Annotated in this window: 53 protein-coding genes (2 of these 53 only partly in view); 18 read left to right on the top strand and 35 right to left on the bottom strand. The window is 58.6% G+C overall.

Annotation, left to right across the window (positions count from 1 at the left end):
- From E4O97_RS18360 to mtnA, 17 genes are all read right to left on the bottom strand, one after another.
- Nucleotides 1-899: the 5' portion of a polysaccharide biosynthesis protein gene (locus E4O97_RS18360; RefSeq protein WP_122733244.1), read on the bottom strand. 112 nt of this gene lie to the left of the window's left edge; only the first 899 of its 1,011 coding nucleotides appear in the window; it begins with the start codon at nt 897-899; the stop codon falls past the left edge of the window.
- Nucleotides 900-910: 11 nt separating this feature from the next.
- Complete coding sequence (locus E4O97_RS18355; protein ID WP_248130092.1) at nt 911-2,260, bottom strand: oligosaccharide flippase family protein; 1,350 nt, start codon at nt 2,258-2,260, stop codon at nt 911-913.
- Between the two features lie 5 nt (nt 2,261-2,265).
- Nucleotides 2,266-3,414: a DegT/DnrJ/EryC1/StrS family aminotransferase gene (locus tag E4O97_RS18350; RefSeq protein WP_248161897.1), complete on the bottom strand. Its 1,149-nt coding sequence runs from the start codon at nt 3,412-3,414 to the stop codon at nt 2,266-2,268.
- Nucleotides 3,415-3,428: 14 nt separating this feature from the next.
- Complete coding sequence (locus tag E4O97_RS18345) at nt 3,429-4,469, bottom strand: DegT/DnrJ/EryC1/StrS family aminotransferase (RefSeq protein WP_206362127.1); 1,041 nt, start codon at nt 4,467-4,469, stop codon at nt 3,429-3,431.
- A gap of 67 nt (nt 4,470-4,536) precedes the next feature.
- Nucleotides 4,537-5,343 carry a GNAT family N-acetyltransferase gene (locus E4O97_RS18340; RefSeq protein ID WP_187432753.1) on the bottom strand — a complete coding sequence of 269 codons (807 nt, stop codon included), beginning with the start codon at nt 5,341-5,343 and terminating at the stop codon, nt 4,537-4,539.
- A 474-nt stretch (nt 5,344-5,817) separates the two neighbouring features.
- Nucleotides 5,818-7,161: a Wzz/FepE/Etk N-terminal domain-containing protein gene (locus E4O97_RS18335; RefSeq protein WP_148852327.1), complete on the bottom strand. Its 1,344-nt coding sequence runs from the start codon at nt 7,159-7,161 to the stop codon at nt 5,818-5,820.
- 336 nt (nt 7,162-7,497) lie between these two features.
- The gene (locus E4O97_RS18330) at nt 7,498-7,728 is read right to left on the bottom strand and encodes a LapA family protein (protein WP_078820664.1); all 231 of its coding nucleotides are present in this window, start codon (nt 7,726-7,728) and stop codon (nt 7,498-7,500) included.
- Between the two features lie 24 nt (nt 7,729-7,752).
- The gene (gene ihfB / locus E4O97_RS18325) at nt 7,753-8,049 is read right to left on the bottom strand and encodes an integration host factor subunit beta (protein ID WP_003189779.1); all 297 of its coding nucleotides are present in this window, start codon (nt 8,047-8,049) and stop codon (nt 7,753-7,755) included.
- A gap of 131 nt (nt 8,050-8,180) precedes the next feature.
- Nucleotides 8,181-8,465 carry a lipoprotein gene (locus E4O97_RS18320; RefSeq protein ID WP_032877175.1) on the bottom strand — a complete coding sequence of 95 codons (285 nt, stop codon included), beginning with the start codon at nt 8,463-8,465 and terminating at the stop codon, nt 8,181-8,183.
- 160 nt (nt 8,466-8,625) lie between these two features.
- Nucleotides 8,626-10,311, bottom strand: a complete 1,686-nt coding sequence (rpsA, locus tag E4O97_RS18315) for a 30S ribosomal protein S1 (protein ID WP_005786304.1) — start codon at nt 10,309-10,311, stop codon at nt 8,626-8,628.
- A 120-nt stretch (nt 10,312-10,431) separates the two neighbouring features.
- The gene (gene cmk, locus E4O97_RS18310; protein ID WP_005786302.1) at nt 10,432-11,121 is read right to left on the bottom strand and encodes a (d)CMP kinase; all 690 of its coding nucleotides are present in this window, start codon (nt 11,119-11,121) and stop codon (nt 10,432-10,434) included.
- Complete coding sequence (locus E4O97_RS18305; RefSeq protein ID WP_248130593.1) at nt 11,118-13,328, bottom strand: bifunctional prephenate dehydrogenase/3-phosphoshikimate 1-carboxyvinyltransferase; 2,211 nt, start codon at nt 13,326-13,328, stop codon at nt 11,118-11,120. Before E4O97_RS18305 ends, cmk begins: the two co-directional genes overlap by 4 nt.
- A gap of 28 nt (nt 13,329-13,356) precedes the next feature.
- Nucleotides 13,357-14,469 carry a histidinol-phosphate transaminase gene (hisC, locus tag E4O97_RS18300; RefSeq protein WP_032877176.1) on the bottom strand — a complete coding sequence of 371 codons (1,113 nt, stop codon included), beginning with the start codon at nt 14,467-14,469 and terminating at the stop codon, nt 13,357-13,359.
- A gap of 9 nt (nt 14,470-14,478) precedes the next feature.
- Nucleotides 14,479-15,573 (bottom strand): prephenate dehydratase, encoded by a 1,095-nt coding sequence (pheA, locus tag E4O97_RS18295; protein ID WP_003172650.1) that lies wholly within the window; start codon nt 15,571-15,573, stop codon nt 14,479-14,481.
- Complete coding sequence (serC, locus tag E4O97_RS18290; protein ID WP_032877177.1) at nt 15,573-16,658, bottom strand: 3-phosphoserine/phosphohydroxythreonine transaminase; 1,086 nt, start codon at nt 16,656-16,658, stop codon at nt 15,573-15,575. The genes pheA and serC overlap by 1 nt, the downstream gene beginning before the upstream one ends.
- A 245-nt stretch (nt 16,659-16,903) precedes the next feature.
- The gene (gene gyrA, locus E4O97_RS18285; protein ID WP_005786294.1) at nt 16,904-19,558 is read right to left on the bottom strand and encodes a DNA gyrase subunit A; all 2,655 of its coding nucleotides are present in this window, start codon (nt 19,556-19,558) and stop codon (nt 16,904-16,906) included.
- Between the two features lie 425 nt (nt 19,559-19,983).
- On the bottom strand, nt 19,984-21,054 hold the full coding sequence (mtnA, locus tag E4O97_RS18280; protein WP_248161895.1) for an S-methyl-5-thioribose-1-phosphate isomerase: 1,071 nt from the start codon (nt 21,052-21,054) through the stop codon (nt 19,984-19,986).
- A gap of 109 nt (nt 21,055-21,163) precedes the next feature.
- On the opposite strand from mtnA, the gene E4O97_RS18275 reads away from it, so the two are divergent.
- The 4 genes from E4O97_RS18275 to E4O97_RS18260 all read left to right on the top strand — a co-directional run bounded on the left by E4O97_RS18275 (nt 21,164) and on the right by E4O97_RS18260 (nt 24,858).
- Nucleotides 21,164-22,495 (top strand): TRZ/ATZ family hydrolase, encoded by a 1,332-nt coding sequence (locus E4O97_RS18275; RefSeq protein ID WP_248161893.1) that lies wholly within the window; start codon nt 21,164-21,166, stop codon nt 22,493-22,495.
- 61 nt (nt 22,496-22,556) lie between these two features.
- The gene (ubiG, locus tag E4O97_RS18270) at nt 22,557-23,255 is read left to right on the top strand and encodes a bifunctional 2-polyprenyl-6-hydroxyphenol methylase/3-demethylubiquinol 3-O-methyltransferase UbiG (protein ID WP_003172645.1); all 699 of its coding nucleotides are present in this window, start codon (nt 22,557-22,559) and stop codon (nt 23,253-23,255) included.
- Between the two features lie 4 nt (nt 23,256-23,259).
- Nucleotides 23,260-23,931, top strand: coding sequence for an N-acetylmuramic acid 6-phosphate phosphatase MupP (mupP, locus tag E4O97_RS18265; RefSeq protein ID WP_032877180.1), 672 nt, complete (start codon nt 23,260-23,262; stop codon nt 23,929-23,931).
- Nucleotides 23,932-24,117: 186 nt separating this feature from the next.
- Nucleotides 24,118-24,858, top strand: coding sequence for a YciK family oxidoreductase (locus tag E4O97_RS18260; RefSeq protein ID WP_032877181.1), 741 nt, complete (start codon nt 24,118-24,120; stop codon nt 24,856-24,858).
- 69 nt (nt 24,859-24,927) lie between these two features.
- Here the strand turns inward: E4O97_RS18260 and E4O97_RS18255 are convergent, their stop codons facing one another.
- The 6 genes from E4O97_RS18255 to E4O97_RS18230 are packed head-to-tail and all read right to left on the bottom strand — an operon-like array spanning nt 24,928 to nt 31,087.
- Nucleotides 24,928-26,442 (bottom strand): ABC transporter substrate-binding protein, encoded by a 1,515-nt coding sequence (locus E4O97_RS18255; RefSeq protein ID WP_248161891.1) that lies wholly within the window; start codon nt 26,440-26,442, stop codon nt 24,928-24,930.
- Between the two features lie 31 nt (nt 26,443-26,473).
- Nucleotides 26,474-27,445, bottom strand: coding sequence for an ABC transporter ATP-binding protein (locus E4O97_RS18250; protein ID WP_248161889.1), 972 nt, complete (start codon nt 27,443-27,445; stop codon nt 26,474-26,476).
- A complete protein-coding gene (locus E4O97_RS18245; RefSeq protein ID WP_032877184.1) occupies nt 27,442-28,398 on the bottom strand; it encodes an ABC transporter ATP-binding protein in 957 nt (318 codons plus the stop codon). Before E4O97_RS18245 ends, E4O97_RS18250 begins: the two co-directional genes overlap by 4 nt.
- Nucleotides 28,395-29,252, bottom strand: a complete 858-nt coding sequence (locus E4O97_RS18240; protein ID WP_078820656.1) for an ABC transporter permease — start codon at nt 29,250-29,252, stop codon at nt 28,395-28,397. The genes E4O97_RS18245 and E4O97_RS18240 overlap by 4 nt, the downstream gene beginning before the upstream one ends.
- Entirely contained in the window at nt 29,249-30,196 is a 948-nt protein-coding gene (locus E4O97_RS18235; protein WP_032877185.1) for an ABC transporter permease, read from the bottom strand. The genes E4O97_RS18240 and E4O97_RS18235 overlap by 4 nt, the downstream gene beginning before the upstream one ends.
- Before the next feature lie 3 nt (nt 30,197-30,199).
- Nucleotides 30,200-31,087: a proline iminopeptidase-family hydrolase gene (locus E4O97_RS18230; protein WP_032877186.1), complete on the bottom strand. Its 888-nt coding sequence runs from the start codon at nt 31,085-31,087 to the stop codon at nt 30,200-30,202.
- Nucleotides 31,088-31,270: 183 nt separating this feature from the next.
- On the opposite strand from E4O97_RS18230, the gene E4O97_RS18225 reads away from it, so the two are divergent.
- Nucleotides 31,271-32,035 (top strand): LuxR family transcriptional regulator, encoded by a 765-nt coding sequence (locus E4O97_RS18225; protein ID WP_005786276.1) that lies wholly within the window; start codon nt 31,271-31,273, stop codon nt 32,033-32,035.
- 90 nt (nt 32,036-32,125) lie between these two features.
- Entirely contained in the window at nt 32,126-33,058 is a 933-nt protein-coding gene (locus E4O97_RS18220; protein ID WP_103733561.1) for a proline iminopeptidase-family hydrolase, read from the top strand.
- Between the two features lie 100 nt (nt 33,059-33,158).
- Here the strand turns inward: E4O97_RS18220 and E4O97_RS18215 are convergent, their stop codons facing one another.
- Complete coding sequence (locus E4O97_RS18215; RefSeq protein ID WP_032877188.1) at nt 33,159-34,661, bottom strand: nucleobase:cation symporter-2 family protein; 1,503 nt, start codon at nt 34,659-34,661, stop codon at nt 33,159-33,161.
- A gap of 157 nt (nt 34,662-34,818) precedes the next feature.
- Here E4O97_RS18215 and E4O97_RS18210 point away from each other — a divergent pair, with 157 nt between their 5' ends.
- Nucleotides 34,819-35,652 carry a nucleoside-binding protein gene (locus E4O97_RS18210; protein ID WP_078820654.1) on the top strand — a complete coding sequence of 278 codons (834 nt, stop codon included), beginning with the start codon at nt 34,819-34,821 and terminating at the stop codon, nt 35,650-35,652.
- Between the two features lie 127 nt (nt 35,653-35,779).
- Here the strand turns inward: E4O97_RS18210 and punC are convergent, their stop codons facing one another.
- Nucleotides 35,780-36,964, bottom strand: a complete 1,185-nt coding sequence (punC, locus tag E4O97_RS18205; RefSeq protein ID WP_005786270.1) for a purine nucleoside transporter PunC — start codon at nt 36,962-36,964, stop codon at nt 35,780-35,782.
- Nucleotides 36,965-37,086: 122 nt separating this feature from the next.
- On the opposite strand from punC, the gene punR reads away from it, so the two are divergent.
- Nucleotides 37,087-38,001, top strand: coding sequence for a DNA-binding transcriptional activator PunR (gene punR / locus E4O97_RS18200; protein WP_032877190.1), 915 nt, complete (start codon nt 37,087-37,089; stop codon nt 37,999-38,001).
- Nucleotides 38,002-38,123: 122 nt separating this feature from the next.
- Here the strand turns inward: punR and E4O97_RS18195 are convergent, their stop codons facing one another.
- The gene (locus E4O97_RS18195; protein WP_248161887.1) at nt 38,124-39,293 is read right to left on the bottom strand and encodes an aspartate aminotransferase family protein; all 1,170 of its coding nucleotides are present in this window, start codon (nt 39,291-39,293) and stop codon (nt 38,124-38,126) included.
- A gap of 102 nt (nt 39,294-39,395) precedes the next feature.
- Between E4O97_RS18195 and E4O97_RS18190 the strand changes: the two genes are divergently transcribed.
- Nucleotides 39,396-40,301, top strand: a complete 906-nt coding sequence (locus E4O97_RS18190) for a LysR family transcriptional regulator (RefSeq protein ID WP_248161885.1) — start codon at nt 39,396-39,398, stop codon at nt 40,299-40,301.
- Here the strand turns inward: E4O97_RS18190 and E4O97_RS18185 are convergent.
- Both E4O97_RS18185 and fabV read right to left on the bottom strand, forming a co-directional pair.
- On the bottom strand, nt 40,279-40,920 hold the full coding sequence (locus tag E4O97_RS18185) for an HAD family phosphatase (RefSeq protein WP_248161883.1): 642 nt from the start codon (nt 40,918-40,920) through the stop codon (nt 40,279-40,281). The two genes, E4O97_RS18190 and E4O97_RS18185, sit on opposite strands and share 23 nt — an antisense overlap.
- Before the next feature lie 214 nt (nt 40,921-41,134).
- A complete protein-coding gene (gene fabV, locus E4O97_RS18180) occupies nt 41,135-42,328 on the bottom strand; it encodes an enoyl-ACP reductase FabV (protein WP_216090921.1) in 1,194 nt (397 codons plus the stop codon).
- Nucleotides 42,329-42,604: 276 nt separating this feature from the next.
- On the opposite strand from fabV, the gene E4O97_RS18175 reads away from it, so the two are divergent.
- The 4 genes from E4O97_RS18175 to E4O97_RS18160 all read left to right on the top strand — a co-directional run bounded on the left by E4O97_RS18175 (nt 42,605) and on the right by E4O97_RS18160 (nt 45,771).
- Nucleotides 42,605-43,429 (top strand): aspartyl/asparaginyl beta-hydroxylase domain-containing protein, encoded by an 825-nt coding sequence (locus E4O97_RS18175; RefSeq protein WP_078820650.1) that lies wholly within the window; start codon nt 42,605-42,607, stop codon nt 43,427-43,429.
- Between the two features lie 148 nt (nt 43,430-43,577).
- Nucleotides 43,578-44,951, top strand: coding sequence for a nucleotide 5'-monophosphate nucleosidase PpnN (ppnN, locus tag E4O97_RS18170; protein ID WP_248161881.1), 1,374 nt, complete (start codon nt 43,578-43,580; stop codon nt 44,949-44,951).
- A 170-nt stretch (nt 44,952-45,121) separates the two neighbouring features.
- Nucleotides 45,122-45,379 carry an AbrB/MazE/SpoVT family DNA-binding domain-containing protein gene (locus E4O97_RS18165; RefSeq protein ID WP_005786256.1) on the top strand — a complete coding sequence of 86 codons (258 nt, stop codon included), beginning with the start codon at nt 45,122-45,124 and terminating at the stop codon, nt 45,377-45,379.
- The gene (locus E4O97_RS18160) at nt 45,376-45,771 is read left to right on the top strand and encodes a type II toxin-antitoxin system VapC family toxin (protein ID WP_228309541.1); all 396 of its coding nucleotides are present in this window, start codon (nt 45,376-45,378) and stop codon (nt 45,769-45,771) included. The genes E4O97_RS18165 and E4O97_RS18160 overlap by 4 nt, the downstream gene beginning before the upstream one ends.
- Before the next feature lie 54 nt (nt 45,772-45,825).
- Here the strand turns inward: E4O97_RS18160 and E4O97_RS18155 are convergent, their stop codons facing one another.
- Nucleotides 45,826-46,155 (bottom strand): YXWGXW repeat-containing protein, encoded by a 330-nt coding sequence (locus E4O97_RS18155; RefSeq protein WP_005786252.1) that lies wholly within the window; start codon nt 46,153-46,155, stop codon nt 45,826-45,828.
- Between the two features lie 170 nt (nt 46,156-46,325).
- Nucleotides 46,326-47,222 (bottom strand): LysR family transcriptional regulator, encoded by an 897-nt coding sequence (locus tag E4O97_RS18150; RefSeq protein ID WP_248161879.1) that lies wholly within the window; start codon nt 47,220-47,222, stop codon nt 46,326-46,328.
- 99 nt (nt 47,223-47,321) lie between these two features.
- Here E4O97_RS18150 and E4O97_RS18145 point away from each other — a divergent pair, with 99 nt between their 5' ends.
- The gene (locus E4O97_RS18145) at nt 47,322-47,993 is read left to right on the top strand and encodes an NAD(P)-binding domain-containing protein (protein ID WP_248161877.1); all 672 of its coding nucleotides are present in this window, start codon (nt 47,322-47,324) and stop codon (nt 47,991-47,993) included.
- A 64-nt stretch (nt 47,994-48,057) separates the two neighbouring features.
- Here the strand turns inward: E4O97_RS18145 and mqo are convergent, their stop codons facing one another.
- Nucleotides 48,058-49,704 carry a malate dehydrogenase (quinone) gene (mqo, locus tag E4O97_RS18140; protein WP_248161875.1) on the bottom strand — a complete coding sequence of 549 codons (1,647 nt, stop codon included), beginning with the start codon at nt 49,702-49,704 and terminating at the stop codon, nt 48,058-48,060.
- A gap of 482 nt (nt 49,705-50,186) precedes the next feature.
- Here mqo and E4O97_RS18135 point away from each other — a divergent pair, with 482 nt between their 5' ends.
- The gene (locus E4O97_RS18135) at nt 50,187-51,374 is read left to right on the top strand and encodes an MFS transporter (RefSeq protein ID WP_248161874.1); all 1,188 of its coding nucleotides are present in this window, start codon (nt 50,187-50,189) and stop codon (nt 51,372-51,374) included.
- Between the two features lie 97 nt (nt 51,375-51,471).
- Here E4O97_RS18135 and E4O97_RS18130 read toward each other — a convergent pair whose 3' ends face one another.
- Together E4O97_RS18130 and E4O97_RS18125 are read right to left on the bottom strand one after the other, a co-directional pair.
- The gene (locus tag E4O97_RS18130) at nt 51,472-51,690 is read right to left on the bottom strand and encodes a hypothetical protein (protein ID WP_081214412.1); all 219 of its coding nucleotides are present in this window, start codon (nt 51,688-51,690) and stop codon (nt 51,472-51,474) included.
- Between the two features lie 148 nt (nt 51,691-51,838).
- Nucleotides 51,839-52,129 carry a DUF6124 family protein gene (locus E4O97_RS18125; protein ID WP_248161873.1) on the bottom strand — a complete coding sequence of 97 codons (291 nt, stop codon included), beginning with the start codon at nt 52,127-52,129 and terminating at the stop codon, nt 51,839-51,841.
- A 440-nt stretch (nt 52,130-52,569) separates the two neighbouring features.
- Between E4O97_RS18125 and E4O97_RS18120 the strand changes: the two genes are divergently transcribed.
- The 3 genes from E4O97_RS18120 to tal all read left to right on the top strand — a co-directional run bounded on the left by E4O97_RS18120 (nt 52,570) and on the right by tal (nt 55,557).
- Nucleotides 52,570-53,007, top strand: a complete 438-nt coding sequence (locus E4O97_RS18120) for an acetyltransferase (RefSeq protein ID WP_216090916.1) — start codon at nt 52,570-52,572, stop codon at nt 53,005-53,007.
- 224 nt (nt 53,008-53,231) lie between these two features.
- Nucleotides 53,232-54,227 carry a tRNA dihydrouridine(20/20a) synthase DusA gene (dusA, locus tag E4O97_RS18115; protein ID WP_248130556.1) on the top strand — a complete coding sequence of 332 codons (996 nt, stop codon included), beginning with the start codon at nt 53,232-53,234 and terminating at the stop codon, nt 54,225-54,227.
- Between the two features lie 403 nt (nt 54,228-54,630).
- Nucleotides 54,631-55,557: a transaldolase gene (gene tal / locus E4O97_RS18110; RefSeq protein ID WP_003189693.1), complete on the top strand. Its 927-nt coding sequence runs from the start codon at nt 54,631-54,633 to the stop codon at nt 55,555-55,557.
- Between the two features lie 201 nt (nt 55,558-55,758).
- Here tal and rssC read toward each other — a convergent pair whose 3' ends face one another.
- Entirely contained in the window at nt 55,759-56,241 is a 483-nt protein-coding gene (rssC, locus tag E4O97_RS18105; RefSeq protein ID WP_010212025.1) for an anti-sigma factor antagonist RssC, read from the bottom strand.
- Nucleotides 56,241-57,036: the 3' portion of a two-component system response regulator RssB gene (gene rssB / locus E4O97_RS18100; protein WP_005786210.1), read on the bottom strand. It continues 386 nt past the right edge of the window; 796 of the gene's 1,182 nt are visible here — the last part of the coding sequence; the start codon falls outside the window, past its right edge — the gene reads right to left on this strand; its stop codon occupies nt 56,241-56,243. Before rssB ends, rssC begins: the two co-directional genes overlap by 1 nt.

Here is a 57,036-nt window from a genome sequence, read left to right as displayed (position 1 = left end):
TCGGGCTGACCTTCGATAATAAATTTATCATAGTTCAGGTCGCGATTGTCCGCTGGAATTCGATAGTAACGCCCCATGTCTTTGGCTTTGGCCATCTCTTCTCGAGACACCAGAGACTCATAGAGTTTTTCGCCGTGTCGAGTACCGATAATATTAACCGGCACCTGGCTATTAAAAAGCTCCTTCAACGCGTTCGTCAGATCACCGATGGTGCTGGCCGGCGCCTTCTGCACGAAGATATCACCCTGCTCGCCATGTTCGAACGCATGCAATACCAAGTCCACGGAGTCTTCAAGACTCATGAGGAAGCGGGTCATGTTCGGGTCAGTTACCGTCAGAGGGACACCCGCTTTGATTTTATCCACGAACAACGGAATAACCGAGCCACGGGATGCCATTACGTTACCGTAACGGGTCGCACACAACACAGGGCCGCCGTCGCGGACTGTTCGAGACTTTGCGATCAGGACCTTCTCGCCCATCGCCTTGGAAATACCCATAGCGTTAATCGGGTAGACTGCTTTATCTGTACTCAGCAAAACAACGCGCTGTACTTTGTTATCGATCGCCGCATTGAGCACGTTCTCTGTACCGATGATATTGGTCAATACAGCTTCCATCGGGTAAAACTCACAGGACGGCACTTGCTTCAGCGCGGCTGCGTGAAATACGTAATCGACCCCGGCCATTGCCCGACTGATGCTTTCGTAATTTCTTACATCGCCAATGTGAAATTTCACCTTGGGATTGTTCAGCGCAATCCGCATGTCTTCCTGCTTCTTCTCATCGCGACTGAACACGATGATCTCTTTAACCGCGGTGTCGAGAAAACGCTTCAGGACAGTATTGCCAAATGAGCCTGTACCACCGGTGATCATCAAAACCTTATTGTCAAACATACCTTCACCAATCAAACCAAGAAGAAAAACAGCAGCGCTACCACCGCTACAAACAACAGCACTGCTGAAGAAACCAATAGCGCCGAAACTCTCGCGTACCCTTTTACCTCAGGCAGGGTCATCGCCCTGACCCACGAAACCATAGTCGATGACGCATGGTAGGCCGAGTACACATAACAGATCGCTTTTACGTCGCCTGCGGAGGCAGCCAATATCGTCATGACCAGCGTGGCGATCGTCAAAAAGCCCGACATGGTCGCCTGAAACCTGAAGTCTTTGGCATAGATTAACAGGCTATAAGGGATAAATCCGAAAGCCCCGATTGCAACACCGGGTAAAAGTATCGCGAGATAGGCTGAAATCAGCTCGTTATTGGCTCCTGGCCCCACCCACAGCGTGATGAGGGGATCACGGAACCACCAGAGCACAAAGGTCGGTAGCGCGGTCACTACGAAGACCGAGATGCCGAACCTGATAATTATCTTACGCGCGTCACTGCTCACTCCGCTAGCTGCTGTGCGCAGCATGATCGGTTGAAAATACTGGCTGACCGGCCCTGCGAGAATCGAAATCGGGGCCATGCAAAGCAAGCTCGCGAGGTAATAGGGCGCGACACTGGCAGCTGAAGTAAAAAATGAAATGATTGGTTTGTCGAGCTGCGTCACCGCGGCACCCGCCGCGGAGAAGATAACCAGCGCGCCACCGGCCTTCGTGAGATTGAATGCTTCGGAAAAGGATGGCCAATCAGTCTTTTGGACCCCGAGTGCTGTGCCCGACAGATCTTTTATCAAGAACACTCGAGACACCCACCAATGAATAATCGTAGTTACCAGTTGGGTGTATATGAACACATCCAGGGTCGCTGAAAACACGTACATTGCGATGACAGTCAAGGCCGCTCTCAGCGACACGCCTATCACCTGCAAAGCGCTACCCGATATATATTGCCTGTTGGCGATCAGCATCGAATAGTAAAGATTTTGCAGCACCAGGAACCAAAACAGCAGGACTACCGCAAGGATCGCCCCCCAGCTGATGCCCAGCTCCGCAATAAACAGCTTGACGCCTACCGCGACAAAAAACAAAAACCCATAAAATCCAGCGAGACTAAGCTCCGCACTTCTAAGCAACTTGATTAAGGGGGATTTATCTTGGCCGGATACAGAAACCTCCCTCCCCAGCAGCGTTGACATGCCCAAGTCCATCATCACCAAAAGTGCTTGAAAGGACAAAATCACCGCAATGCTGCCAAATTGGCTCGCACCGAGCATGCGGCTATAAATAGGTAAAAAAACAAAAGCTACCAATAGGCTGGATGATCGCCCAGCGTACAGCATCAGCATCCTGCTAATAACGGACATATTCATCATTTTGTACAATCGGTCATAGTATCCACAGCGCCGCTCAGTGCCCCCTTCAAAGACGCTGTGATCGTCAGTAGGTCATCCTCGTCGAGCCACCAACCACACGGCACACCTATTATATGCTGCTGAAGAAAATCGGTATTCGGCAGATATTGCGGCGCCGCGTCAAACCCGCTGTAGGTGTCGTTTCTTTGATGAATACTTGAAACCATGACTCCGGACTGCTTGAGCCGGCGAATCACTTCATCTCTTTTTTCAACAAAAAACAGCAATACCCAATAGGCGGATTGGTCACCCTCTAACACAGGCACAGGTGTCAAACCGTCAATATCTCTGGTTAACCCCAGCAACGCTTGGGCATTAGCCTGTGTGGCGGCCTGCCGAGACTGCAAGGATGCCATCTGAGCATATCCCAAAGCCGCGCACATATTATTCAGCGTCATGCTCCAGCCAATTTCCGGCACATCCGAGCTGCTATTTATCTCACCAATAGCTGATCGGAAAGTGCTGAAGTCGATACCAAAGCGCCGTAACTTGCGCGCTCTATTCGCCATATCAATACTTCGGCATGCTAGCGCGCCACCTTCAGTGGTATTGATCTGTCGGTTTGGATAAAACGAATAAATGGCAAAGTCACCGTAAGCGCCAACCGGTAACGAAGCGTGCGTCGCTGACACAGCGTTATCACAATCTTCTATCAAGACAATATTATGTTTCTTGCATATTTCTGCTATTTTACGGGCTGGCCCAGGATAGCCAGCAACATGATACAAAATAACCGCTCTAGTCTTAGCCGTGATCTTCGACTCGAGGTCTGCAACGTCCATGGTAACCGAGCGCGGACTGACATCCACCCAGACAGGAACCGCTCTGCTCTGTGCAATCGCCGAGTTGGTGGAGAGACACGCAAACGCCGTGGTGAGTACCTCGTCTCCATCTTTTACACCAGCCAAATGCAGGGCGAGGTATAAAGCCGTCGTCATATCAATGGTGGAAACTACGTGGGGTAAGCCGGTAATTTTTTCCATCTCGGACTCAAACTTTGCCACCCACTCTCCGCCCGCGATTCTTCCGGAGCGTAAAACTTCCACAGCAGCTTGCTCCATTTCAGGGAGCACGACTGAGTTATACAGAGGAACGTTGTTAGGCATAGTCAAATCTCTAATCAGCCGCGTTTCAAGGCCGTAACAATTTTCTCACGATCCTCATCCGAGACCCACCAACCGCAGGGCACATGAATCAATTTTTTATAAAAAGCATCCAATTGTGGCATCGGCCTCACGAACTCTTTGAATACCGAATGAAAGTGATTGGGACGGTGCAGCTTCGACGCCATTACGCGCTCTTCAGCCAAGATACGCTCAACATCATCCGAGTCATCCGCTAGCAGCGTGTAAAGCCAGTAGGCAGACTGTGCGTTGGCTTCATACTTAGCTGGCTGGAGTCCAGGGATACCCTGTAATGCCTGATCCAGGTATTGGCCGTTAGCTTGATGCCGCTTCAATAGCGGCGTTATATATTCAAGTTGCTTGAGCCCGATAACGGCCGCCACGTTATGCATGTTGTATTTGTAACCCACGCGCGTGATATCGACTTCGGTGCGAGGCACGCCCTTGGCCAATCCAAACCAACGCAAGCGACGTGCCTCTTGAATTTTTGCAGCATCCTTCACCACCAAGGCACCGCCGTCCACGGTGGTCATGTGCTTGATCGCTTGAAAGGAGAAGATCGAATAATCACCAATTGTCCCAATGGACTGATTTCCATAAGACGCTCCCAGTGCATGGGCGCAATCTTCGATCAGAGACAGTCCGTGACGATCGGCTATGGATCGCAGCTCATTCAACCGCGCAGGATATCCGGCGTAATGGACAACACAAATAGCTTTTGTACTCTCTGTAATCAGGGCTTCCACTGCCGAGGGATCAAGGTTACCTGTCAGGCTGTCAACGTCTGCAAAAATTGGCTTGGCACCCATTTGCAGAATTGTCGTATTCGTCGGCTCAGCTGTCATAGAGGTGGTGATGACCTCATCTCCAGGCTCGATGCCGCTAAGCAGCATAGCCAAGTGCAAGGCTGCAGTACCGCTGCTCGTAGCCACTACATTCTGGAGACCAAACAATTGCGCAAATGCCGCTTCGAATTGATAAACAAACTCGCCCTCGCCAATCATTCCGCTATAGAGCACCGCTTCCAAGGCGGGCATCAGTACCTCTTTAGGAGGCATCGCGACCTTAACGATAGGTAACATTGGAAGACTACTAGACATTAATTTAGATCCGATCAATAAGTTTAATAGGGTGCACTGTCGAGGGACGGTTTGTTAACCACTTGATCATTCGAACCGCTCCAGGCACAAGATCAACTTTGAAGCCTCTTTTAGTCAATTCCGCCATTAACGTACTTTGTGCGCAGACATTGATGATCCAAGGCTCTGCCATAACAACCTGGATCAAACTCGCCACCTGCGAGTCCTCCCCTTGCCACTCAGCCAAGGTTACGCGATCTGCCCCGCCTAAAAGAATCAACTCAGCGCCTTCACTTTTAATCCGTTGCCCATATAAAGCAAACGGCGGAAGACCACGTTCTCGATCATGTGTATCCGAGCCAGGCCAGTCGCTCGTTACGTACTCAATGTCGACAGCACACTTGTTAGTGAGATAGATCGACCCTGTTGATTCTTGCTCGTCAAAACGGAAGCCATGCCGCTCGTAGATGCCTGGCTTCTGAGTCCAGAGCACCAACGCGGATAGGCCATTATGCATAGCATGGTCCATAGCAGCGGACATCAGTTCAACACTCAAGCCTGCTCCCCTCCACTCTTCATGTACGCAGACTAACCCGATCAACCCTACCGGCTCGCCATTGGGTAGCTCAATTGCCCTGATAATCAGAGCGGCTATGGCAGACTCAAGATTGGAGGGATCTCTGATTTCAAGGCAAGTCACTTCCTGATCATTTTCTAACCAGGGAAAATGAACCTGCAAGCTCACCCCGCGGCCACGAGAAAAAAAGAAAACCTCCCAGAATAGCGCTCGGGCAGCCTCGGACGTCCCAGCACACGCAATTACATCAGACATTATGAGTGCCCGACCCATGCTCAGTGGCGCTCGGCCACTCCACAAGCGTCGCCAGCCAGATAAACTTCAAAGGCACCAAATTCGACACCATTCTTGCTCCCTCAAAAACTGCTTAGAGAATCCCCCTGACCACCCTCAATGTTTAACCACCAAGAGTGATAGCAAGCGGTATCCAATTTTGAACCAACGCTCAGTGTAGCGGGTGAAAAAATCAGTCAAATTTACTGATCGGGTGCCCTTTGATGGAAGTTTAAACAGGAGCCGACCGAAACCTGCACAAGAGACGGTGCCAGGCCAGCAAGCGTACAGCGCGCCCGAAACAGAGCAAAATGCCATGACCTGCCTGTCGGGTTGGATACGACGCGAACTAGCGAGTTCCGAAAACAAACCAAAAAGTCGTTCTCATCCTCACAATTGCTCAGTGACTTTAATGCCTGGCATCATCCGCCCTCCACCCTACAGGCGCTTACGGCATTATTTTTCTCGGCCCGCAATCGACAATTGCGCGTCTGCGAGTGAGGTGGACGCACGCAGTCGATTCCGCGAGTCACTCCCGGCTGCTTTGAAAAGATAACTGCCCAACGCTACTGCCAATCCTAACAGGAGGCCAAGGACCAGGCCCGCAAGAATGATCAGGGTCTTTTTAGGCCGAATTGGCGCCAAAGGCTCCAATGCTCGCTTATCCACCGTCACCAGCTTGAGCCGGCTAATGTCGATACTGAGTGCGGACAGGCGGGCCTCTTCGGCCCTGAGAGATTCCACACCACCCAGAAAGATGTCTTCGTTATCGCGCCGGCCCAATACTTCTGCCTCGCGGTTAGCCTGCAGCAGTTGAAGCTCTTTTGCGATCTGGGCAATTCGCCCGTCGGTAAAATCATCAGACCTACGCTGCGCCAACGCTGAGCGCTCAGCCTCAAGGGCCTCGACACCCATGAAGTACAAAGGAATCTGCTGATTATTGATTTCAGTACGCATGGTCCCAGTCAAACTGGCTCGATCCGAGTCGCCAAGCGATGAGGGCGTAGTAGGCTTGCGGATCCCGAGTGACTTGGCGATGCCGATCGCCTCCGTAAGCTGCGCGATACGATCCCCACGCAACGCCTTTAGCTGCGCACGCAAAGCCTTGAGCTCATCCTGCAATTGCGCTCGGCGCAAATTATCAGACTCTCGCAATGCCGCAATTTTGGCCTCTTTTCCAATTTGATAACTGGAACGAGCAGCCTCCAACTTGCCCTTGAGCTCACTCAAGCGATTTTTAACGATTACATTCAGATCGCCAGCAATTTGGTCTCGCTCAGTGGCGATGGCGTAATCAACAAACCCGTTGATAATCGCGACACCATCAACCCCCTGCGGGTAGGTCATCTCAATGCCAATAAAGGGACTGAGAGTATCTATCTTTCTTGGATCAGTGAGAATAAGCCGAATGGAATTGCGATTAAATTCTTCGAAACTTTGCTCCAACGTTCTGCCTGGGCGCTCAAACGCTTGAAAGAGCTTTGGATTGGAACGAAAAAAACCCAACCTGGTGTCGTAGGATTCCAGAGAAGCCCCCACCCTGATGAGCGCTGCACTAGGTGGCAGTTGATAAATTTCCGAGCGATTCAGCGCGTCGAGTTCGTTGATCGCAGCAGGTCGCAGCACGCTGCTGACCTCATACTCCGGAACCACTGAATAGGCATAAAAGCCAGCCAGCAACCCAAAAACGATGGACGTAGCTAAAATTAATTTCTTATGCAGCCAGGCAGCACGCAAGATTTGAGCAAGATCAATTTCGCCGGACGATGGTGCCGGCGGGACGCGGAAACTACTACTCACAACAAAAACCTGCCTTCAAAGAGAAACTGCGGGCTCGTTATGCAAAACAGATTGTGTATTTTCTTATTTTAATTGGATTATCGTCAAAACCCTGCGTCTCTGCCGAATTTCGAGCGCACAAAATGCCTGTTATCGAGAACAGATTCCATTTTGCCATCTCTCAGACATTTTACAAGTCTTGACATGTATGTAGGGCGATTCTGAGTTTTCCAAGGAACTATCGCAATCTACGGGGCTGCGCCAATAGGCACCCGCAGCGATTCATAATCCTTGAAGGGCATGAGATTTCTGACAAGCGGTCACGATCACCGCTTATCCAATCCCCGCCTAAGACAATCAAGCAATCGACTTATTCTGACGCCTACGCAGAAACACTCCCAACACTGGACCAATCAACATCCCAACAATCAAAGCCACCACCACAAACACCGCCACCGGCATCTGCGCAGTACTCCACCCCAGGAACGACAGCGCCACACCCTGCTGGTTCTCCAGCACAAATGCCAAGACCACCAACGCCGCAAGCACTGCAATCAATACCGCAACAACGCGCTTTACCCCACGCATACCCTTCTCCTTCCCCAAAAACACTCAGACGCCTTCTTCCTCTTCTTCGTTCACCCGGTCACGCAATTCCTTGCCCGGTTTGAAGTGGGGTACGAATTTGCCATCGAGGCTGACGGATTGGCCGGTTTTTGGGTTGCGGCCTACGCGCGGTGCGCGGTAGTGCAGTGAGAAACTGCCGAAGCCACGGATTTCGATGCGGTCTCCGGTGGCGAGGCATTGGGACATTTGCTCAAGCATGGTCTTGATAGCCAGCTCCACATCCTTGGATGAGAGCAGCCCTTGATGGGTGACAATTCGTTCGATCAACTCCGACTTCGTCATATTTTTCCCTTCTTTTTCAAGCAGCTAGGAAAAGCGCTTCGAAGGTTTTAGCATGACTTGATGAATTTGAACAGCCCATGTGTAAACTTATCTGCCGACCGCATAAACGCCTTCAGCCACCCTACCGTTACTCATTTACAGATCACCAACATCGTCCGCGTAACTGCGCCAGCCGGGTTCCAGCCGAACAGGTAGTCACCCTCTTCATCCTCTGCATCACTGGAGCGAGTGATGACTTTGTAGCCCTGCATCTTGCACTCACGGGCAGCACGCTTCTCGCACTTCTCCCATTTATTACCCAAGCCGGAACAGTCGATCTCGATGCCACTGACACCTCGCTTGGCGTGCGTCTTGGCGCTGGTGGAGGAGCAGCCGGCAAGCACTGCCAATGCAAGTATTACGATAATCCTGTTCATTCAAACCCTTATTGAGTCAGCAACGCGAAATAGCCGTTTCAAAGACTATAGTCAGTTCTGACATTGGGCTGAACGCCTTCGTTCGATGCAGTTGCTTCATCAAATTTCAGGCGCAAAAAAGGGCGACCGAAGTCGCCCTTTTTCAACAGCTTTACAGAACTTAGTTCTGCTTGGCCATTGCCTGGCGCAGCAGTGCCGCCATGGTGGTGTCAGCAGCAGCTTCCGGAGCAGCTTCTTTCAAGCTCTGGATAGCTTCTTTCTCTTCCACTTCGTCTTTCGACTTGATGGAGAGTTGGATCACGCGGCTCTTGCGATCAACGCTGATGATCTTGGCTTCTACTTCCTGGCCTTCTTTCAGAACGTTGCGCGCGTCTTCAACGCGGTCACGGCTGATTTCGGAGGCTTTCAGAGTCGCTTCGATATCGTCGGCCAGAGTGATGATGGCGCCTTTAGCGTCAACTTCTTTCACAGTGCCTTTAACGATGGCGCCTTTGTCGTTCTCTTGAACGTACTCGGAGAACGGATCGCTTTCCAGTTGTTTGATACCCAGGGAGATGCGCTCGCGCTCTGGGTCAACCGACAGGATAACGGTGTCCAGCTCGTCGCCCTTCTTGAAACGACGAACAGCTTCTTCGCCAACTTCGTTCCAGGAGATGTCGGACAGGTGAACCAGGCCGTCGATGCCGCCGTCCAGACCAATGAAGATACCGAAATCGGTGATCGACTTGATGGTGCCGGAGATTTTATCGCCCTTGTTGAACTGGCCAGAGAAATCTTCCCATGGGTTAGATTTGCACTGCTTGATGCCCAGGGAGATACGACGACGCTCTTCGTCGATGTCCAGAACCATAACTTCCACTTCGTCGCCGACTTGTACGACTTTCGAAGGGTGGATGTTCTTGTTGGTCCAGTCCATTTCGGAAACGTGTACCAGGCCTTCCACGCCTTCTTCCAGCTCTGCGAAGCAGCCGTAGTCGGTCAGGTTGGTAACACGCGCGGTTACGCGAGTGCTTTCTGGGTAACGAGCCTTGATAGCAACCCATGGATCTTCGCCCAGCTGCTTCAAGCCCAGGGAAACGCGGTTACGCTCACGATCGTATTTCAGAACCTTGACATCGATCTCGTCGCCAACGTTGACGATTTCGGAAGGATGCTTGATACGCTTCCAAGCCATGTCGGTAATGTGCAGCAGGCCATCGACGCCACCCAGATCGACGAATGCGCCGTAATCGGTGAGGTTCTTGACGATACCTTTGACTTGTTGGCCTTCCTGCAGGGATTCCAGCAGAGCTTCACGCTCGGCGGAGTTCTCTGCTTCCAGCACGCTGCGACGGGAAACGACAACGTTGTTGCGCTTCTGGTCGAGCTTGATGACTTTGAATTCGAGTTCTTTGCCTTCCAGGTGCGTGGTGTCGCGCACAGGACGAACGTCGACCAAAGAACCTGGCAGGAACGCACGGATGCCGTTAACGTCGACAGTGAAGCCGCCTTTAACCTTACCGTTGATAACGCCCTTGACCACTTCTTCAGCTGCGAAGGCTGCTTCGAGAACAATCCAGCATTCAGCGCGCTTGGCTTTTTCACGGGACAGCTTGGTTTCACCGAAACCGTCTTCAACCGAGTCCAGAGCAACGTGAACTTCGTCACCGACATTGATAGTCAGGTCACCAGCATCGTTGTAGAACTGTTCCAGCGGGATCAGAGCTTCAGACTTCAGACCAGCGTGAACGGTTACCCAGCGAGCTTGGTAATCGATATCAACGATAACACCGGTGATGATGGAGCCTGCCTGAAGGTTCAGGGTTTTTAGGCTTTCTTCAAAGAGTTCCGCAAAGCTTTCGCTCATTTTAATTCCTGTTGATAAGGGCGAAGAATACGCCCATCTCCACACCCCAGACGGTGTGGGTCAGTTTCAGTTAAAAGAAGCCACCGCAGGACTATGACTGGTCCCCTGCGGCCTTCTTGATCACCCGGCGATATCGCGAATGGCGATTTCACTCATGATGCGTTCCAGCACCTGCTCGATGGACAACTCCGTGGAATCCAGCTGTATGGCGTCAGCCGCCGGCTTGAGCGGGGCTACCGCACGCTGGGTATCACGCTCATCGCGTGCACGGATCTCATCTAGCAGACTCGACAGACTAACACCATCGACTTTGCCCTTCAACTGCAAGTAGCGGCGGCGCGCTCGTTCCTCGGCACTGGCCGTGAGGAATATCTTCAACGGCGCCTCGGGAAACACCACCGTGCCCATGTCACGGCCGTCGGCCACCAGGCCCGGCGGCTCCTGGAACGCACGCTGGCGCTGCAGCAAAGCCTCACGAACCGCCGGCAAAGCAGCCACTTGGGAGGCGCCGGCACCGATGCTCTCGGTACGAATCACATCACTGACTTCGTCGCCTTCCAGAATGATGCGCTGCAGTTGACCGTCGGTCGCCGCGATGAACTGCACGTCCAGATGGGCGGCAATTTTCGTCAGTAACTCTTCGTTGGTCAGGTCGACACCATGGTTGCGCGCCGCGAATGCCAACAGGCGGTACAGCGCGCCGGAATCGAGCAGGCACCAGCCCAGGCGCTTGGCCAGGATGCCGGCGATGGTGCCTTTGCCCGAGCCGCTTGGCCCGTCGATGGTAATCACCGGTGCTTTGATATTCACAATTGAGCCTCTTGGGCAACACGAATGCCGACGTGGGCACACAGTGTAAGAAAGTTCGGAAAAGACGTAGCAACATTGGCGCAGTCACGAATACGAATCGGCGCCGCTGCCTGCAGGGAGGCCACGCTGAACGCCATGGCAATGCGGTGATCGCCATGGGCATGCACTTCGCCACCGCCTATCGGGCCACCGTCAATGATAATCCCATCAGGCGTGGGTTGGCACTTCACACCCAGGGCCAGCAGACCGTCGGCCATAACCTGGATACGGTCCGATTCCTTGAGCCGCAGCTCCTCGGCACCGCGTAATACGGTGCGCCCCTCGGCGCAGGCAGCGACGACAAACAATACGGGAAACTCATCGATCGCCAACGGCACCAACGCCACTGGAATCTCGATACCCTTCAAGACAGCTGCCCGGACACGCAAGTCCGCAACAGGCTCGCCACCTACCTCACGCGGATTTTCAAGGCTGATATCAGCCCCCATCAGCCGCAGGATATCGATCACGCCGGTGCGGGTAGGATTGACGCCGACATGCTCAAGCAGCAACTCCGAACCCTGGGCAATCGAGGCCGCCACCAGAAAAAACGCCGCAGACGAAATATCCCCAGGCACTTCAATGTGGGCAGCCGTCAACCGATGACCCGACTCCACCGACGCCGTCGCGCCCTCCACCGCCACCGGATAACCAAAGCCACGCAACATGCGCTCGGTATGATCGCGGGTCGGCGCAGGCTCGGTGACTGCGGTTTTACCTTGTGCATACAGGCCCGCCAGCAACAGGCAGGATTTAACCTGCGCACTGGCCATCGGCAACGCGTAAGTCAGGCCCTTGAGCGTCTGCCCACCACGAATGGTCAGCGGCGGACGCCCTTCAGGACCGGTCTCGATCACCGCGCCCATTTCCCGCAGCGGCTTGGCCACGCGACTCATCGGGCGCCTGGACAGCGATGCATCACCGGTCAGGACGCTATCGAAGCTTTGCGCCGCAAGCAGACCCGCCAACAGGCGCATCGATGTACCGGAGTTACCCAGGTAGATCGGTCCTGGCGCTGCCTTCAAGCCGTGCAGGCCAACCCCATGAATAGTCACTCGCCCATGGTGCGGGCCCTCGATCACCACGCCCATGTCGCGAAACGCCTGCAAGGTCGCCAGGGCATCTTCGCCTTCAAGGAAACCGTCGACCTCCGTTACGCCGTCAGCCAATGAACCCAGCATGATCGATCGATGGGAGATCGACTTGTCACCTGGCACCCGAATGCATCCGCTCAAGCGGCCACCCGGATTGGCGATAAAAGTCAGCTCATCGGCGTTCACTGCAGTTTCCATATAGGCCCGGCGCGCCAGGATCTTGCTGAAATGCTCTCGCGCCATCCGCGCCCGGGTGAACACACCCAGTAACTGATGGCCATCACCCGCATCCACCGCATCGCGCAAGGCGTCGAGGTCACTGCGGAACGTGTCCAGGGTGCGCAACACCGCTTCGCGATTGGCGAGAAAGATGTCATGCCACATCACCGGGTCACTGCCGGCAATCCGCGTGAAATCGCGAAAACCACCGGCGGCGTAACGGAAAATCTCGAGGTTTTCGTTGCGCTTGGCCAACGAATCCACCAAGCCGAATGCAAGCAGATGGGGAAGATGGCTGGTCGCGGCCAACACTTCATCGTGGCGCTCGACCTGCATATGCTCCACATCCGCGCCCAGCTCGCGCCAGAGCCGATCCACCACGGCCAACGCCGCCGGATCAGTCTGCGCCAGCGGCGTCAGGATCACCTTATGCCGACGGAACAACTGCGCATTGGACGCTTCCACCCCGCTCTGCTCGGAACCGGCAATCGGATGGCCCGGCACAAAGCGCGGCGGCATAGCACCAAACGCCAATTGTGCCGCGCGCACCACATTGCCTTTGGCGCTGCCGACGTCCGTGAGGATCGCCTGCCCCAAGTCCATGCCAGCCAATACGGCGAGCAATTTCTCCATGGCCAGGATCGGCACCGCAAGCTGGATCACGTCCGCGCCCTGGCAAGCGATTGCCAGGTCCGCTTCACAGCGATCCACGACACCCAACTCCACCGCCAGCTTGCGCGATTGCGGGTCAAGGTCCACGCCGACTACTTCGCCACACAGCCCGCTGTCCCGCAGGCCCTTGGCGAACGAACCACCGATCAACCCCAGGCCGACCACCACCAGGCGACCGATCATAGGCACAGCAGGTTGCAATGCAGTGACATCAACCACGGGCCAGAACCTTGGCCAACGCCTCCAGGAAGCGGCTGTTCTCGGCCGGCAAACCAATGGTGATACGCAGGTGGTTCGGCATACCGTAGTTGGCCACCGGACGCACGATCACGCCTTCGCGCAACAAGCCCTGAAATACCGGTGCAGCCTCTTGGCCGAGGTCGACGCAGATGAAGTTGCCCTTGGACGGAATCCAGCCCAGGCCCAACTCGCGAAAGCCGTCCTGCAACTGCAACATGCCGCTTTCGTTAAGGCGGCGCCCTTCTTCCAGGTATTGGGCATCCTTCACCGCCGCACACGCAGCCGCCAGGGCCAGGCTGTTGACGTTGAACGGTTGGCGTACGCGGTTCAGCACATCGGCCACTACCGCTGTGGACAGGCCGTAGCCAACCCGCAACGACGCCAGGCCATAAGCCTTGGAGAAGGTGCGCGACACCAGCAGGTTCGGGTAGGCCGCGAGGAAATCCAGGCCGTCGGGCAGGTCGCCGCCTTCGGCGTACTCGATGTAGGCTTCGTCCAGCACAACCAGCACATGCTCCGGCACGTTCTGCAGGAACTCGTTCAGGGCCTGCGCATCGAACCAGGTGCCGGTCGGGTTGTTCGGGTTAGCGATAAACACCACGCGGGTTTGCGCATCGATCGCTGCCAGCATCGCCGGCAGGTCGTGGCCCCAGTTCTTGGCAGGAATGACGCGCGCATCAGCCCCTACGGCCTGGGTCACGATCGGGTAGACCGCAAATGCATGCTCACTGAACACCGCATTCAAACCGGGCGCCAGGTAGGCACGCCCGACCAGTTCAAGAATGTCGTTGGAACCATTGCCCAGGGTCACCTGATTGAGCTCGACCCGGCATTTTTCTGCCAGCAGGGACTTGAGGGCAAAGCCATTGCCGTCGGGATAACGGGTCAGCTCGGCAAGCTCCTCCCGAATCGCCGCCAATACTTTGGGGCTCGGACCCAGCGGGTTTTCGTTACTCGCCAGCTTGACGATCCTGGACGGGTCCAGATTCAACTCACGGGCCAGTTCGTCCACAGGCTTGCCTGGAACGTAAGGCGAGAGTTGTTGCACGCCCGGCTGAGCCAGGGCGAGGAAGTTGCCACTCATGTCAAAGCCTCACAAAACCGCTTTCGGGTAGGAGCCCAGCACTTTGAGTGCCACGGCTTCCTGACTGATCTTCTCCAGCACGCCCTTGACCAGCGGGTCGCGGTGGTGGCCGATGAAGTCGATAAAGAACACGTAGGTCCATTTACCGCTGCGCGAAGGACGAGTCTCGATGCGCGTCAGGTCAATCCCGTTGTCGTGGAATGGCACCAGCAGCTCATGCAACGCGCCGGGCTTGTTGCTCATGGAAACGATGATCGAAGTCTTGTCGTCGCCGGTTGGCGGCACTTCCTGGCTGCCGATCATCAAGAAGCGCGTGGAGTTGTCCGGGCGGTCCTCGATTTTCTCGGCCAAGCGTGTCAGCCCGTAGAGGCCCGCAGCCATATCGCCGGCAATCGCCGCCGAGTTCCACTCACCCTTGACCCGCTTGGCCGCTTCGGCGTTGCTGGACACCGCCACGCGCTCAACATTCGGGTAATGGGCGTCCAGCCACTTGCGGCACTGGGCCAGGGACTGAGCGTGAGAGTAGATACGGCTGATGCTGTCGGTCTTGGTGTTCTCGCCCACCAGCAGGTGGTGGTGAATACGCAACTCGACTTCGCCACAGATCACCATGTCGTGCTCGAGGAAGCTGTCCAGCGTGTGGTTGACCGCGCCTTCAGTGGAGTTTTCCACCGGCACCACGCCAAAATTCACCGCGCCGGCCGCCACTTCGCGGAACACTTCGTCGATGGCCGCCATCGGCTTGCTGATCACCGCGTGCCCGAAGTGCTTCATGGCCGCCGCCTGGGTGAAAGTGCCTTCGGGGCCCAGGTAGGCCACTTTCAGCGGCTGCTCAAGGGCAAGGCACGAAGACATGATTTCACGGAACAACCGCGCCATCTCCTCATTGCCCAGCGGCCCCTTGTTGCGCTCCATCACGCGCTTTAGCACCTGGGCTTCGCGCTCAGGCCGGTAGAACACCGGCACTTCGCCTTCCGCCAGGGACGCCATTTTCACCCGAGCCACTTCCTGGGCGCAGCGCGCGCGCTCACTGATCAGCTCCAGAACTTTCTCGTCCAGGCTGTCAATGCGTACGCGCAGGGCTTTGAGTTCTTGCTCAGACATTAGCCGTGTTCCTTTTCGAACTCTGCCATGTAGGCAACCAGCGCGTTGATGGCGTGGATGTCGACAGCGTTATAAATGGAGGCGCGCATACCACCGACCGAGCGGTGGCCCTTGAGGTTCAGCAAGCCACGCTCGTCGGCGCCGGCCAGAAACGGCTTGTCCAGACGATCATCGGCCAGGCGGAACGGCACGTTCATCCACGAGCGGTCGGTAAGGTTGATCGGGTTGCTGTACAGGCCGCTGGCGTCGATGAAGTCGTACAGGGTGCGCTTCTTCTCTTCGTTGCGCTTGCCCATCGCAGCCACACCGCCCTGCTCCTTGAGCCATTCGAAGACCAGGCCGGACAGGTACCAGGCAAACGCCGGCGGGGTGTTGTACATCGAGCCGTTATCGGCCGCGACCTTGTAGTTGAGCATGGTCGGGCACAGCGAACGGGCGCGGCCGAGCAGGTCTTCGCGGATGATATTGACCAGGATGCCGCTCGGGCCGATGTTCTTTTGCGCACCGGCGTAGATCATGCCGTACCGGGACACGTCGATCGGGCGCGAGAGGATGTCCGAGGACATGTCGCACACCAGCGGAACGTCACCGACTTCAGGCACCCAATCAAATTCCAGGCCACCGATGGTTTCGTTCGCGACGTAGTGAACGTAGGCCGCGTCCTTCGTCAGCTTCCACTCGTTCTGACCTGGAATGGCGAAGTAGTCGTAGGGCTTGGCGGTACCGGCCACATTGACGTGACCGTAGCGCGAGGCCTCTTCAATGGCTTTCTGACCCCAGATACCGGTGTCGATATAGTCGGCAGTGCCCTCTTCGGGCAACAGGTTCAGTGGGATCTGAGCGAACTGCTGGCTCGCGCCGCCTTGCAGGAACAACACTTTGTAGTCGGAGGGGATGTCCAGCAAGTCGCGCAAGTCCTGCTCGGCCTTGGTGGCGATGGACACGAACTCATCGCTGCGATGGCTCATTTCCATCACGGAGAGGCCTTTTCCATGCCAGTCGAGGAGTTCACCCTGCGCACGCTGCAGGACTGCTTCAGGAAGCGCCGCGGGACCGGCACAGAAGTTATAGGCTCTCTTGCTCACATCCAATCTCACTCTGATCTGGTGGGGCTGCAATCATGTTCGGCAACACCCTTTGTTTGAAGCCAACCCGTGTGGGAGCTGGCTTGCCTGCGATACAGGCACCTCGGTAGTTCCAGTGATACCGCGGTGATGCTATCGCAGGCAAGCCAGCTCCCACATGGACCGCGTCCAGGCAAAGGACGTGTATTTTTCAAAGGGGACAAACAACAAGGGGGCGAATCTTCATCCGCCCCCTGTGTGTCCGCTTATTCCTGCGGTTCTTCTTCGTCTGCGGCAGCATCGAGGGTTGGCTCGTCGACGTTGTCATCGCCGGCTGCGATCACCTCGCCGTCGAACTCCTCGCCTTCCAGCTCTTCACCTTCAACTTCCGAAGGCTCCTGCACACGCTCCAGGCCGACCAGTTTTTCATCCTTGGCCAGCTTGATCAGGGTCACGCCCTGGGTATTACGGCCCAGGCTCGACACTTCAGCCACACGGGTACGCACCAGCGTCCCCTGGTCGGAAATCAGCATGATCTCCTCGCCATCAAGCACCTGTACCGCGCCAACCAGGCGGCCGTTGCGGTCGTTGCTGACCATGGCGATCACGCCCTGGCCGCCACGCTTGTACTCCGGGAACTCGCTGATGGCAGTGCGCTTGCCATAGCCACGCTCGGAAGCGGTGAGGATCTGGCTGCCTTCTTCCGGGATCAGCATCGAAATCAGCTTCTGCCCTTCCGGCAGGCGCATACCACGTACACCGCGGGCGGTACGGCCCATCGCGCGCACGTCGGATTCCTTGAAGCGCGTAACCTTGCCGCCATCGGAGAACAGCATGACTTCGCGCTCACCATCGGTAATGGCGGCGGAAATCAGTACGTCACCTTCATCCAGCTCCAGGGCGATCAGGCCCACGCTGCGTTGACGGCTGAAGGATTCCAGCGGGGTCTTCTTCACGGTGCCCTTGGCGGTAGCCATGAAGATGAAGTGACCTTCGGTGTATTCCTCGACCGGCAGCATGGTGGTGATGTATTCATCACTGTCCAGCGGCAGCAGGTTGACCAATGGGCGACCACGGGCAGCACGGGAAGCTTCCGGGATTTCGTAGGTTTTGAGCCAGTACACCTTGCCCTTGCTGGAGAACAGCAGCAGCGTGGTGTGGCTGTTGGCGACCAGCAGGTGAGCGATGTAGTCCTCATCCTTGACGCCGGTAGCCGATTTACCTTTACCGCCACGACGCTGGGCCTGATACGCAGCCAACGGCTGGGTCTTGGCATAGCCACCGTGGGAGATGGTCACGACGCGCTCTTCTTCCGGGATCATGTCACCCAGGGTCAGGTCCAGGCGCGCATCGAGGATTTCGGTGCGGCGCACGTCGCCGTACTCGGCGCGGATCACTTCCAGTTCTTCGCGGATCACTTCCATCAGGCGCACGGCGCTGCTGAGGATGCGGATCAACTCGCCGATCTGGTTGAGGATCTCCTGGTACTCGGCAAGCAGCTTCTCGTGCTCAAGACCGGTCAGGCGATGCAGGCGCAGTTCCAGGATGGCCTGGGCCTGCTCCGGCGACAGGAAGTACTTGCCTTCGCGCAGGCCGTATTGCGGGTCCAGGGTTTCCGGACGGCAAGAATCGGCGCCTGCGCGCTCAACCATGGCCACCACGGCACTGGATTCCCAAGGCGTGCTGATCAACGCTTCCTTGGCTTCCGACGGGGTTGGCGAGGCCTTGATCAGGGCGATCACCGGGTCGATGTTCGACAACGCAACGGCCTGGCCTTCCAGGATGTGGCCGCGCTCGCGAGCCTTGCGCAGTTCGAACACGGTACGGCGGGTGACCACTTCGCGACGGTGACGTACGAAGGCTTCCAGCAGGTCCTTGAGGTTCAGGATGCGTGGGCGGCCGTCGATCAGTGCAACCACGTTGATACCAAACACGCTTTGCAGCTGGGTCTGGGCGTAGAGGTTGTTGAGGATCACCTCAGGCACTTCGCCACGACGCAGTTCGATCACCACGCGCATACCGTCTTTGTCGGACTCGTCGCGCAGTTCGGTAATGCCTTCGAGCTTCTTCTCTTTAACCAGCTCGGCGATCTTCTCGATCAGACGCGCCTTGTTCAACTGGTACGGGAGTTCGGTGATGACGATCTGCTGGCGGCCACCGACCTTGTCGATGTCTTCGATCATCGAACGGGCACGCATGTAAATGCGCCCGCGACCGGTGCGGTAGGCTTCGATGATGCCGGCGCGACCGTTGATGATCGCGGCGGTCGGGAAGTCCGGGCCGGGGATGTACTGCATCAGCTCATCGACAGTCAGCTCGGGGTTGTCGATGAGGGCCAGGCAACCATCGATGACTTCACCGAGGTTGTGCGGCGGGATGTTGGTGGCCATGCCCACGGCGATACCGCTGGAGCCGTTGACCAGCAGGTTGGGGATCTTGGTGGGCATGACGGCCGGGATCATTTCGGTGCCGTCGTAGTTCGGCACCCAGTCCACGGTTTCTTTATGCAGGTCGGCCAGCAGCTCGTGCGCCAGCTTGGTCATGCGCACTTCGGTGTATCGCATGGCCGCGGCGTTGTCGCCGTCGACCGAACCGAAGTTGCCCTGGCCGTCTACCAGCAGGTAGCGCAGGGAAAACGGCTGGGCCATCCGAACGATGGTGTCGTACACCGCAGTGTCGCCGTGAGGGTGATACTTACCGATCACGTCACCGACAACACGGGCAGATTTCTTGTACGGCTTGTTCCAGTCGTTACCCAGCTCGCTCATCGCGAACAGCACACGCCGGTGCACGGGCTTCAAGCCATCGCGCGCATCAGGCAGTGCCCGACCGACAATTACGCTCATCGCGTAGTCGAGGTAGGACTGTTTCAGCTCGTCTTCGATATTGACCGGGAGGATTTCTTTGGCCAGTTCGCCCATGAGAAGCCTGATTCCTTTTTCGGGTGAAACCTCGTCACATCCATTCGGGACGAACGAAGCTCGCCGCTGCCGGCACGGTGCCTGACAACGACTTACGACAAATCAACGAGTTATGACACGGATCTGCGCGTTATGAGCAACCCCTCGGGGCAGCCCTGGAAACCGCCGGATGTTATCACAATCGCCGCCACGCACCTATCCCCCTGATGCGCATGGAGGCTAGTAATTTGACGGATGACAGGCTTGAAGGGGACGAGAGGGGCTCAGAGGTGGGGTGATGCTGTTTTTTGAGGATGGATCCGAGGGTTTTATTGACTTTCGGGCCCAATCGGGGGCAAGCCCCCTCCCACACTTGAATTGTGAACACAGTCAAAATGTGGGAGGGGGGCTTGCCCCCGATTGCTATTTCACAGACACCACTGTCCTCAATGCAGCCGCTTACGGCACATCAACCTGGCCAATTTGGCAGTATCCGGCCGCTCGACCACGCCTTTCTCAGTCACGATCACATCAATCAGGTCGGCCGGGGTCACATCAAATACCGGATTAAACGCATCCACCTCCAGGCGCTGCCCCATGACGTCCAGCAGCTCAGCGGGATCGCGCGCCTCCAGTGCAACATCATCGCCAGTAGCCATCATCAAATCGAGCGTCGAACTCGACGCCACCACCATAAAGCGCACGCCATGGTGCATGGCACAGACGGCCAGCTGATAAGTGCCGATCTTGCTGATCACGTCGCCATTGGCGGCAATACAGTCAGCACCGACCACCACCCAGGTCACGCCTTTGGTCTTGAGGATATGCGCCCCGGCGGAGTCGGCATTCACCGTCACCGGGATGCCCTCGCCCGCCAACTCCCACGCCGTCAGGCGCGAGCCTTGCAGCCATGGACGGGTTTCGTTGACATAGACCTGCTCGACCAGCCCCTCCAGGAACGCCGCGCGAATCACGCCGTGGGCCGTGCCGACACCGCCCGTGGCCAATGCACCGGCGTTGCCATGGGTGAGGATCGCCTGGGCGTTGCCCTGGTGCTTGCGAATCCGCTCCATACCCAACTGGGCCATGACCACATTGGCCTCCCGGTCGCTTTCATGGATCACAATGGCCTGGGCTTCCAGCACGGCAACCGGGTCGGCGTGCTGCTTGAGGCGGTCCAGGCAGTCGCGCATATTCTTGAGTGCCCAGAACAGATTCGACCCGGTCGGGCGGCTATCGGCCAGCAGCGCGTAGTGTTCTTCCCACGCTGCCTGCCAGTCGCCACCCTCGGCAATGCGCTCACGGGCAGCCAGCACCAGGCCATAGGCGGCACTGATGCCGATGGCTACTGAGCCCCGCACCACCATCGAACGAATGGCCTCGGCCACCGCCGCGACGGTATGGCAGGCCACCCAGCTCTCCCGGGACGGCAACACGCGCTGATCGAGCAGGTACAGCGCGCCGTCACGCCAATCGATGGCCTTCACTTTCTCTGCAGCCAACAGTCGGTCGCGCATCCCTTACCCCGCACTCATGAACAAAAGCCGCGGATTATAGCGATCCGCCAGCCAGGACGCTCGGGTATACTTCGCCCTTCTTTTATAGCTGCCTGGGAAGAAGCCTGCGATGACCTCCACTGCCGCCCCGCTCGACGTGTTGCTCTTGCCGACCTGGCTGGTACCGGTCGAACCTGCCGGCGTGGTGCTCAAAGAGCATGGTCTGGGCATCCGCGATGGGCGCATTGCCTTTATCGGCCCACGGGCCGCCGCATTGAAGCTGGCGGCCAATGAGGTGCGCGAACTGCCCGGCATGTTGCTCAGCCCCGGCTTGATCAACGCCCACGGCCATGCGGCAATGAGCCTGTTCCGTGGCTTGGCCGATGACCTGCCGTTGATGACCTGGCTGGAAAAACACATCTGGCCGGCCGAAGCCAAATGGGTCGATGAAGCCTTTGTGCGCGACGGCACCAACCTGGCCATCGCCGAACAGATCAAGGGCGGCATCACCTGCTTCTCCGACATGTACTTCTTCCCCAAGGTCGCCAGCGATTGCGTGCACAATAGCGGTATGCGCGCGCAGATCGCCATGCCGATCCTCGACTTCCCGATTCCCGGCGCCAGCACTGCCGACGAGGCGCTTCGCCAGGGCATCGAGCTGTTCGGCGACCTCAAGCACCACCCGCGCATCAAGATCACCTTCGGCCCTCACGCGCCCTACACCGTGTGCGACGCCAACCTGGAAAAGATCCGGGTGATCGCCGAAGAGCTGGACGCCGCGATCCATATGCATGTGCATGAAACCGCCTTTGAAGTACAACAAGCCGTGGAGCAGACCGGCGAGCGGCCATTGGCGCGCCTGGGTCGCCTCGGCTTGCTCGGGCCGCGCTTCCAGGCCGTTCACATGACCCAAATCAGCGAAGAAGACTTGGCTTTGCTGGTAGAAAGCAACACCAGCATCATCCATTGCCCGGAATCGAACCTGAAACTGGCCAGCGGCTTTTGCCCGGTTGAGCGCTTGTGGCAGGCTGGGGTCAATGTGGCCATCGGCACCGACGGCGCCGCCAGCAACAATGACCTGGACCTGCTGGGCGAAACCCGTACCGCCGCGATGCTGGCCAAGGCCGTCGCCGGCTCGGCCACCGCCCTGGACGCCCACCGTGCCCTGCGCATGGCAACGCTCAACGGTGCACGGGCCATGGGCCTGGAAAGCGAGATTGGCTCGCTGGAAGTCGGCAAGGCCGCAGATATAGTCGCCTTCGATCTGTCGGGGCTGGCGCAACAACCGATCTACGATCCGGTCTCACAGCTTATATATGCCACCGGACGCGATTGCGTGAAACACCTTTGGGTCGCCGGCAAGCCATTGCTCGACGACCGGCAATTGACCCGCATGGATGAACAACAGTTGACCGCCACGGCCATTGCCTGGGGCCAACGCATCAGCGGGCACAGCGAATGAAGGCGCTGAGCCCATGCGCTCGGCACCCACTCACCGATTTTTCAGATTTAGAGGATTCATCATGAGCAACGTCGACCACGCAGAAATCGCCAAATTCGAAGCCCTCGCCCACCGCTGGTGGGACCGCGAGAGCGAGTTCAAACCCCTGCACGACATCAACCCGCTGCGGGTCAACTGGATTGACGAGCGCGTCAACCTGGCCGGCAAGAAGGTGCTGGACGTGGGTTGCGGCGGCGGCATCCTCAGCGAAGCCATGGCTCAACGCGGCGCGACCGTGATGGGTATCGACATGGGCGAAGCGCCATTGGCCGTGGCGCAGTTGCACCAGCTCGAATCCGGCGTGAGCGTGGAATACCGCCAGATCACCGCCGAAGCCCTGGCCGAGGAAATGCCCGAGCAGTTCGACGTGGTGACCTGCCTTGAGATGCTGGAACACGTGCCGGACCCATCCTCGGTCATCCGTGCGTGTTTCCGTATGGTCAAGCCGGGCGGCCAGGTGTTCTTCTCCACCATCAACCGCAACCCCAAGGCTTACCTGTTCGCGATCATTGGCGCCGAATACATCATGAAGCTGCTGCCGCGTGGCACCCATGACTTCAAGAAATTCATCCGCCCCTCCGAGCTGGGTGCGTGGAGCCGTCAGGCCGGGCTGACCGTCAAGGACATCATCGGCCTGACCTACAACCCGCTGACCAAGCACTACAAGCTGGCCAGCGATGTTGACGTCAACTACATGATCCAGACCCTGCGCGAGGAGTAAGCCTGTGAAGTTGCGAGCGGTTCTCTTCGACATGGACGGTACCCTGCTGGATACCGCGCCGGACTTTATCGCCATCTGCCAGGCCATGCGCGCCGACCGCGGCCTGGAACCGATCAACCCGCAGCACATCCGCGATGAAATCTCCGGCGGTGCGCGGGCGATGGTTGCCGTGACCTTTTCGATGGATCCTGAATCGCCAGGCTTTGAAGAGCTGCGCCAGGAATTCCTCGATCGCTACCTCAAGGGCTGCGCGGTGCACAGCAAACTGTTCGACGGCATGGCCGAGTTGCTGGAAGACATCGAGAAGGCCAAGTTGATCTGGGGTGTGGTCACCAACAAGCCCGTGCGCTTTGCCGAACCGATCATGCAGCAACTGGGCCTGGCCGAGCGCTCGGCCGTGCTGATCTGCCCGGACCACGTGAAAAACAGCAAGCCGGACCCGGAGCCGATGATTCTGGCGTGCAAGCTGCTCGACCTCGACCCGGCGAGCGTATTGTTCGTGGGCGATGACCTACGTGATATCGAATCCGGCCGCGATGCCGGTACGCGCACGGCGGCGGTCACCTATGGCTATATCCACCCGGATGACAACCCACGTCACTGGGGCGCGGATGTGGTGGTGGATCACCCGCTGGAATTGCGCAAGGTGCTGGATAACGCGCTGTGCAGTTGCTGATGGCTCCCACACTCTAATGACCCATGAAGATTAAAAAATGTGGGAGGGGGCTTGCTCCCGATAGCTGTGGGTCAGTCAGTAAATGCAGTGACTGACACACTGCTATCGGGAGCAAGCCCCCTCCCACATTGGATTTTCAATGCACTCAAAATTGGTATTACCTACTGAATTTTGTCGAGGCTATTTATGTTTGATTATTCTGCCCCTCCAGAACTGCTCAAAGGCCGGGTCATCCTGGTCACCGGCGCCGGCCGCGGGATTGGCGCAGCAGCGGCAAAGACCTATGCCGCCCATGGCGCGACCGTGCTGTTGCTGGGCAAGACCGAAGCCAACCTGGCCCAGGTGTATGACCAGATCGAAGCCGCCGGCCAGCCGCAACCGGTGGTGATCCCGTTCAACCTGGAGACCGCCCTGCCCCATCAATACGATGAGCTGGCAGCGATGATCGAAAAAGAATTCGGCCGCCTCGACGGCCTGTTGCACAACGCCTCGATCATCGGCCCACGCACGCCCATCGAGCAGTTGTCCGGCGAGAATTTCATGCGCGTGATGCATGTGAACGTCAACGCGATGTTCATGCTGACCAGCACCTTGCTGCCGCTGCTCAAGCTGTCCCAGGATGCATCGGTGGTGTTCACCTCCAGCAGCGTCGGGCGCAAGGGGCGGGCGTACTGGGGGGCTTATGGTGTATCGAAGTTTGCCACCGAAGGCTTGATGCAAACCCTGGCCGATGAGCTGGAAGATGTAGCGGCAGTGCGCGCCAACAGCATCAACCCGGGCGGTACACGCACGAGTATGCGGGCCCAGGCGTATCCCGGTGAGAATCCGATGGAAAGGCCGGCGCCGGAAGACATCATGCCGGTGTACCTGTACCTGATGGGGCCGGACAGTGCGGGCATCAATGGGCAGGCGTTTGACGCGCAATAATAACTGACACAACCCAGATCAAAATGTGGGAGGGGGCTTGCTCCCTCCCACATTGATTCCCAGCAATCTTTAGTTTTTGACTACTTCTTCAAGGGTGAAACGGCCCAGCGGGTTCTGCAGGAAGTTGCTCACATTCTTGCGTGAAATATTGATGTACGGGCTGTAGTACAGGTCAATCCAGTTCACATCCTGTTTCGCCAGTTTCTGCAACTCGACATACATCTGCTCACGCTTGGCCGGGTCTGCCTCGACTCGCGCCGCAGCTACCAGCGCCTTGACCTTGTCGTTCTTGTAGCGGGTCATGTAGTTCTGGTTGGTGTCGTGGCCCAGCACGAATGTGGTCTTCTGGTCCGGGTCGAGGATGTCGTTGGTCCAGTACATCACCGAAATATCGTACTCACCGTCCACCAGCATCTGCCAGCTTTGGGTCGGGTCGACCTTTTGCAGGTTGGCGGTCACGCCGACCTTGGCCAACTGGTCCTTGATGATCACCGCAATCTGCTCGTCGGCCTCGTTGCCGGCGTTGACCACGTAGTTGAGCTTCAAGTCCTTGGCACCAGCCTCCTCCAGCAGTTTCCTGGCCTCAGTCGGGTCATAAGGACGTTGCAGGTTGTTGGCGTAGTGGTACAGCGAGCCTTTGGGAATGTAGGAATACGCCACGGTGCCTTGACCGTAAGTAGCGGTTTTCACCAGCGATTGTTTGTCGATGGCCATGTCCAATGCCTGGCGCACCTGCGGCTTGGCGAGCAAGCCGTGCTCGTGGTTGATCAACAAGTGATCTTCACGGGTAGACGGGTCGGCGTGGATCACCACGTTCTTGTCTTTCTTCAGCTCTTCGACCCGCGAGAACGGTACGAAGATCGCCGTGTCGAGTTCGTTGTTCTGCACCATGCGCATACGGGTGTTGTCGTCGGTCACCGACACCCACTCCACGCCGTCGAGGCTGACGTTATTGGCCTGCCAGAAATTCGGGTTCTTCTTCAGGATGACCCGGTCGCCCTTGCGCCACTCTTCCACGGTAAACGCACCGGACGTCACCGGGTTTTCCGAGTAGGCGTCTTCACCCATCTCGGTCATGGCTTTTTCCGACAGGATCGACACCGTCGGCGACGCCAGTTGCGAGAGGAAGGCCACCGCCGGGGTTTTCAAAGTGACCACCAGGGTCTTCGCATCGCTGGCCTTGGCGGTGTTGATCAGGCTGAACGGATCGCTCCACAACGACGCCTTGTTGTCGCGGATGCGCAACAGGCTGAACGCCGCGTCGGCCGCGGTGATCTTTGATCCGTCGGAGAACTTCGCTTCACGCAGTTTGAAGGTGTAGGTCAAGCCATCCTCGGATATCTCCCAGCTCTCGGCCAGGCCCGGTTCCATCTTGGTGCCCAGGTTATCCACGCGCACCAGGGTGTCGTAGACGTTGGCAAACACCCAGGTGTCGCGGTTTTGCGCGCTTTTGATCGGGTCGAAGGTGGTGCTGTCTTCACGGCAGCCGATGGTGAGGACACCAGCGGCCTGGACCAGGCCAGCGGTCAGGGACCAAGCGGTCAGCGTAGCGGCGGCGAGCAATTTCAAGTGGCGCGATTGCATATCACAACTCCTTGTTAATGAATGGCAGAGGTCAAAGCAAAGGTTCTTCAAGCACGCAACTGTACCGATGCTCGTGCAGGAAATGGGTCGGCGGCAACACCGAGGAACACACCGCTCGCGCGTACCGGCAACGCGGGTGAAACGCACAGCCTGTAGGCAGATTCAGTGGGCTGGGCGGCTCACCCGGCAAGGGGTGCGCGGGCAATGGCCGATGCGGGTCAATCTCGGGAATCGCCTCGATCAACGCCGCCGTATACGGATGACGCGGCGTGGTGAACACCGCCTCCACCGGTCCTTCCTCGACGATCTTGCCCAGGTACATCACCGCCACGCGGTCGCACAGGCGCCGCACGATGGCCAGGTCATGGGCGATAAACAGGATCGCCAGGTTCATGCGTTGTTGCAGTTCCAGCAGCAAGTTGATGATCTGGCCCTGGATCGACACATCCAGCGCGGCCACGCATTCATCGGCAATGATCAGGCGCGGCTCCACCGCCAGTGCCCGGGCGATACCCACGCGCTGGCATTGGCCGCCGCTGAGGGAGCCCGGTTTGCGCCCGGCCAACTCGGGGCGCAGGCCCACCAACTCCAGCAGCTCATTGACGCGTGCCGGGATCTGCTCCACACCCACCTTGCGCTGCACGCGCAACACCTCGGCGAGGGTTTCGCCAATGCTGTGCCGGGGGTTCAGCGCGGCGTACGGGTCCTGGAAAATCATCGCGGTTTCATGGCGCAGGCGGGCGATGTCGATGGCGCTGCCGTGCGCCATATCGATACCGTCAAACAGCACCTGGCCGACGCTGATCGGGTTGAGGTGCAAAATCGCCCGGCCCAGGGTGCTCTTGCCGCTGCCGGACTCGCCCACCAAGCCGAGGGTTTCACCGGCGGCAAGGTTCAGCGACACCCCGTTCACCGCCCTCACCCACTGCTTGTTCAGGCCGAGCAGGCCACTGCCGGACGCGGCAAAGCGCACCTCCAGGTCCTTGATCTGCAACAGGCTCATGGGCGACCTCCCAGTGGATAGTGACAGGCCACGCGTGCGCCTTGGGGCAACAGCTCGGTGCATAAGGCCCCGGCCTGCGGGCAACGCGGATTAAAGCGGCAACCGTCAGGCAAGGCATCGAGCAACGGCGGCTGGCCAGGGATTGTGCGCAACAAGGCATGACCGCTGCTGTGGGCCGGCTGGCAGTCGATCAGCCCAGCGGTATAGGGATGTTGCGGCCGCGCCAGCAGCTCGTATTTGCTGCCGTGCTCGCACAGGCGCCCTGCGTACATCACCGCGATGGAATCGCAGGTTTGCGCGACCACGCCCAGGTCATGGGTGATCATGATGATCGACAGGCCACGCTGGTCGCGCAGGTCGAGCAACAGGCGCAGGATTTGCGCCTGCACCGTCACATCCAGGGCCGTGGTCGGCTCGTCGGCAATCAGCACTTTCGGGTTGCAGCCCAGTGCCACGGCGATCATCGCGCGCTGGCGCATACCGCCGGAAAACTCATGGGGATAGTTGTCGACCCGCGCCTGCGGGTCAGGAATCCCGACCTGGCGCAGCACCTCGATAGCCTGCAAGCGGGCGTCCTTTTTCGACGCACCTTGATGCAGGCGGATGCCCTCGGCGATCTGCTCGCCAATGCGCATCAGCGGATCCAGGTGGCTGCTGGGGTTCTGGAAGATCATGCCCAGTTGCCCGCCACGCACGGCGCGCATACCGGCGTCATCCAGTTGCAGCAGGTCCTGGCCGGCCAGGCGTACGGCGCCGCCTTGCACACGCAGGCTGGGCGATGGCAGCAGGCGCATCAAGCCGCGGCAGGCCATGGTCTTGCCCGACCCGCTCTCACCCACCAGGCCGAGAATCTCACCTTCGGCCAGGTCGAAGGACACGCGATCCACCAAGGTGACATCACGCCCGCTGTTGTTGGCGATCACGCTGAGGTCGCGCACTTGCAGCAGGCTCACGAGCGGTCCCCCAACACTTGCGCGACACCGTCGGCCAACAGGCTGAAGCCCATGGCCAGGGTCACAATGGCCAACCCCGGGAAGGTGCAGATCCACCAGGCCGTGGTGATAAAGGCTTGCCCCTCGGCCACCATCGTCCCCCATTCCGCGGTAGGCGGTTGCACGCCCAGGCCCAGGTAACTCACGGCGGCGCCGTTGAGCAGCACCAGCACCGCGTCGGACATGGAAAACACGATGGAGCCAAACAGGGCATTGGGCAGCAAATGCAGGAACAGAATGCGCCCATGGCCAAACCCCAGGCTCTTGGCGGCCAGGGCAAACTCGCTTTCCTTGAGCACCAGGATCTGCGAGCGAATCAACCGCGCATACGACACCCAGCCCACCAGTGCCATGGCGATATAAAAGCTCTGCAAGCCAGGCCCCAGAATGGCCATGATCGCCAGCATCAGCACCAGGAACGGGAACGCCAGCACCACATCGATCACGCGCATACAGAAACTGTCGAAACGCCCACCCACATAACCGGACACCGCGCCGACGAAAGTGCCGATGATGAACGGGAAGATCACCCCGACAATCGCCAGTTGCAGGTCGATGCGCGCGCCCCAGATCACCCGCGATAACACATCCCGGCCGTAATTGTCGGTACCCAGCGGATGGGCAAGGCTGGGCGCCAGCAAACTCATGTCGGTGTTTTGCGCGATGGGGTCAAACGGTGCGATCCACGGCGCAAACAGCGCCAGGGCCAGCCACGTCAACAGGATCAGCAGGCCCCAGGCGGCGGTCAGGCGGCCATTGCGAAAGCCAAAGCGCAGGCGCAAGCGCCAGGGTGCAATCAGTGGGCGGCTGCTCATTGCATCTTCACCCGTGGGTCGAGCGCTACCGTCACTATGTCGGCGACGAAGTTGACCACCACCGTGGCGCAGGCCAGCACCATCGCCACGCCCTGCACCACCATGTAGTCACGGGTGAAAATACCGCGCACCAGCAATTGGCCGATGCCCGGAATCGCAAACAGGCTTTCGATGACCACCGTACCGCTGATCAGCCAGCCGATGTTGACCGCCAGCAGGTTGACGGCCGGCACCAGCGAGTTGGGCAGTACATGCCGACGAAACACCGCAGCCTCGGACAAGCCTCGGGCCCGGGCGGCGGTGACATGATCGGCCTGCAGCTCCATCAACATACTCGCCCGCAGGTTGCGCACCAGCACCGCCGACAGCGCCAGGGCGATGGTCAGGCACGGCAACACCATATGGTGGGCCTTGTCCAGCCAGGTCCGCCCATAGCCAGACACCGGGAACAGGCCCCATTGCACGCTCAGCAGCAGGATCAGCATCAAGCCCAGCCAGAATGCCGGCATCCCCAGGCCGACCGTGGTGAAAACGCGGATCAGGTTGTCCGCCCAACCGCCTTTGTGGCGCGCCGCTACTGTCGCCAGCGGCACCGCGATCAGCAACGCCAGGGCCACGCTGCCCAGCACCAGCACCAGCGTCGGCTCGATGCGGGTAACGATCAGTTTCAGCGCGTCGACCTTGTACAGCAGCGATTGGCCGAGGTCGCCCTTGAGCAGGTTTTTCAGGAAGTAGAAATATTGCAGCCACAAGGGCTGGTCGAGGCCGAACTGGGCACGGATTTTCAGCAGCGCATCCGGCGTACTGCGCGAGCCAAGCAAAGCCCGCGCTGGGTCGCCGGGGATCGAGCGCACCAACACAAAAGTGATCAGGCTGATGCCAAACAGCACCGGCAGCAGTTGCAACGGCCGGGACAGGACAAAACGGTAACGCGCCAGGTTCATCCGTCAGCCTCGGTTGCGAGCGAGAAAGTCCAGCAGCACCGGGAAGTATGCTTGAGGTTCCTCATAAAACGGCATATGGCTGCTATTGGGGAATACGTGCAGTTCGGCGTGTGTGGCGGCCAGCTTCATGCGCATGGCGCAGGCGGGGGTCAGTTCGTCGTGCTGGCCGGTAGTGATCAGGATCGGCATCCTGAATTCAGCCATCTCCTTGAGGCGGTTCCAGTCCTTGAGGTTGCCGATATAGAGGAACTCGTTGGGCCCCTGCATGGTTGCGTAGGGCCCCATGTTCCAGTCGCCCAGGGAGCGTTTGAGCGGCTCCGGCCACTCGTCGAGGCGGCACACATGGCGGTAGTTGAGCAAGGTGATGGCGGCCTGGTATTGCGGGTGGTCGAGGGTGCCCATGGCTTCGTGGCGTTGCATCATGGCCACGGTTTCGCTGCCCAGGGCGCCTCGCAGGCGTTCGAGTTCCTGGGACAGATGGGGAATGTCGCCGACGGTATTTTCCAGGATCAGGCTTTTCAGCGCATCGGGATAATGGATGGCGTATTCGATACCGAGCCAACCGCCCCAGGAATGCCCGAGCAAATGCACGCGGCCCAGGCCCAGGGCTTGGCGCACGGTCTCGACTTCTTCGACATAACGGCGGATTTCCCACAGCGCAACATCGGTCGGTCTGGCTGATGCGCCCGTGCCAAGCTGGTCGAATGCAACCACTCGCAGGTTATGCGCTTTGAGCCAGCCATGAGCGTCACGCAGATAGTCACACGGCAGGCCTGGGCCGCCGTTGAGACACAGCAGCACTTCATCGCCTTCGCCAAAGCTGTAGACCACGAGGTTATGGCCGTCGACTTGTACGTTGTACTGCTGGTCGGGGGCAATTTCACGCCACATGCATACATTCCTTGTGTTGTATCGGCCTGGCGGGTAGCGGCCGTTTATCAGGTCAACACTACCGAGGATACCGTGCGTCCATAACCTAGTATTTCCTATAGGTTTGGCCTGGCTGTCCTTCGCCGGGGCGTGGCATTCTACTTGCAGCAAGTCGAGATTCAAATGAATTCGGGAGCAGAACGGATGCTGGCCAAGCTGACCGCCTTCAATAATCGCCTCATGCCGGGCAGGAGCCTGGATGAACAGATGGACAATACGTTTATTCTCGCCCAACAACTGGGCTTCGATGCGCTGGTGTACGACTACACGCCGGTGCCCATCGACCTCAATGGCACGCTGATTACCCCCTCTGTGTTGCAACTGCGCAACACACCGCCCGACTGGCACGCCTTATGGTGCAGCGAAGGGTTTTACCAGATCGACCCGGTGCAGCACCTGGCGTTGAGCACGGTATCGCCGTTTGTCTGGTCCTATGAAGCGAAAACCGAGACCGCCCTGCAAAAAATCATCGACCCGTGCCACGCCCCCGTTTCCTCGTACCTGCACGAACGTGAACTGACCTGCGGCGTCAGCGTGCCCATTCACTTGCCCCGTGGTGGCTTCGCATCGCTGACCGGCCTGCGCACCGGCAAGGCGCGCACGGTATTGAAGGACGCACAGCACACATTGGCCGACTTCAGCCTGATCACCCATGCCCTGCAGGAAGCGGCTTACCCGTTGTTCAGCAAGGAACTGCGCGCCTACCCGCACATCCACCTGACCAAGCGCGAACGCGAATGCCTGAAATGGGCCGCCGATGGGCTGACCGCCGCCGAAATCGCCACCAAACTGAGCCGCTCCCTGGCAGTCGTCACCCTGCACCTGGCCTCGGCCATGCACAAACTGGGGGCTAAGAACCGCGTCCAAGCGGTGGTGCGGGCCACGCATTACCGCTTGCTGGAAGGTTGAGTTTTCGCAAAAACCTAGCTGTTTTGCTAGTTACCTAAACTTTTTGTTCAGATTATCGTAACCCTGATCATTTTTTTCAGAGGGTACGAAATGGAATTCATCGAAAAAGTTCGCGAAGGCTTCGCACCCTTTGGCGCCTACCAGACCTGGTATCGCGTCACCGGTGACCTGGGCACGGGCCGCACGCCGCTGGTGATCATCCATGGCGGCCCGGGCTGCACCCACGATTACGTCGATGCCTTCAAGGATGTCGCCGCCAGCGGCCACGCGGTGATCCACTATGACCAACTGGGCAACGGTCGCTCCACGCACCTGCCCCACAAAGATCCTTCGTTCTGGACCATCGGTCTGTTCCTCGACGAGTTGAACAACCTGCTGGACCACCTGCAGATCAGCGAGAACTACGCGATCCTCGGTCAATCCTGGGGCGGTATGCTGGGCAGCGAACACGCGATCTTGCAGCCCAAGGGCCTGCGCGCGTTTATCCCCGCCAACTCACCAACCTGTATGCGCACCTGGGTCAGCGAAGCCAATCGCCTGCGTAAACTGCTGCCCGAAGGCGTGCACGAAACCCTGCTCAAACATGAACAGGCCGGCACTTATCAAGACCCGGAATACCTGGCGGCCTCGCGGATTTTCTATGACCAGCACGTGTGCCGGGTCAACCCATGGCCCGAGGAAGTGGCGCGCACCTTCGCCCAGGTCGACGCAGACCCGACGGTGTACCACGCCATGAGCGGCCCGACTGAATTCCACGTGATCGGCAGCTTGAAGGACTGGAACGTGATTGGCCGCCTGGACGCGATCAAGGTGCCGACCCTGGTGATTTCCGGTAGGCATGACGAAGCCACACCGCTGGTGGTCAAGCCGTTTCTGGATGAGATAGCAGACGTGCGCTGGGCACTGTTTGAAGACTCCAGCCACATGCCCCATGTGGAAGAACGCCAGGCGTGCATGGGGACCGTGGTGAAGTTTTTGGATGAGGTGTGTTCAATGCCGCACAAAGCCCGCAAGGCTGGCTAGATTCCAATGTGGGAGGGGGCTTGCTCCCGATGACGGTGTATCAGTCAATATCTTCAGTGGCTGACACACTGCTATCGGGAGCAAGCCCCCTCCCACATTTTTAGACCTCAGTGGTTTCGGGTTTTGCAGCTTTCTTTGAGGTATCCGCTACCAGAGGAATCTCCTTACCCTCTGCATCAAACAACTTCCCGCCCCGGTAATAATCCCCATCACGCAGCGCGGCCACGTCGCGAAAGCACAGGCTGCGCTCAGTCCCCGCCACAAACACTGACTGCTGGTCCGAGTTACCCGCGGTGAAGTGGTTGAACGCCAGGTTCAGCAGGATCGCCATGATTGCCGACGAACTGATGCCCGAGTGGAAGATGGTCGCGAACCAGCTCGGGAACTGATCGTAAAAGCTCGGCGCGGCGATGGGGATCATGCCAAAGCCGATGGACGTGGCAACGATGATCAGGTTCATGTTGTTGCGGTAATCCACCTTGGACAGCGTACGAATACCGCTGGCGGCGACCGTGCCGAACAACACGATCCCCGCGCCACCCAGCACCGAGGTGGGCACCGCCGCGATCACCCGCCCCATAAAGGGCAACAGGCCCAGCACCACCAGGAACACCCCGCCGGTGGCCACCACAAAGCGGCTCTTCACACCGGTCACCGCCACAAGGCCGACATTCTGGGCGAACGCGCTTTGGGTGAACGAACCAAAGATCGGCGCGAACATACTCGACAGCATGTCGGCGCGCAGGCCATTGCCCAGGCGCTTGGAGTCAACCTTGGTGTCGATGATCTCGCCCACTGCGAGGATGTCCGCCGAAGTTTCCACCAGCGTCACCATCACCACGATGCACATGGAAATGATCGCGGCCACATGAAAGGTCGGCATACCAAAGTGGAAAGGTGTAGGAAAGCCAAACATCGGCCCTTGCGTGACGCTGGAGAAGTCAGCCATGCCAAGCAGTACGGCGATTACTGTGCCGATCACCATTGCCAGCAGGATCGACAAACGCGAGATCGTGGCGCTACCGATTTTGCTCAATAGCAGCACCAGCACCAGAGTCAGGGCCGCGAGGCCGACATTCGACATGCTGCCGAAATCCGCCGCACGGCTGTTGCCGCCCATGGCCCAGCGCGCAGCCACTGGCATCAGCGTCAGACCGATAGTGGTGATCACGATGCCGGTCACCAGTGGCGGAAAAAATTTGGTAATGCGTGAAAACACCGGGGTGATCAACAGGCCGATCAACGACGCGGCCATCACCGCACCGAGAATTGCCGGAATACCTCCCGCACCGTCGCTGCCGACAATCGCCACCATGGTCGCCACGCCCGCGAACGACACGCCCTGCACCAGCGGCAACTGACAGCCGAAGAACGGCAGGCCAAGGGTTTGCAGCAACGTGGCCAAGCCACCGGCAAATAACGACGCGGCAATCAACAGACCAATATCCGCCGGCGACAACCCGGCGGCCTGGCCGACGATCAACGGCACGGCGACGATGCCGCCGTACATGGTGAGTACATGCTGCAGGCCGTAAGCCATGTTGGCGGCAACGCCCAGATTTTCATCTTCGGGCCGCTGCGGTGACGCCTTCGGGATAGTCATGGTGAGGGGTTCTCTGTTTTTGTTGTGCGCTCACTGTATGCAATATTCAGACTGTATGTCCATAGAGTTGTATACAATCAATCGAACAAGATACCCTCCCGCGGCGTTACAAAAATAATCCGGCCGTCATGAGCCAGAACGCCAAAGGACAAAAATAATGAAAAAGGCACTACAGGGCGCAACCGTTGCATTGACCCTTCTGGGCGGTGGTGAGGCTGTCGCGGTGGAATGGATGAACAACAGCGTAGGATTTCGCTACGGCCAGCACTTCACCAATCCGAACAACCCCGACGATTTCAGCAAGCGTATCTACAGCTTCACCCACGCCAGCGGCTACCGCTATGGCAGCAACTTCCTCAACCTCGATGTGTTTCTGTCCGATAGCCGTGACCCACGCAAGGGTACCGACCATGGCGGCAGCGAGGTGTATGCCGTGTACCGGCACCAGCTGTATGCCTCGCGCGTGTTCGATCTGCCGCCGGGCACCGGGTTGATCAAGGATTACGCCCTGACCCTGGGTTTCGACGCCAACCGCAACAACAACTTCGCCTCAGCCAAAAAGCGCGCGCTGGTGATCGGCCCGACCTTGAAGTTCAACACCGTCGGCGTGCTGGACCTGAGCCTGATGTACTACAAGGAAAAGAACCACACCGGCATTCCCGGCGCGCAAGAGTCGAACCACACCTTCGACGACACCTACATGCTTAACCTGACGTGGATGCGCCCGTTCGAGGTCGGCAACCACGCGGCGAAATTCCAGGGGTTTATCAATTACGTCGGGGAGAAAGGCGAGGACTATCATGGCCGCGATACGGCACCGGAAGCGCTCATGCGCACGGCGCTGATGGTGGCGGTACGGCCGGGTAAAAGCGTCAAGCCGAACCTGTATTTAGGAGTGGGCTATGAGTACTGGCATAACAAGTTCGGCGTGGATGGTGGCCGTGGCAGCCGCACCTCAACGCCGACGCTGAACATGGAAGTCACGTTCTAACTGAAGAAACGCAAAAAAATGTGGGAGCTGGCTTGCCTGCGATAGCGGTGTATCAGTGCCAGATGGGCTAACTGACAGACCGCTATCGCAGGCAAGCCCCCTCCCACATTTTGATCGTATTGCCAGCTCAGGCGCTGGCCAGTTCGGAAGTATTGCGCTTCGGCCGCGCCAGCCAATACCCCAACACCGCCAGCGGCGCCGTCGCCAACATCACAATCACCGTGATCATCAGCGGTTGCTCGATCATCGACGACACCAACAAGCTGGCCAGGAAGCACAGCCCAAGTTGCAGGGTATTTTGCAGTGCCGCCGCCTTGCCGGAGTTTTCGGCAAATGGCATCAGCGCATTCGCCACCACGATCGGGTAGCTGGCGCCGTTGCACAGCGCCATCAGGCAGAACGGAATCAGCAAGGTGGTCAGGGTCGGCACGCTCAAGGTGGCCACCAGGTACAACGCCACCATACTCAGGCAATAGGCGCCCAGCAACCACGGCAACAGGGTTTTGCCCGCCAGGTGCTGCAAGGCGCTGCGGCAACTGTAGCCGCCAACGAGAAACGCCAGGGTCGGCAGTACGTAGCTCAGGCCGATGTCATTCGGGCTGTAACCCATGCCGCCGAGGATGAACGGCGAGGCCGTGAGCCATGCGAAGAAGCTGGCCGAACAGGCGGCGAAAATCATCACGTTGCCGGTAAACACCCGCGAGGTGAGCAACTGTCCATACCCCAGACGCGTGGGTCCGCCCTTGTGCTCCACACGCTTGGGCAGGCTACGCAGGAACAAGGTCGGCAACAGCAGCAATAGTGACACCACCAGCAACACGCCGAAGATCGCCTGCCAACCAAAGTGATTCAACACCATGGCACCCAACAACGGTGCAAGGGCCGGCGACAGCGACATCAACGGCATGATGCTGGCGAAGACGCGATGGGCCTTGTCGGCCGGGTAGCGATCGATCACCAATGCCTGCCAGCTCACGGCCGCGGCACACACACCAATCGCCTGTATAAAGCGCAGCGCCAGCAGTTGCGGGGTGGTCTCGACCCAGAACATGCCCAGGCAACCGAGCACAAACAGACTCAAGCCCGCGAGCAGAATGGGCTTGCGCCCCAGGCGGTCCGAGAGCGGCCCCCACACCAACTGCCCCACCGCAAAGCCGGCGAGAAAAATGCTCAAGCTGGCGCCCACCGCGCCAGCACCAATATTCAACTGCTCGCCCATGGCGCCAAACGCCGGCAAGTACATGTCCATGGCGAGATAGCCGAGCATACTCAGCCCCGCCAGATACCAGGTAAAACCAAAAGAATTTTTCATCGAAGCCTTGTAAAAACTGCCATCAAACTATTTGCTGACTGGCGACCATTATGAAGCTGACAAAATCTGTGTGAAGCGATAATAATTGGACACTCTCATCAATAATTTTGAAGGCAGCCCACATGTGGTCGGAATATTCTCTGGATGTGGTCGACGCCGTCGCCCGTCACGGCAGCTTCAGCGCCGCCGCCCAGGAACTGCACCGCGTACCGTCGGCCATCAGTTACACCGTACGCCAACTTGAAGAATGGCTGGCCGTGCCCTTGTTTGTGCGCCGGCATCGCGACGTGGAACTGACCCCAGCCGGCCGCCTGTTTATCGACGAAGCCCGCAGCGTGATGAAGAAAATGCTCGGCACCCGACGCTTGTGCCAGCAGGTGGCCAATGGCTGGAGCGGCCAGTTGAAGGTGGCGGTGGACTCCATCGTCAAACCCCAGCGCTGCCGCCAATTGGTGCTGGACTTCTATCGGCAGTTTCCCGAGGTGGAACTGCTGCTCGAATACGAGGTGTACAACGGCGTATGGGATGCGCTGGCCGATGAGCGCACCGACATCGTGATCGGCGCCACCAGCGCAGTGCCGGTGGCCAGTCACTTCAGCTTCCGTGACATGGGCCTGTTGAACTGGCTGTGTGTGGTCAGTGCCCGGCACCCCTTGGCGGCGGTGGAAGGCTTGCTCAGTGATGACCAATTGCGCCCTTTCGCCTCACTGTGCATGACTGACACCTCGCGCAATCTGCCCAAGCGTGACACCTGGACCCTGGATAACCAGCGCCGCCTGGTGGTGCCCAACTGGGCTTCGGCCCTGGATTGCCTACGCGATGGGCTGTGTGTAGGGATGGCGCCGGCCCATCAGGTATTGCCATGGATCGAGCGCGGCGAGTTGGTGGCGCTGCAATTGAGCCGGCCCTTTCCAGCCAGCCCATCATGCGTGGCGTGGGCGCAAAGCAAGCTTTCGCCGGCCATGGCGTGGTTGCTGGAATACCTGGGAGATACCGAAACCATGAACCAGGAATGGCTGAATGGCCCCTCCCTCTGAACCCCACACAGAACCACTGTGGGAGGGGGCTTGCTCCCGATAGCGGTGTATCAGTCAATATCTCCAGTGGCTGACACACTGCTATCGGGAGCAAGCCCCCCTCCCACACTTTGATTGCGTTTTCAATCCAGCAATCGGGTGATGGTCCGTACGATCATCTCGGCTTCCTTGGCATCCAACGTCAGCGGCGGCAACAGGCGAATGATCTTGCCCCGTGTGACGTTGATCAGCAGCCCGTGCTCCTGGGCGGCACGTTGGGCCAGGTCGCGATAAGGGCTGGCCAGCTCAATCCCGATCATCAAGCCTTTGCCACGAATTGCCCGGACGTGCGGGTGCCCATCCAGCTCCATGCGCAAGCGCGCCAGCAAGTGTTCGCCCTGGTGTGCGGCGTTTTGCAACAAGCCTTGCTCATGAATGATATCCAGCACGGTGCAACCGACACGGCACGCCAGCGGGTTGCCACCAAAGGTGCTGCCATGACTGCCTGGGGTGAACAGCTCGGCGACGGCGGCGCGGGCCAGGCAGGCGCCGATGGGCACGCCATTGCCCAGGCCTTTGGCCAGCGTCATCACGTCTGGCACGATGCCTTCGTGCTGGAAGGCAAACCAGGCGCCGGTGCGCCCGATGCCGGTCTGGATTTCGTCGAGCATCATCAGCCAGCCGTGGCGCGTGCAGTGATCGCGCAAGGCTTTGAGATAACCCACTGGCGCCACCACCACACCACTTTCACCCTGGATCGGCTCAAGCAGCACAGCTGCGATGCGCGTGCCGAACTGCGCAGTGATCACCTCCAAAGCCTGCATATCGCCAAAGCCTACCTTGATGAAATCCCCCGGCAGGCGCTGAAAGCCCAGGCGCACCGACGGCCCGTCACTGGCGGCCATGGTGCCCAGCGTGCGGCCGTGAAAGGCGTTCTCCATCACCACCACCAACGGTTGTTCAATGCCTTTTTTCCAGCCATGCAAGCGCGCCAGTTTAAGCGCTGTCTCGTTGGCCTCGGCGCCGGAGTTGTTGAAGAACGCGCGATCGAGCCCGGACAGCTGCGCCAGGCGTTGGGCCAGCCGTTGTTGCCAGTCGATGCTGTAGAGGTTGGACGTGTGCAGCAGCAAACCGGCTTGTTCGCTGATAGCTGCCACCAGCCTGGGGTGGGAATGGCCGACATTGGTCACCGCTACGCCGGCGACAGCGTCCAGGTATTCGCGGCCCTGCTGGTCCCAGAGGCGCGTGCCCAGGCCACGGGTGAAGCTCAGGGCCAAGGGTTGGTAGGTGCTCATCAGGCAGGCGGCGGTCATGGTTGCGGCTCCAGTGCATCGTTGCGGTGATGGAAGTATCGTTAACCACCTGCGCTGGATAAACTGCGAATATCTGCAATGACTTTAAACCAGGGCTTGATAATGGATCTGTTCCAGGCAATGTCGGTGTACGTGAAAGTGGTCGAAACCGGCAGCATGACTGCCGCCGCGCAAGAATGCGGGATGTCGACCACCATGGTGGGCAACCATCTGCGGGCGCTGGAGCAACGGTTGGGCGTGAGCTTGCTCAAACGCACCACGCGTAAACAGAACCTGACCGAATTTGGCGGGCAATATTACCAGCGCTGCATGGAAGTGCTGGGGCTGGTGGCGGACTCCGAACTGCTGGCCGAGCAAATCCACAGCGAAGCTCCTAAGGGCAGCCTGCGCATCACAGCGCCTCCCGTGTTCGGCACCGAACGCCTGGTGCCGGCCTTGAGCGAATTTTCCCAGCGCTACCCGCTTATCGACCTGTACGTGGTGCTGGGCAATGAACGCATGGACCTGGTCGACAGTGGCTTCGACGTAGCGATCCGTCTCGGTGAACTGGGGACCTCCAGCCTGATCGCCCGGCCTATGCAGCCCTATACGCTCACCCTCTGCGCATCGCCTGCCTACCTGGCGCGACGCGGCACGCCGCAGACCCCGCAGGACCTGCAACAACATGACTGCCTGGCATTCGCCTACCCTGCGAACGACAACTGGCGTGACACCGACAAACTGTGGCGCATGAGCGAGGATGGCAGCGAGGTGGAGGTTCCGGTGGCGGGGTCATTGACCATCAACAGCTCGCAAGGCTTGCGCCAGGCGGCCGTCAACGGCATGGGCATCACGATGCTGGCCGACGCCTTGGTGCAACCGGACCTGGAGAGCGGCAAGCTGGTGGCCCTGTTAACCACGTATAAATTGCCCAGCCGCCCGATGCACCTGCTGTATCGCCATGACCGTTACCGCCTGCCCAAGCTGCGGGCATTCGTCGATTTCGTCATGGAAAAGTGGGCACATTAAAGGCCACGCCCAACGCCCGCAGACGCGCGGCGGTGCGCTCGGCAGATACATGATGAATGCCCTGCCAACCCAAGGCGATAGCAGCCTCGGTGTTGCCGACGACATCGTCAATAAACACCACTTCACTCGGTTTTACGTCCGGCAGGTGAGCGCGGACCTGATCAAGGCTGGCGTGGTAGATCGCCGGGTCAGGCTTGATCAATTTCAATTCGCCGGACACGACGATGTTTCGAAAGAGTTGCAGGAACGGATAGTGGGCCCGGGCGTAGGGGAAGGTCTCCGCCGACCAGTTAGTAAGCCCGAACAATGGCATATCGGCTTTGTGCAACGCCTTGAGAATCGCCACGCCGTCGGCTAACTCACCGCGCAGCATCTCGTGCCAGCGCTCGTAATAAGCCTGGATCAAGGTGTGGTGATCGGGGTGTTGGTCAATCAGGGTGCGGGTGGCTTCGGCCAGGGTACGACCGGCATCTTGCTCGGTGTTCCAGGCCTGGGTGCAGATGTTATCGAGGAACCACTGCCGCTCTGCCTCATCGGCGATCAGCTTGCGGTACAGGTGCTGCGGGCTCCAGTCGAACAGGACACCGCCGAAATCAAAAACTACTGCACGAATCGTCATCAGATCCTCCGTTGGCGTGGCTTGATAGCAGCTGGAGTCTGGCAGATCTGGAAGAGAGAGGCGCGCGTCGGGGCGTAAGAAGTGTCTGAAAAGACTCGGATCAAATGTGGGAGGGGGCTTGCTCCCGATGGCGGTGCATCAGTCACTATCTTCAGTGGCTGACACCCTGCTATCGGGAGCAAGCCCCCTCCCACATTTTGGTCTGGATCAGACCTTAAGCTTGAATCAGGCCGTTGATTTTGACGGTCGGGTTCACGTCCGCGTCGTAATCCACGCCCTCAACTTCAAAGCCGAACAAGCGCAGGAACTCCGCCTTATAGCCGGCAAAATCGCTGATTTCGTTGACGTTGTCATCGGTGACCTGGTTCCACAGCGCGGCCACGGCGTCCTGGACCTTCGGTTCCAGCTCAGCCAGGTCGGCGCGCAGGCGGCCATCGGCGTCGAGCTTAGGTTCTTTACCGTACAGGCTGTCCTTGAACAGGCCGTAGACTTGCTCGATGCAGCCTTCGTGGGTGCCCTGCTCTTTCATCACCTTGAACAGCAACGACAGGTACAGCGGCATGATCGGGATCGCCGAGCTGGCCTGGGTCACCACGGCCTTGAGCACCGACACGCGGGCGTCGCCCTTGAGCGCCGCCAGGTTTTCGCGCAGGGTCAGGACTTTCTTATCCAGGTCTTTCTTGGCTTCGCCGATGGAGCCGTTCCAGTAGATGTCCTGGGTCAGCTTCTCACCGAGGTAGGTGAAGGCGGTGGTCTTGGCGCCTTCGGCCAACACATCGGCGTCACGCAGGGCATCGATCCACAGCTGCCAGTCTTCGCCGCCCATGACCTTCACGGTGCCGTCGATTTCTTCCTGGGTTGCAGGCTCAAGAGTGGTGTCTACCACTACGCCCTTGTCGGTGTTGATACCGCGCAGGGTCACGGCCTTGCCGATTGGCTTGAGGGTGGAGTTGTGCACCACGCCTTGCGGGTCGGTACGGCGTGGCGCGGCCAGGCTGTAGACCACCAGGTCGATCTTGCCCAGGTCTTTCTTGATGGTGTCGATGGTCAGGCGCTTGATCTCGTCGGAAAACGCGTCGCCGTTGATGCTCTTGGCGTACAGGCCTTTTTCCACGGCAAACTTCTCGAATGCCGCGCTGTTGTACCAGCCGGCGGAGCTCAGCTTGCCTTCTTCGCCTTCTTTCTCAAAAAACACGCCCAGGGTGTCGGCGCCACAGCCAAACGCAGCACTGATGCGCGCGGCCAGGCCGTAACCGGTGGAGGCGCCGAGGACCAGCACCTTCTTGGGGCCGCCTTCGATGACGCCATTCTTGGTTACGTAGTCGATCTGCTCTTTGACGTTCGCTTCACAGCCAACAGGGTGGGCGGTCACACAGATAAAGCCACGAACCCGCGGTTTGATGATCATAAAAATTTCTGCCTCTTCCAAGGTGCCGAAGGCCAATGGTGGCCATTCAACTTCAATCGTACCGGTCTATGACGTCCAAAAAACCGAAGCGTCACGATAGTCGCAAATCTTCTGTTCTCAAAATTCAATCCACAAAACGTCGAAGCCTGCACGGCAACGGTTACAAATTGTGCAGCGGCTTCACAATTTCACCCTATTTAAAAACGCCTGCCGGCGCCAGAAACCCCTATGATGACGACATTGTTTCAATATATTTCGGCCTTGGAGCCTCGTTTCATGAGCAAAAATGCTGTCGGCAAAAAGCTGGTGTCCCTGGCGTGGGCACTCGGCGTTCTGCTGTTGATCTATTGTTTCCCGCGCAGTTGCCTGGTGTTTCTGCTGTTGGTGGTGTGCTGCGGCGTTTATGACTTCCTGCGTAACGGCCTCTACGACCGCGACACCATCAAGAAATACTTCATCGGCAACGGTCGCAATACCTGGGTGCTGGCACCGTTCAACACCCTGCTCGATCTGCTGAGCAGCCGCAACCGCCATGTCTATACGATGCAAGACCTGCCACCGGCCTGGCGCGAAGACCTGCAACAGGTGATCGACGACGCCATGGCCCGCAAGGATGAAATCATCGGGTATCTGGACGAACGCATGGCCGAGAAGAAACGCGGCATGTTGTTTTTCCAGTGGTACGGCCGCCCCATTGAGACCACGCTGGATATCCCGCAACTGCGCAAGAAATTGCCATTCGTGAAGACCATCGGTGTCTCGGTATTCAACGAGAACCGTTCCACGTCCTTTCACTTCGGCCCCCTGCGCATGATGTTCCGCGTGCTCTACAACATGGCCCCGGCGCCCCACCACGAAGGCGTGTATATCCAGGTAGGCAAGCACAAGCACTACTGGCACGACGACCCGCTGTTTATCTTCGATGACACCCTGATGCATGCGTCCTTCAACAAAAACGACGCCAAGCGCTACTGCCTGTTCATCGACATCGTGCGCCCGACCTTGCTGCCGTCAGTGCTCAACGCCGTGATCGCAGGCTTTGCCGGGCTGGTCTTTACCCTGCGTCGGGTTTTCTACAAAAACTGGAAGCTGATTCAGTAAGTTCTGCGGCATGATGGTGTTGGACGGTATTTGCGCTGGGCCTTGCGCCTGAGGTAAATAACCGTCTCGTGCGACCTTAATTGGCGCTCACCATTCTCAAGCCATCGCCCCGAAACGGGCGCGGTGGCTGTGCTTTCAAGGAATCAGAATGCCCCAACGTCAAGTCATCAATGCCTCCGTCAGCCCCAAGGGCAGCCTCGAAACCCTGTCCCAACGTGAAGTGCAGCAACTGAGCGAAGCCGGTACCGGCAGCATCTACACCCTGTTCCGCCAATGCGCCTTGGCTATCCTCAATACCGGCGCGCATATCGACAACGCCAAGACCATCCTCGACGCCTACAAAGACTTTGAAGTGCGTATTCACCAGCAAGACCGCGGCGTACGCCTGGAACTGCTCAACGCCCCGGCCGATGCTTTCGTCGATGGCGAAATGATCGCCAGCACCCGCGAAATGCTGTTCAGCGCCTTGCGTGACATTGTCTACACCGAGAACGAGCTGGACAGCCAGCGCATCGACCTGAGCAACTCCCAAGGCATCACCGACTACGTGTTCCACCTGCTGCGCAACGCCCGTACGCTGCGCCCGGGTGTGGAGCCCAAGATTGTGGTGTGCTGGGGCGGCCATTCGATCAACACCGAAGAATACAAATACACCAAGAAAGTCGGGCACGAACTGGGCCTGCGCAGCCTCGATGTGTGCACCGGCTGCGGCCCAGGCGTAATGAAAGGTCCGATGAAGGGCGCGACCATTTCCCACGCCAAGCAGCGCATCACCAATGGCCGTTACCTGGGCTTGACCGAGCCAGGCATCATCGCCGCCGAGGCGCCGAACCCCATCGTCAATGAGCTGGTGATTTTGCCGGACATCGAAAAACGCCTGGAAGCCTTCGTGCGTGTCGGCCACGGCATCATCATCTTCCCTGGCGGCGCTGGCACGGCCGAAGAGTTCCTGTACCTGCTGGGCATCCTCATGCACCCGGACAACCGCGACCTGCCGTTCCCGGTGGTGCTCACCGGGCCCAAACATGCCGCGCCTTACCTGGAACAATTGCACGCGTTCGTCGGTGCCACCCTCGGCGAAGCGGCGCAGCAGCATTACCAGATCATCATCGACGACCCCGCCGAAGTGGCGCGCCAGATGACGGCCGGCCTCAAGGCAGTGAAGCAGTTCCGCCGTGAGCGTAACGACGCGTTCCACTTCAACTGGCTGCTGAAGATCGACGAAGGCTTCCAGCGCCCGTTCGATCCTACCCACGAAAACATGGCCAGCCTGCAACTGAGCCACGCGCTGCCGCCCCATGAACTGGCAGCCAACCTGCGCCGGGCGTTCTCGGGGATTGTGGCGGGTAACGTCAAGGACAAGGGCATCCGCCTGATCGAAGAGAACGGCCCGTATGAGATCCACGGCGACCCGGCGATCATGAAACCGCTGGATGAATTATTGAAGGCGTTCGTGGCCCAGCACCGCATGAAACTGCCGGGCGGCGCGGCGTATGTGCCGTGCTATCGCGTGGTGCAGTGAGGTAGCGGCGGTAGGTCATAGTTTGTATCTGTTTGGGGCGTAGCCAACGGTGTGAGGATCGAGCATTCGGACTAGGGTTTTACTACCGACTGACTCACACCTGCGAGCGACCTATGGACCAACGGATATTGTCCTCTGTCATTCCTTACCCTAAGGTAAGGAATATCACGATGGAGATCTTCACTATGGCTACCGCCACACTCACTTCAAAAGGGCAAATCACCATCCCTGTCCAGGTCAGGACAGCCCTGGGCCTGGAAACAGGCGACCGGGTGGAATTCGTCGAGATGGAAGACGGCAAGTTTTCCATGATCGCCGCCAGCAAAACCGTCAAGGACCTCAAGGGGTTGATCCGCAAACCCGCTCACACCGTGTCTATCGAAGACATGAACCGAGCCATCGCGGCCCAGGGAGCAACCGCTGGATGATTGGCCTGGATACCAACGTGCTGGTGCGTTATGTGACCCAGGACGACCCGGTTCAATCAGCTAAAGCATCCCAACTGATCGAATCGCTCACTGCCGCCTCACCCGGTTTTGTCAGCCTGGTGACGCTTACGGAGCTGGTGTGGGTGTTGCAGTCCTGCTACCAGTCGACCAAAAGCGACGTGGTGACGGTGCTGGAAACCTTGCTGCACACACGGGAACTGACCGTCGAGCACGCCGATATCATCTGGCAGGCCCTGCGCAAGTTCACCGCAAGCAAAGCGGACTTTGCCGACTGCCTGATCGAACGCTGTGGCCACGCGGCCGGTTGCGAGTACACCGCAACGTTTGATCTGAACGCGGCCAAGGCAGCGGGGATGAAACGGATCGGCTAGGCCGGCTTTTTTGTAGGAGCGAGCAAGCTCGCTCCAATGGGAGAAAGCGTTGGGTCAGCGAACCCAGCCGCCGATCTGCCAGTGGTAGCCATCATTACGCTGCACCCAGTGCGGGTGTACATAACGATAACCCTGACGCACCGGTTCCCAATGGCCGTGCACTGCTACATAACGCCCGCCTTCCCAACGCCAGTAACCGCGTGACCAGATATAACCTTCGCGCACCGCCGGCTCGACTTCGATCACCTGCACCGGCGGCGGTTGCGGCGCCACCACATCAACGTACTCGTGTTGTACCGGCCTGCGCTCATGCACAACACGCTCTTGCACACACCCGGAAGCGGCGACCACCATGGCGGCCAATGCTGCATAACGTAGCAACATACAAAACCCTCGGGCGCGAACGCCCAACACCTGCATCAGAAAGAAATCCTTCCTTTGTTGCAGCCGGGCCCTGCTTGGGCCTGGGTTATTTTTAACAGGAGATGTCTGTCGGGTTGCTGAACCTGTAGACCTTTAACGTGCCTCCCGGCGACCGCCATGGTGATGAATCTTCATACCGGACCAAAACGTCCCAGCACAGTCTCGACAAAGCGCCGCAACTTGGCGGTGCGCTGGCGGTTTGCGGTATAGACCAAATGCATCGACCGGCTCGGAGCCTCAAATTCCGGTAGCACCCGCACCAACTCGCCACTCGCCAACGCCGTTCGCAGAAAGTCTTGCGGGCCGAGCACAATGCCAAAGCCATCCAAAGCCGCCGACATCAAGGCCCGGCTTTCATTGATGAGCAAACGACTGGCCACCTGTACCTTGTAGGAAACCGTGCCCTGGAAGAACACCCACTCTCGATCCGCCGGACGCGATGAAAAGGCGTACCCCAGGCACTCATGATGTTCAAGATCTACCGGCTTCTGCGGCGTACCTCGCGCCATCAGGTAAGCCGGCGCAGCGCAGGCCACCAACCGATAAGGTGCAAGGGGCCTCGCCGTCAGGCCGCTCGTGCCCAGCGGACCAATGCGAAACGCGGCGTCGTAGCCCTCCTCCACCAAGTCAACGAAACGATCCGTCAGGTGCAAATCGACTTCTACCTGTGGGTTGTCACGTAAAAACCCGGTAATCAACGGCATCAGGCTGTAGGAGCCAAAGGTCACCGGGGCAGTGACCTTCAGCTTGCCGCGCGGCGTGTCGTTCATGATCTGTGCCAGGGAGTCGGCGGCCTCGGCCTCCGTCAGGATATGCTTGCAGCGTTCGTAATACTCCCCTCCCAGTTCAGTCAGGCTTTGTCGACGCGTAGTGCGGTTGAGCAATCGCGCACCCAAACGTTGTTCCAACGCGGTGACATGCTTGGCCACCATCTGCGGCGACATGCCCAAGCGTTCGGCGGCCCTCGCATAGGAGCCCAATTCAGCGGCTATCACGAAGGCGTTCATGCTTGATAGGCGGTCCATCATTCCCAACTCCCAGTAACAACACCTACACCGAAATGCTGATTTATCACGTTATGGTTGCCAATCATCATAGCCACTTCCTACTTCCACTGGAGCAAGCACATGAAGATTGGCGTGATTGGAGCAGGTTTTATCGGGCGTGCCGTGGCGCAACTGGCGCTTGCCGCCGGGCATAAGGTGATGTTGAGCAATTCCCGCGGCCCACACACCATGAGCAGCGTGGTGAGCGGCATACTCGGCGTGCAAGTGGGCAGCGCGGATGATGCCGCCAGGTTTGGCGATGTGGTACTCGTGGCGATTCCGCTGGAGCACTACCGCAGCGTCCCTGCCCAATGGCTGGAGGGCAAGACGGTGATGGACGCCAACAATTACTACCCCGACCGCGATGGGCATATCCCGCAACTGGACCGGTTTGAAACCACCACCAGCCGATTGCTGGCCGACCATTTGCCGCAATCACACGTGGTAAAAGTATTTAATGCGATCTTCGCCCCAGACCTGACGCAGGATGCCCGCCCGCGCGGCGCTCCTGACCGCCGCGCATTGCCAGTGGCAGCAGATGACGCTGCGGCAAAGGCGCAAGTGATTAGGTTACTCGACGAACTGGGGTTCGATGCCGTGGATGCCGGAGGGCTGGATGAAAGCTGGCGATTCGAGCGGGCTAAACCGGCGTATTGCGTGCCCCTGAACCAAGCGGGTTTGAAGGCTGCGCTGGCAGCGGCCGAGCGTACGGCTGAGCTTCCCCCGGTGGAGCGACACCCACCGCGCGCCTGATCATTCACGCACAAAAAAGCCCGCTGACCGTCACCGGTTCAGCGGGCTTTTTCGTGGGTATTGCTTACAGCGCCAGGTCAGACGCCGGCTTGCTTGGCTCAGCCGCAGGCTTGGCAGCCTCGGTAGCCTGTGGAGCAGCCAGTTGCGGGATCGCAGGTGGCGGGGTCAGTTGCAGGATACCGGCGGTGTAGGCCCATTCCTTGGCAACCGCTTCAGGGCTGTCGTTCAGCTTGGTGCCGTAGCTTGGCACGATCTGGTGCAGTTTTTCCTGCCAGGCCGGGCTTGCTACCTTGTCCTTGAAGACTTTTTGCAGCACGGTCAGCATGATCGGAGCTGCGGTGGACGCGCCTGGCGATGCACCCAGCAGGCCGGCAATGGTGTTGTCGGCAGAGCTGACCACTTCGGTACCCAGCTTCAGCACGCCACCTTGCTCTTCGTCACGCTTGATGATCTGCACACGCTGACCGGCTTGCCATAGGCGCCAGTCCGATTGCTTGGCGTTCGGGAAGTACTCTTGCAGCGCCTTGAAGCGGTCGTCATCGGACAGCATCAGTTGGCCAGCGAGGTACTCGACCAGTGGGTATTCACGAATACCGACTTTCGTCATTGGCCAAATGTTGTGGGTGGTGGTGCTGGTCAGCAGGTCCAGGTACGAGCCTTCTTTGAGGAACTTGGTCGAGAAGGTCGCGAATGGGCCAAACAGAATCACGCGCTTGCCATCCAGCACACGGGTGTCCAGGTGCGGAACCGACATCGGTGGCGAACCTACCGAAGCCTTACCGTAGGCCTTGGCCAGGTGCTGCTCGGCGATGGTCGGGTTCTCGGTCACCAGGAACGAACCACCGACTGGGAAGCCTGCGTATTCCTTGCCTTCAGGAATACCCGACTTCTGCAGCAGGTGCAGGGCACCGCCGCCGGCGCCGATGAACACGAACTTGGCGTCGGTTTCAGTCTTGGTGCCGTCTTTGAGGTTTTTGTAGCTCACACGCCACGAACCGTCGGCGTTCTTGGTGATGTCCTGCACTTCGCTCGACAGCTTCAGGTCGAACTTCGGCGTAGTTTGCAGGTGAGCGACGAACTGGCGGGTGATCTCGCCAAAGTTCACGTCGGTACCGATCGGGCTCCAGGTGGCGGCGATCTTCTGCTTCGGATCACGCCCTTCCATCATCAGCGGAACCCACTTGGCGATCTGCGCCGGGTCTTCGGAGTACTGCATGCCAGCGAACAGCGGGCTGGCCTTCAGGGCTTCGTAGCGCTTTTTCAGGAACTTGATGTTGTCATCGCCCCACACAAAGCTCATGTGCGGAGTGGAGTTGATGAACGAACGCGGGTTCTTCAACACGCCCTGCTGAACCTGCCAGGACCAGAACTGACGGGAAATCTGGAACGCTTCGTTGATCTCGACCGCTTTCGGGATCTCAACGTTGCCGTTCTTGTCTTCCGGGGTGTAGTTCAGCTCAGCCAGGGCCGAGTGACCGGTACCGGCGTTGTTCCAGCCATTGGAGCTTTCTTCGGCCACGCCATCGAGGCGCTCGACCATCTCCATCGACCAGTCCGGCTCCAGCTCATTGAGCCAGACACCCAGGGTTGCACTCATGATGCCGCCGCCGATCAGCAGCACATCGACTTTCTTTGCCTCTTCCGCGTGAACGGACGTGATCCCCATCGACAAAGCCAGCCCCAGCAGGGCAGTGTTTACTTTTTTAAACATCAGTAGCACCTATGATAAAACGCCATCCGCCCTACCGCCCCCGATCATGAGTAACCCTCGTTCACGCTACGTCAGGCAACGTACCGCGGGGTCTGCACATTCACATGAAGGCTGCAGGGTGGGCACACAAGGCCGATGGATCGACCTCACTGTTATGTCCCTTCTGCGCTGACTTCTTATCGTTATTGGCTTCAGCTACCTGGGCGACAGCCAACCGCTGGGACGTATACGGGTGTACGCACCAGGGAAAGACTAGACCAAGACGGCGCGCAGAATATCACGCTAAACAGCGTTTATGCGCCGTTTGGCCAATTGACAGGCCTAAATCGCGGGTTTTAATGCGCCGGTGTCAAGCCTGACAGCCGCGACCTGCGGTCACAGGCCTGGAACTCTCACGCAAATGGCGGTTCTAGACACCTTCGCCGTTGCCTGCGTAGCATCGGCAGCTGTCCTTCGTGCACACCTTCCACACAGAGTTACCCATGACTACCCAGCAAACACCCGGGCACGTACTGCCCGCGCGCAGCGCCGCGAAAATGGAAGCGGCCATGGCCGTAGGCGCCTTCGCGATCGGCACCGGCGAATTCGCCATCATGGGCCTGATGCCCGACATCGCCCAGAACCTGGGCCTGAGCGAACCGCAAGTCGGCCACGCCATCAGCGCCTACGCCCTGGGCGTGATGGTCGGCGCCCCACTGCTGGCCATCCTCGGCGCCAAGCTGCTGCGCAAACACATGCTGCTGTTACTGATGGGCCTGTACGCCCTGGGCAACTTCGCCACCGCCTTCACCCCCACCTTCGGCTCGCTGGTGGCCTTCCGCTTTATCAGCGGCCTGCCCCACGGCGCCTACTTCGGCATCGCCGCCGTGGTCGCCTCCAGCATGGTGCCCACCGACAAACGCGCCGGCGCCGTAGCCCGCGTGATGATGGGCCTGACCCTGGCCATGCTGCTCGGCAACCCCATCGCCACCTTCCTCGGCCAACACCTGGGCTGGCGCTCGGCGTTCGCACTGGTCAGCGTGATCGCCCTGCTCACCATCGCCCTGGTCTGGCAATTCGTGCCCCACCGCCACGACGAACAACGCAGCGACCCACGCAAAGAACTGCGCGCCTTCACCAAACCCCAGGTGTGGATGGCCCTGTCCATCGGCGCGATTGGCTTTGCCGGGATGTTCTGCGTATTCAGCTACCTGGCGCCAACCATGCTGGAAGTGACCAAAGTCTCGCCGCAGTGGATTCCGTTTGGCCTCGCCGCATTTGGCATCGGCGGCATCATCGGCAACATTGCCGGTGGCAAACTGTTTGATCGCATGCAGTTTCGAGCCGTAGGCTTGATATTGGTGTGGTCGATGGCCGTGCTGCTGTTCTTCCCCTTCGCCGCCTCGTCGCTATGGGGCGTGCTGCTGAGCATGGGGTTGGTTGGCACTATGGTTGCGCTGGCAGCACCGTTGCAGATTCGCCTGATGGACATTGCCCACGAAGCGCCAAGCCTGGCGGCAGCGTCCAACCATGCCGCGTTCAACCTGGCTAATGCGCTCGGCCCGTGGTTTGGCGGCATGGCCATTACTGCCGGTCTAGGCTGGACCAGCACCGGCTACATCGGCGCCGCAACAGCCCTGGTCGGCCTGGGCCTCTACCTGATCGCTCGGCGTCTGAAAGGCGGCCACTAACGCCACAAGTTTTGCGCCGATCATAGATCCAATGTGGGAGGGCGCTTGCCCCCGATAGCAATGGGCCAGTCAACACACCACTGACTGACCCCCTCCTTCAATCATCATGCAACAACCCCGAACCATACTCCCCATAACTACTCCCCAGCCCACTGCCGCCAAAATTCATCTTGGCGGCTTTGCTGGGGCTGTGGTCCCCAAACGACTGGCATCCGCCTGAAAAGCACGGGTCACTGCTCACGGCTGGTGAAGATGAACAAGCACTCAACATCAACGTGCCGGTGATCATCACGACTTTGACGAGATTCGAGATCATGATTTTTCAACTCCCTGTGGGCTGGAGGCGCTGGGGTCCTCTCTTGCAGGCAATCGTAGGCCTCAAAGGCGCAGGGAATTATGAAACTTTGCTGGGGGACAGCATGAGTTCAGGTTGCCGCCTTGAGGTAAGGCGGCAGGGTTGGCTGTCAGGCTTTGACTGGGGCGGTTACAGGCGCAACTTGCTCCTGGGCTCGGTCAACGAGCAGCGAGCTCAACTCGATTAACTGCTGAATGCCTAGGGCGATGGCGCGCTGGGAATCGTCGAGGTCGAACGCCAAAGTGGCGGCCATTTCGTTGGCGGATGCTAGGTTTTCGGCGGCGTTGGCCAGGAGGGTTTCAGGGTCGATGGTTGGGTTTACGAGGAATAGGCTGTTACTTGGACATTCGATGGACGATTTACTTTGATCAAGTGAAGGACTGCGAGTGTTGTGGTGCATGGGCGAAGCTCCAATATTCGGGAGTTAAAAACGCCTTAGCAATACGGACTTCCACCTCCGGCCACTGGGTATTCAGCGGCTCGACGAGATTAGCTATGGATGGTCCAAGGAGCAAGCCGAAAAAGCGTAGGATATTTCCTGTAAATCCTGACCTATCCCCATAGATCACTCTGTCGCTTCATACGTTGCACCTTTCATCCTGTAGAAGCCCCTCCTGTGTACCGGTATTGAGTGCGCACATTTTGAAGTCGCTCAAGTGCCCGTTTTCTTGACGCCTCGAAAAACACAAAGTATTTTTCAGCTCCCCTCCTTTTCGGCTACCTCTGCCGTGCACCGCCCAGGCGTTAACTCGCGAAGCGGTCATACAGATACCGACACTTACACGGCCGCTATTTACCGGCGAGCCTATATTTCGATATCGAGTGTATAAGGTTGATTTCATGATCATTCGCCAGGCAAGTGCTGCCGACTATCCGCAACTGCTCGACATTTGGCTGCGATCCGTTCGCGCCACTCACCACTTTCTTCAAGAGTCCGACATAGAAGCGCTGCTTCCGCAGCTCCGCGACATCTATCTACCCGTTGTTGACGTATGGGTTGCGGTAGACGTCAAAGACCACCCGCTTGGCTTTATTGGACTCAATCAAAGCCACGTAGAAATGCTCTTTATTGATCCTGATCTTCGCGGCCAAGGTATGGGCCGTGCACTACTAGATCACGTCCGCAGTTCGCGCTCTACAATGAGCGTTGACGTAAACGAGCAAAACCCCCAGGCGGTAGGCTTCTATCTCCATTACGGGTTCGTTCAAACAGGCCGCTCTCCTTTGGATGGTGAAGGCAGGCCGTTTCCGTTACTGCACATGAACTTATCCCGCTAAGAGCACGATAAAGAATCGGCCCTACACATTCGTGTAGGGCCGATTCACAAGTAGTGAAACCAGGCCCCCAGGACTGAAAAGAGGCCGTGCGTTCGGGGAAAAGGGGGGAAAAGGGGACAGATTTATTTAATATTTGGGGCTCGCGCCACCCAATCAACACCCAGCCCCCTCGGACCCATTCCTGATAAACTGCCCACCCTTCGCATTCTCCATCCAAGACTCCAATGCCTTCAGCCATAGCTCCACCGCAAGCCCTCTCCCGCCGCTTCTCCGTCGCCCCCATGATGGACTGGACCGACCGCCACTGCCGGTTCTTCCTACGCCTGCTCTCCAAACACGCCCTGCTCTACACCGAGATGGTCACCACCGGCGCTATCCTCCACGGCGATCACGAGCGCTTCCTGCGCCACAACGAAGCCGAGCACCCGCTGGCGCTGCAATTGGGCGGCAGTGTTCCGGCTGATCTGGCCGCCTGCGCCCGTATGGCCGAAGCCGCCGGTTACGACGAAGTGAACCTGAACGTCGGCTGCCCCAGCGACCGCGTGCAGAACAACATGATCGGCGCGATCCTCATGGCGCACCCTGCCCTGGTAGCGGATTGTGTGAAGGCGATGCGCGATGCGGTATCGATCCCGGTGACGGTGAAGCACCGTATCGGCATCAATGGCCGGGACAGTTATGCCGAGCTGTGTGATTTCGTCGGGACGGTAAAGGATGCAGGTTGCACCAGTTTTACCGTGCATGCGCGGATTGCGATTCTGGAGGGGTTGTCGCCCAAGGAGAACCGGGACATTCCGCCGTTGCGTTATGACGTGGCGGCGCAGTTGAAGCGGGATTTTCCGGAGTTGGAGATTAATCTCAATGGCGGCATCAAGACGTTGGAGCAGTGCCAGGAGCATTTGCAGACGTTTGATGGGGTGATGTTGGGGCGGGAGGCTTATCACAATCCGTATTTGCTGGCCGAGGTGGATCAACAGCTGTTTGGCAGCACTGCGCCTGTCATCACCCGCGCCGAGGCGCTGGCACAGTTGCGCCCGTATATAGCCGAGCACTTGGCAACAGGTGGCTCGATGCATCACATCACGCGCCACGTTCTGGGGCTGGGAACCGGTTTCCCGGGGGCGCGTAAGTTTCGCCAATTGTTGTCGGTGGATATTCATAAGGCGGTGGATCCGTTGGCGTTGCTGGATCAGGCGGGGGAATTGTTGGAGGGGCGGTGACGGGTTGGGTGTCAGTGGGGGTATTTGGGGCTGACAGACCGCTTTCGCGAGCAAGCCCGCTCCCACAGTTTTGAGCGATGTGTGTCAGGTGAATGTCAGTGGCTGGACTGGCGTTATCGCAGGCAAGCCAGCTCCCACAGTTTGACTGATGGGGGTCAGGTGAATGTCAGTGGCTGGGCTGGCGTCATGCAGGCAAGCCGGCTCTCACAGTTTGATTGGGGTGGTCATCGGGCAGTTGGGTTGAACCTGCCAGCGATTTTGCCCTCCTATTGTGCACCACTGCCGGTAATTCAAACGGCCGTTTCCAGGTTATTGCCCTCGCAAACGACCTAACGCATTTGCGCCCTTGAGCGCCTGCCAGCGCTCGGGTAATGTCACTAGACCCACAGGACAGAGCACGCCCATGACTTCCAAGCTGGAACAACTCAAGCAATTCACCACCGTCGTAGCCGATACCGGCGATTTTTCCACCCTCGCCAAGCTCAAGCCGCAAGACGCGACCACCAACCCTTCCCTGCTGCTCAAGGCTGCGTCGATTCCTGGCTATGCCAAGCTGCTGGATGAGTGTGTGCAGGATTGCAACGGCGATGTGGGCCTGGCCAGTGACCGCTTTGCGGTGGCGGTAGGTCAAGAGATTCTAAAAGTAGTGCCGGGCCGTATTTCCACTGAGGTGGATGCGCGCCTGTCGTTCGACGAGGCCGCGATTCTCAAGCGTGCGCACCGTCTGATCGACCTGTACGACAAAGCCGGGGTTAGTCGCGATCGCGTGCTGATCAAGATCGCCTCCACCTGGGAAGGCATCCGCGCCGCGGAGAAGCTGGAAAAAGAAGGCATCCAGACCAACCTGACGCTGTTGTTCTCCTTCGCCCAGGCCGTTGCCTGTGCTGAAGCAGGTGTGTTCCTGATTTCGCCGTTCGTGGGCCGTATCTACGACTGGTACAAGAAAGCCAACGGTAACGACTACACCGGTTCCGATGACCCGGGCGTGCAGTCGGTGACGCGCATCTACAACTACTACAAGGCCAATGGCTACAAGACTGTGGTGATGGGTGCGAGCTTCCGTAACCTGAGCCAGATTGAAGAGCTGGCCGGGTGTGACCGCCTGACCATCAGCCCGGACCTGCTGGAGAAGCTGGCGGCGGATGAGGGCAAGCTGGAGCGCAAGTTGGCGCCAGGCCATGCCGGTGAGGCGCGGGTGCATATGACTGAAGCGCAGTTCCGCTGGGAGTCCAACGAGGATGCGATGGCGACTGAGAAGCTGGCAGAGGGTATTCGCCAGTTTGCTCGGGATCAGGAGAAGCTGGAGGCGTTGTTGTCGGCCAAGCTGTAAGGGCAGATAGCAGCAAAACGGGCGGCACCTGTGAGGGTGCCGCCCTTTTTTGTGTGCGCCAGCCTCAAGCCAGTCGCAGATCAACTGTGGGAGGGGGCTTGCTCCCGATTGCGGACTGTCAGTTGGATATGTGCCGACTGATACACCGCTATCGGTAGCAAGCCCCCTCCCACATGGGTATGTGTTTCGACAGGGAAGCCGTCAGTGGCGCTCTAGGGCGTTGACCAGGTCGTGGAAGGCTTCGCGGTTGGACTCGTTGAGGCCCATGAGGATCTTGTGCGCTTCCAGCACCTTGACCCGTACGATCTCTTCGGACTGGTCTTGCGACGGCAGGTCGGTGAGGCATTCCGGGCAGGGAATTGGGCGGTCAACGATGTTGAACACCTGGTCGAAGCCCATCGACTGCAATAGACGGGTGATGTCTTCGTGGGTGGTGACCACAGTCGGCAACAGGCCGACCTTCTGCCGCGACAGAATCGACAGCTTGGCCAACAGCCCCAGGGTGGTGCTGTCGATGCTGCGGGTTTCGGTCAGGTCGATCACGATCGCCGAGAAGTTCAGCGCTGTGAAGATCCGCTCAATCGTCGCATCCAGGGCCGAACACAAGGTCAGGCGCACTTCACCGACAAACTTCAGGACGAAGGTCCCGTCTTGCTCGGCGAATTGGATTCTTCCGGTACTCATCAAAGATTCCTGCTCAACACCAATAGGGCGATATCATCCGGCATCTCCCCTAGCGTGGCCAATCCAAAAACCTGCCGCAGGCCATCCAGGCTGCCGCCCGCCGACTTGACCTTTTGGGGCAAGGCGGCTTCTTTCTCTTTGAGTGTAGGCTCTGGAAGAAGGTCCAGGATGCCATCGGACATCAGCGTCAGGCTGAAGGTCGGCGGCAGTTCCAGGATGTGGTCTTCGTAGGTGGCTTCGTTGAACAAGCCCACCGGCAGGCCACGCCCTTCCAGATAGCGCACACTGTCAGGAGTGTACAAAACAGGCATCGGCAGGTGACCGCCAATGCTGTAGGTCAAAAGACCGGTTTCTTCGTCGATCACGCCGCCGACCATCGTCACGTGCTTGCCCAGCTTGCAGCTGATCAGGCCCCGGTTGATGTGGCCCAGCACCTCGGAAGGGGTGAACTCCGGCAAGGTGCCATTGCGCTTGGACTCGAACAACAGCCGTGTGGTCATGAACTTCAACAACACGGTCACAAAGGCAGAAGAGGCGCCATGGCCGGAAACGTCGGCCAGGTAGAACGCCACGCGTCGCTCATCGACGCGGAAGTAGTCGACAAAATCACCCGACAGGTACAACGACGGGATGATCTGGTGGGCAAACTTGAACTCGTCGATGCTCCAGGGGCTCACCGGCAGCATGTTCATCTGCACCTGGCGACCGGCGTTCTGGTCTTCCTGGAGCAGATTCAGGCTGGCTTCGAGCTCGCGGTTGGCGGTCTCGAGCTTTTCGCGGTAGCGCTGGTTTTCC

This window comes from Pseudomonas sp. W15Feb34 (assembly GCF_023127765.1).
GTDB lineage: Bacteria > Pseudomonadota > Gammaproteobacteria > Pseudomonadales > Pseudomonadaceae > Aquipseudomonas > Aquipseudomonas synxantha_A.
This window is presented reverse-complemented; position numbering and strand designations above follow the sequence as displayed.

What these genes read in the sequence shown, in the direction of transcription:
- E4O97_RS18355 (WP_248130092.1), bottom strand. Translation starts at nt 2,260, where the DNA reads ATGTCCGTTATTAGCAGGATGCTGATGCTGTACGCTGGGCGATCATCC.
- E4O97_RS18350 (WP_248161897.1), bottom strand. Translation starts at nt 3,414, where the DNA reads ATGCCTAACAACGTTCCTCTGTATAACTCAGTCGTGCTCCCTGAAATG.
- E4O97_RS18345 (WP_206362127.1), bottom strand. Translation starts at nt 4,469, where the DNA reads ATGCCCGCCTTGGAAGCGGTGCTCTATAGCGGAATGATTGGCGAGGGC.
- E4O97_RS18340 (WP_187432753.1), bottom strand. Translation starts at nt 5,343, where the DNA reads ATGTCTGATGTAATTGCGTGTGCTGGGACGTCCGAGGCTGCCCGAGCG.
- E4O97_RS18330 (WP_078820664.1), bottom strand. Translation starts at nt 7,728, where the DNA reads ATGCGTGGGGTAAAGCGCGTTGTTGCGGTATTGATTGCAGTGCTTGCG.
- ihfB (WP_003189779.1), bottom strand. Translation starts at nt 8,049, where the DNA reads ATGACGAAGTCGGAGTTGATCGAACGAATTGTCACCCATCAAGGGCTG.
- E4O97_RS18320 (WP_032877175.1), bottom strand. Translation starts at nt 8,465, where the DNA reads ATGAACAGGATTATCGTAATACTTGCATTGGCAGTGCTTGCCGGCTGC.
- rpsA (WP_005786304.1), bottom strand. Translation starts at nt 10,311, where the DNA reads ATGAGCGAAAGCTTTGCGGAACTCTTTGAAGAAAGCCTAAAAACCCTG.
- E4O97_RS18305 (WP_248130593.1), bottom strand. Translation starts at nt 13,328, where the DNA reads ATGATCGGTCGCCTGGTGGTGGTCGGCCTGGGGTTGATCGGTGGTTCG.
- hisC (WP_032877176.1), bottom strand. Translation starts at nt 14,469, where the DNA reads ATGAGTGGCAACTTCCTCGCCCTGGCTCAGCCGGGCGTGCAACAACTC.
- pheA (WP_003172650.1), bottom strand. Translation starts at nt 15,573, where the DNA reads ATGTCTGAGCAAGAACTCAAAGCCCTGCGCGTACGCATTGACAGCCTG.
- gyrA (WP_005786294.1), bottom strand. Translation starts at nt 19,558, where the DNA reads ATGGGCGAACTGGCCAAAGAAATCCTCCCGGTCAATATCGAAGACGAG.
- mtnA (WP_248161895.1), bottom strand. Translation starts at nt 21,054, where the DNA reads ATGCGCGACCGACTGTTGGCTGCAGAGAAAGTGAAGGCCATCGATTGG.
- E4O97_RS18275 (WP_248161893.1), top strand. Translation starts at nt 21,164, where the DNA reads ATGACCTCCACTGCCGCCCCGCTCGACGTGTTGCTCTTGCCGACCTGG.
- ubiG (WP_003172645.1), top strand. Translation starts at nt 22,557, where the DNA reads ATGAGCAACGTCGACCACGCAGAAATCGCCAAATTCGAAGCCCTCGCC.
- E4O97_RS18260 (WP_032877181.1), top strand. Translation starts at nt 24,118, where the DNA reads ATGTTTGATTATTCTGCCCCTCCAGAACTGCTCAAAGGCCGGGTCATC.
- E4O97_RS18255 (WP_248161891.1), bottom strand. Translation starts at nt 26,442, where the DNA reads ATGCAATCGCGCCACTTGAAATTGCTCGCCGCCGCTACGCTGACCGCT.
- E4O97_RS18250 (WP_248161889.1), bottom strand. Translation starts at nt 27,445, where the DNA reads ATGAGCCTGTTGCAGATCAAGGACCTGGAGGTGCGCTTTGCCGCGTCC.
- E4O97_RS18240 (WP_078820656.1), bottom strand. Translation starts at nt 29,252, where the DNA reads ATGAGCAGCCGCCCACTGATTGCACCCTGGCGCTTGCGCCTGCGCTTT.
- E4O97_RS18235 (WP_032877185.1), bottom strand. Translation starts at nt 30,196, where the DNA reads ATGAACCTGGCGCGTTACCGTTTTGTCCTGTCCCGGCCGTTGCAACTG.
- E4O97_RS18230 (WP_032877186.1), bottom strand. Translation starts at nt 31,087, where the DNA reads ATGTGGCGTGAAATTGCCCCCGACCAGCAGTACAACGTACAAGTCGAC.
- E4O97_RS18225 (WP_005786276.1), top strand. Translation starts at nt 31,271, where the DNA reads ATGCTGGCCAAGCTGACCGCCTTCAATAATCGCCTCATGCCGGGCAGG.
- E4O97_RS18220 (WP_103733561.1), top strand. Translation starts at nt 32,126, where the DNA reads ATGGAATTCATCGAAAAAGTTCGCGAAGGCTTCGCACCCTTTGGCGCC.
- E4O97_RS18215 (WP_032877188.1), bottom strand. Translation starts at nt 34,661, where the DNA reads ATGACTATCCCGAAGGCGTCACCGCAGCGGCCCGAAGATGAAAATCTG.
- E4O97_RS18210 (WP_078820654.1), top strand. Translation starts at nt 34,819, where the DNA reads ATGAAAAAGGCACTACAGGGCGCAACCGTTGCATTGACCCTTCTGGGC.
- punC (WP_005786270.1), bottom strand. Translation starts at nt 36,964, where the DNA reads ATGAAAAATTCTTTTGGTTTTACCTGGTATCTGGCGGGGCTGAGTATG.
- punR (WP_032877190.1), top strand. Translation starts at nt 37,087, where the DNA reads ATGTGGTCGGAATATTCTCTGGATGTGGTCGACGCCGTCGCCCGTCAC.
- E4O97_RS18195 (WP_248161887.1), bottom strand. Translation starts at nt 39,293, where the DNA reads ATGACCGCCGCCTGCCTGATGAGCACCTACCAACCCTTGGCCCTGAGC.
- E4O97_RS18190 (WP_248161885.1), top strand. Translation starts at nt 39,396, where the DNA reads ATGGATCTGTTCCAGGCAATGTCGGTGTACGTGAAAGTGGTCGAAACC.
- E4O97_RS18185 (WP_248161883.1), bottom strand. Translation starts at nt 40,920, where the DNA reads ATGACGATTCGTGCAGTAGTTTTTGATTTCGGCGGTGTCCTGTTCGAC.
- fabV (WP_216090921.1), bottom strand. Translation starts at nt 42,328, where the DNA reads ATGATCATCAAACCGCGGGTTCGTGGCTTTATCTGTGTGACCGCCCAC.
- E4O97_RS18175 (WP_078820650.1), top strand. Translation starts at nt 42,605, where the DNA reads ATGAGCAAAAATGCTGTCGGCAAAAAGCTGGTGTCCCTGGCGTGGGCA.
- ppnN (WP_248161881.1), top strand. Translation starts at nt 43,578, where the DNA reads ATGCCCCAACGTCAAGTCATCAATGCCTCCGTCAGCCCCAAGGGCAGC.
- E4O97_RS18165 (WP_005786256.1), top strand. Translation starts at nt 45,122, where the DNA reads ATGGAGATCTTCACTATGGCTACCGCCACACTCACTTCAAAAGGGCAA.
- E4O97_RS18160 (WP_228309541.1), top strand. Translation starts at nt 45,376, where the DNA reads ATGATTGGCCTGGATACCAACGTGCTGGTGCGTTATGTGACCCAGGAC.
- E4O97_RS18155 (WP_005786252.1), bottom strand. Translation starts at nt 46,155, where the DNA reads ATGTTGCTACGTTATGCAGCATTGGCCGCCATGGTGGTCGCCGCTTCC.
- E4O97_RS18150 (WP_248161879.1), bottom strand. Translation starts at nt 47,222, where the DNA reads ATGATGGACCGCCTATCAAGCATGAACGCCTTCGTGATAGCCGCTGAA.
- E4O97_RS18145 (WP_248161877.1), top strand. Translation starts at nt 47,322, where the DNA reads ATGAAGATTGGCGTGATTGGAGCAGGTTTTATCGGGCGTGCCGTGGCG.
- mqo (WP_248161875.1), bottom strand. Translation starts at nt 49,704, where the DNA reads ATGTTTAAAAAAGTAAACACTGCCCTGCTGGGGCTGGCTTTGTCGATG.
- E4O97_RS18135 (WP_248161874.1), top strand. Translation starts at nt 50,187, where the DNA reads ATGACTACCCAGCAAACACCCGGGCACGTACTGCCCGCGCGCAGCGCC.
- E4O97_RS18130 (WP_081214412.1), bottom strand. Translation starts at nt 51,690, where the DNA reads ATGATCTCGAATCTCGTCAAAGTCGTGATGATCACCGGCACGTTGATG.
- E4O97_RS18125 (WP_248161873.1), bottom strand. Translation starts at nt 52,129, where the DNA reads ATGCACCACAACACTCGCAGTCCTTCACTTGATCAAAGTAAATCGTCC.
- E4O97_RS18120 (WP_216090916.1), top strand. Translation starts at nt 52,570, where the DNA reads ATGATCATTCGCCAGGCAAGTGCTGCCGACTATCCGCAACTGCTCGAC.
- dusA (WP_248130556.1), top strand. Translation starts at nt 53,232, where the DNA reads ATGCCTTCAGCCATAGCTCCACCGCAAGCCCTCTCCCGCCGCTTCTCC.
- tal (WP_003189693.1), top strand. Translation starts at nt 54,631, where the DNA reads ATGACTTCCAAGCTGGAACAACTCAAGCAATTCACCACCGTCGTAGCC.
- rssC (WP_010212025.1), bottom strand. Translation starts at nt 56,241, where the DNA reads ATGAGTACCGGAAGAATCCAATTCGCCGAGCAAGACGGGACCTTCGTC.